The organism is Shewanella sairae, from assembly GCF_023283535.1.
GTDB classification, from domain to species: Bacteria; Pseudomonadota; Gammaproteobacteria; order Enterobacterales; family Shewanellaceae; genus Shewanella; species Shewanella sairae.
In genome coordinates, this window is the sequence record NZ_JAKILT010000044.1 from 1 (window position 1) to 45,177 (window position 45,177).

The 45,177-nt window shown below is 42.3% G+C and carries 39 protein-coding genes; 22 read left to right on the top strand and 17 right to left on the bottom strand.

Annotated elements, in window-relative coordinates; translation table 11 throughout:
* The first annotated feature begins 22 nt into the window (after positions 1–22).
* The 3 genes from L2748_RS16670 (at position 23) to L2748_RS16680 (ending at position 3,949) form a co-directional block, all read left to right on the top strand.
* Positions 23–685, top strand: a complete 663-nt coding sequence (locus L2748_RS16670; protein ID WP_220781488.1) for a hypothetical protein — start codon at positions 23–25, stop codon at positions 683–685.
* A 501-nt stretch (positions 686–1,186) separates the two neighbouring features.
* Positions 1,187–2,587: a DEAD/DEAH box helicase gene (locus L2748_RS16675; protein WP_220781489.1), complete on the top strand. Its 1,401-nt coding sequence runs from the start codon at positions 1,187–1,189 to the stop codon at positions 2,585–2,587.
* Positions 2,588–2,785: 198 nt separating this feature from the next.
* Positions 2,786–3,949: a tetratricopeptide repeat protein gene (locus L2748_RS16680; protein WP_220781490.1), complete on the top strand. Its 1,164-nt coding sequence runs from the start codon at positions 2,786–2,788 to the stop codon at positions 3,947–3,949.
* A gap of 32 nt (positions 3,950–3,981) precedes the next feature.
* Here the strand turns inward: L2748_RS16680 and L2748_RS16685 are convergent, their stop codons facing one another.
* Positions 3,982–5,304, bottom strand: a complete 1,323-nt coding sequence (locus L2748_RS16685; protein WP_220781491.1) for a M20 metallopeptidase family protein — start codon at positions 5,302–5,304, stop codon at positions 3,982–3,984.
* 365 nt (positions 5,305–5,669) lie between these two features.
* Here L2748_RS16685 and L2748_RS16690 point away from each other — a divergent pair, with 365 nt between their 5' ends.
* On the top strand, positions 5,670–7,955 hold the full coding sequence (locus L2748_RS16690) for a TonB-dependent hemoglobin/transferrin/lactoferrin family receptor (protein WP_220781492.1): 2,286 nt from the start codon (positions 5,670–5,672) through the stop codon (positions 7,953–7,955).
* A 101-nt stretch (positions 7,956–8,056) separates the two neighbouring features.
* Here L2748_RS16690 and L2748_RS16695 read toward each other — a convergent pair whose 3' ends face one another.
* The 3 genes from L2748_RS16695 to L2748_RS16705 form a co-directional block, all read right to left on the bottom strand.
* Positions 8,057–10,489, bottom strand: a complete 2,433-nt coding sequence (locus L2748_RS16695) for a TonB-dependent receptor (protein WP_220781493.1) — start codon at positions 10,487–10,489, stop codon at positions 8,057–8,059.
* A 344-nt stretch (positions 10,490–10,833) separates the two neighbouring features.
* Entirely contained in the window at positions 10,834–11,301 is a 468-nt protein-coding gene (locus tag L2748_RS16700) for a hypothetical protein (protein ID WP_220781494.1), read from the bottom strand.
* Between the two features lie 159 nt (positions 11,302–11,460).
* Positions 11,461–12,366: a choice-of-anchor H family protein gene (locus tag L2748_RS16705; RefSeq protein WP_220781495.1), complete on the bottom strand. Its 906-nt coding sequence runs from the start codon at positions 12,364–12,366 to the stop codon at positions 11,461–11,463.
* Positions 12,367–12,992: 626 nt separating this feature from the next.
* Between L2748_RS16705 and L2748_RS16710 the strand changes: the two genes are divergently transcribed.
* The 8 genes from L2748_RS16710 (at position 12,993) to L2748_RS16745 (ending at position 21,690) form a co-directional block, all read left to right on the top strand.
* On the top strand, positions 12,993–13,607 hold the full coding sequence (locus tag L2748_RS16710) for a hypothetical protein (RefSeq protein ID WP_220781496.1): 615 nt from the start codon (positions 12,993–12,995) through the stop codon (positions 13,605–13,607).
* A 430-nt stretch (positions 13,608–14,037) separates the two neighbouring features.
* Positions 14,038–14,691, top strand: a complete 654-nt coding sequence (locus L2748_RS16715) for a DUF4124 domain-containing protein (RefSeq protein ID WP_220781497.1) — start codon at positions 14,038–14,040, stop codon at positions 14,689–14,691.
* 42 nt (positions 14,692–14,733) lie between these two features.
* Entirely contained in the window at positions 14,734–15,513 is a 780-nt protein-coding gene (locus tag L2748_RS16720; RefSeq protein ID WP_220781498.1) for a hypothetical protein, read from the top strand.
* 404 nt (positions 15,514–15,917) lie between these two features.
* A complete protein-coding gene (locus tag L2748_RS16725; RefSeq protein WP_220781499.1) occupies positions 15,918–16,235 on the top strand; it encodes a PepSY domain-containing protein in 318 nt (105 codons plus the stop codon).
* Between the two features lie 57 nt (positions 16,236–16,292).
* A complete protein-coding gene (locus L2748_RS16730; RefSeq protein WP_220781500.1) occupies positions 16,293–16,979 on the top strand; it encodes a response regulator transcription factor in 687 nt (228 codons plus the stop codon).
* 3 nt (positions 16,980–16,982) lie between these two features.
* Positions 16,983–18,572: an ATP-binding protein gene (locus L2748_RS16735; RefSeq protein ID WP_220781501.1), complete on the top strand. Its 1,590-nt coding sequence runs from the start codon at positions 16,983–16,985 to the stop codon at positions 18,570–18,572.
* Between the two features lie 107 nt (positions 18,573–18,679).
* Complete coding sequence (locus L2748_RS16740; protein WP_220781502.1) at positions 18,680–19,912, top strand: DUF3300 domain-containing protein; 1,233 nt, start codon at positions 18,680–18,682, stop codon at positions 19,910–19,912.
* 428 nt (positions 19,913–20,340) lie between these two features.
* The gene (locus L2748_RS16745; RefSeq protein ID WP_220781503.1) at positions 20,341–21,690 is read left to right on the top strand and encodes an ABC1 kinase family protein; all 1,350 of its coding nucleotides are present in this window, start codon (positions 20,341–20,343) and stop codon (positions 21,688–21,690) included.
* Positions 21,691–21,802: 112 nt separating this feature from the next.
* Here the strand turns inward: L2748_RS16745 and L2748_RS16750 are convergent, their stop codons facing one another.
* Positions 21,803–22,486, bottom strand: coding sequence for a DUF599 domain-containing protein (locus L2748_RS16750; protein WP_220781504.1), 684 nt, complete (start codon positions 22,484–22,486; stop codon positions 21,803–21,805).
* Positions 22,487–22,580: 94 nt separating this feature from the next.
* The gene (locus L2748_RS16755; RefSeq protein ID WP_220781505.1) at positions 22,581–22,739 is read right to left on the bottom strand and encodes a DUF2496 domain-containing protein; all 159 of its coding nucleotides are present in this window, start codon (positions 22,737–22,739) and stop codon (positions 22,581–22,583) included.
* Between the two features lie 204 nt (positions 22,740–22,943).
* Here L2748_RS16755 and L2748_RS16760 point away from each other — a divergent pair, with 204 nt between their 5' ends.
* On the top strand, positions 22,944–23,171 hold the full coding sequence (locus L2748_RS16760) for a hypothetical protein (RefSeq protein ID WP_220781506.1): 228 nt from the start codon (positions 22,944–22,946) through the stop codon (positions 23,169–23,171).
* An 82-nt stretch (positions 23,172–23,253) separates the two neighbouring features.
* Here the strand turns inward: L2748_RS16760 and L2748_RS16765 are convergent, their stop codons facing one another.
* A complete protein-coding gene (locus L2748_RS16765; protein ID WP_220781507.1) occupies positions 23,254–24,024 on the bottom strand; it encodes an ABC transporter permease in 771 nt (256 codons plus the stop codon).
* Positions 24,025–24,214: 190 nt separating this feature from the next.
* Between L2748_RS16765 and pepT the strand changes: the two genes are divergently transcribed.
* The 4 genes from pepT to L2748_RS16785 all read left to right on the top strand — a co-directional run bounded on the left by pepT (position 24,215) and on the right by L2748_RS16785 (position 27,782).
* Positions 24,215–25,441 (top strand): peptidase T, encoded by a 1,227-nt coding sequence (pepT, locus tag L2748_RS16770; RefSeq protein WP_220781508.1) that lies wholly within the window; start codon positions 24,215–24,217, stop codon positions 25,439–25,441.
* A gap of 163 nt (positions 25,442–25,604) precedes the next feature.
* Positions 25,605–26,297 carry a Rossmann-fold NAD(P)-binding domain-containing protein gene (locus tag L2748_RS16775; RefSeq protein ID WP_220781509.1) on the top strand — a complete coding sequence of 231 codons (693 nt, stop codon included), beginning with the start codon at positions 25,605–25,607 and terminating at the stop codon, positions 26,295–26,297.
* A 160-nt stretch (positions 26,298–26,457) separates the two neighbouring features.
* A complete protein-coding gene (locus L2748_RS16780; protein WP_220781510.1) occupies positions 26,458–27,198 on the top strand; it encodes a tRNA (adenine(22)-N(1))-methyltransferase in 741 nt (246 codons plus the stop codon).
* A gap of 53 nt (positions 27,199–27,251) precedes the next feature.
* On the top strand, positions 27,252–27,782 hold the full coding sequence (locus tag L2748_RS16785) for an NUDIX hydrolase (RefSeq protein ID WP_220781511.1): 531 nt from the start codon (positions 27,252–27,254) through the stop codon (positions 27,780–27,782).
* A 147-nt stretch (positions 27,783–27,929) separates the two neighbouring features.
* On the opposite strand, the gene L2748_RS16790 is transcribed toward L2748_RS16785, so the two are convergent.
* The 3 genes from L2748_RS16790 to gltS form a co-directional block, all read right to left on the bottom strand.
* Positions 27,930–28,307, bottom strand: coding sequence for a DUF6768 family protein (locus L2748_RS16790; protein WP_220781512.1), 378 nt, complete (start codon positions 28,305–28,307; stop codon positions 27,930–27,932).
* 14 nt (positions 28,308–28,321) lie between these two features.
* Positions 28,322–28,834 (bottom strand): RNA polymerase sigma factor, encoded by a 513-nt coding sequence (locus tag L2748_RS16795; protein WP_220781525.1) that lies wholly within the window; start codon positions 28,832–28,834, stop codon positions 28,322–28,324.
* Between the two features lie 189 nt (positions 28,835–29,023).
* Entirely contained in the window at positions 29,024–30,253 is a 1,230-nt protein-coding gene (gltS, locus tag L2748_RS16800) for a sodium/glutamate symporter (protein ID WP_220781513.1), read from the bottom strand.
* Between the two features lie 661 nt (positions 30,254–30,914).
* Between gltS and L2748_RS16805 the strand changes: the two genes are divergently transcribed.
* A complete protein-coding gene (locus tag L2748_RS16805) occupies positions 30,915–33,083 on the top strand; it encodes a beta strand repeat-containing protein (RefSeq protein ID WP_220781514.1) in 2,169 nt (722 codons plus the stop codon).
* Positions 33,084–33,156: 73 nt separating this feature from the next.
* Here L2748_RS16805 and L2748_RS16810 read toward each other — a convergent pair whose 3' ends face one another.
* The 4 genes from L2748_RS16810 to gad form a co-directional block, all read right to left on the bottom strand.
* Positions 33,157–34,071, bottom strand: a complete 915-nt coding sequence (locus L2748_RS16810) for a pseudouridine-5'-phosphate glycosidase (protein WP_012156171.1) — start codon at positions 34,069–34,071, stop codon at positions 33,157–33,159.
* Positions 34,065–35,156 carry a PfkB family carbohydrate kinase gene (locus L2748_RS16815; protein WP_220781515.1) on the bottom strand — a complete coding sequence of 364 codons (1,092 nt, stop codon included), beginning with the start codon at positions 35,154–35,156 and terminating at the stop codon, positions 34,065–34,067. Before L2748_RS16815 ends, L2748_RS16810 begins: the two co-directional genes overlap by 7 nt.
* Before the next feature lie 345 nt (positions 35,157–35,501).
* Positions 35,502–37,241 carry an aspartate:alanine exchanger family transporter gene (locus L2748_RS16820; protein WP_220781516.1) on the bottom strand — a complete coding sequence of 580 codons (1,740 nt, stop codon included), beginning with the start codon at positions 37,239–37,241 and terminating at the stop codon, positions 35,502–35,504.
* A 60-nt stretch (positions 37,242–37,301) separates the two neighbouring features.
* The gene (gene gad, locus L2748_RS16825; protein ID WP_220781517.1) at positions 37,302–38,696 is read right to left on the bottom strand and encodes a glutamate decarboxylase; all 1,395 of its coding nucleotides are present in this window, start codon (positions 38,694–38,696) and stop codon (positions 37,302–37,304) included.
* A 382-nt stretch (positions 38,697–39,078) separates the two neighbouring features.
* On the opposite strand from gad, the gene L2748_RS16830 reads away from it, so the two are divergent.
* Positions 39,079–39,369, top strand: coding sequence for a putative quinol monooxygenase (locus tag L2748_RS16830; RefSeq protein WP_220781518.1), 291 nt, complete (start codon positions 39,079–39,081; stop codon positions 39,367–39,369).
* A 102-nt stretch (positions 39,370–39,471) separates the two neighbouring features.
* Here the strand turns inward: L2748_RS16830 and L2748_RS16835 are convergent, their stop codons facing one another.
* Both L2748_RS16835 and L2748_RS16840 read right to left on the bottom strand, forming a co-directional pair.
* A complete protein-coding gene (locus L2748_RS16835) occupies positions 39,472–39,678 on the bottom strand; it encodes an AbrB/MazE/SpoVT family DNA-binding domain-containing protein (RefSeq protein ID WP_220781519.1) in 207 nt (68 codons plus the stop codon).
* 433 nt (positions 39,679–40,111) lie between these two features.
* Positions 40,112–40,564 (bottom strand): YaiI/YqxD family protein, encoded by a 453-nt coding sequence (locus L2748_RS16840; RefSeq protein ID WP_220781520.1) that lies wholly within the window; start codon positions 40,562–40,564, stop codon positions 40,112–40,114.
* Between the two features lie 187 nt (positions 40,565–40,751).
* On the opposite strand from L2748_RS16840, the gene L2748_RS16845 reads away from it, so the two are divergent.
* The 3 genes from L2748_RS16845 to L2748_RS16855 all read left to right on the top strand — a co-directional run bounded on the left by L2748_RS16845 (position 40,752) and on the right by L2748_RS16855 (position 43,422).
* A complete protein-coding gene (locus L2748_RS16845; protein ID WP_220781521.1) occupies positions 40,752–41,429 on the top strand; it encodes a DUF2461 domain-containing protein in 678 nt (225 codons plus the stop codon).
* A 223-nt stretch (positions 41,430–41,652) separates the two neighbouring features.
* Positions 41,653–43,002, top strand: coding sequence for an RsmB/NOP family class I SAM-dependent RNA methyltransferase (locus tag L2748_RS16850; RefSeq protein WP_220781522.1), 1,350 nt, complete (start codon positions 41,653–41,655; stop codon positions 43,000–43,002).
* Between the two features lie 240 nt (positions 43,003–43,242).
* A complete protein-coding gene (locus L2748_RS16855) occupies positions 43,243–43,422 on the top strand; it encodes a hypothetical protein (RefSeq protein WP_220781523.1) in 180 nt (59 codons plus the stop codon).
* A gap of 61 nt (positions 43,423–43,483) precedes the next feature.
* Here the strand turns inward: L2748_RS16855 and L2748_RS16860 are convergent, their stop codons facing one another.
* On the bottom strand, positions 43,484–45,139 hold the full coding sequence (locus L2748_RS16860; protein ID WP_220781524.1) for a sensor domain-containing diguanylate cyclase: 1,656 nt from the start codon (positions 45,137–45,139) through the stop codon (positions 43,484–43,486).
* Between the last annotated feature and the right edge of the window lie 38 nt (positions 45,140–45,177).

Here is a 45,177-nt window from a genome sequence, read left to right on the forward strand (position 1 = left end):
TATAATGGCGGCTTGACCCCAAATGAATCTGAACGAAGATTTTGGAATACGTACAAGTCCGTGTCCAGTTTTACTTGACCACTACATATGGGCCACTTATAAAAGTACAACAGAAGATCCTGATACATTGATTGTGTATGGTGGCTGGAACAAGGATACTCTTGCTAAGACTCGGAATATTCCATGTGTGCGTTACGATTTTAAGAAATCCATGGCTGGTTTTATTAAAGCTGATGGAGGAGGAGAAGAGGGCCCTGCATTATTTGGATTTACAATGCGCTATGTTAAACCGGGCCAGATGAAAGAGTTGGGGACTTCTTTTCAGACAGTATGTAACTTATGGTATGAAAAAGTCCCTGGTATCTTGATGGCCGCTGTATTTCCTGACGAAAAGACCCCGAATTTAGTCCATGACTTAAGACTCTTTGCAAACCATAGCGCATTTTTGGCGCATGTAGATAAATCAGATAAAGACTTAACGGAAGCTATGGGGGAGTGGTTTGAAAATTACGACACAAGCATCCCATTCTCAGGTCAGCTTTACGCCGCCAGCACGAAAGATGATGCTTTGCATACAAGCTCTATCAAGTCCAATTCAACTCCGCGAGCCCAGCTTGAGACGTTTCATTTTGGGGAGTCAGGCATGTTAGGCCAGGTGCCAAATATGACGAGAAACGATTCGTGAACAACCAACTCTAATAATTAGCAACATCGAGCCAATGTTACGGCGCTTCATGCCACTACATTGGCAGGTGCACAATGCATTAACCATAGTATTTCCTAATCAGGAATTGGCATTCTAGAGTAATCAGTCTAACCAATTTATGTCCAAAAAATAAGTTAGTGCTTTTGTTATGGCTCTAATTGCGCAAAATAACTCTGTACTAACCTCGTGTAGAAATGGCATTTCCCCCATGCGTAGTATCTGCCGCAGGTAATTCGAACCGCTTTTGCTAGATATCCCCACTCAAACTAAAAATATCTCGCGAATTTATGAGTTTTGCTATCGAGCAGCATGCATATGCCAGACTATGTTTGCTGCGATAGCAAGCAACATCATTAAAGCGTATTTGGCGACATGCTGTTATAATGGCAAACAGCAACACAGTTATCAGCGTCTATCTGCGCTAACCTGCGCCAAACCGATAACTGCAATAGATAAATCAGATACCTAATCGAGACTCGCATGCCGTTTTCTAAGCTTGGATTAAGCACACCCATCGTTAAAGCTGTTACTGAGCAAGGCTACACTAGCCCAACTCCGATTCAAGCTAAGACTATTCCCGTTATATTAAGTCAACGTAACCTAATTGCCGCCGCGCAAACAGGAACGGGTAAGACTGCCAGCTTTGTGCTGCCAATTTTAGAGATGCTGAGTCAAGCGGAAACCCAACGCAAAAAGCGTATTCGCGCCCTGATTTTAACGCCAACTCGCGAGCTTGCTGTGCAAGTTGAAGATAATATTAGTCAATATGGTAAGCATTTAAGCCTAACCTCAATGGCTATGTATGGTGGCGTTGATTCAAAACCACAGCGCGAGCGCTTGATTGAAGGTGTCGATATTCTAGTTGCCACACCAGGTCGCTTACTCGATATGTATACCCAGCGTGCGATTCATTTCGATGAGCTAGAAATTCTAGTGCTTGATGAAGCCGACAGAATGCTGGATATGGGCTTTATTGAAGACATCAACAAGATCATTGAAAAACTGCCTGTTGATAGACAAAGTTTACTGTTTTCAGCCACTCTTTCACGCCAAGTTAAAGAGTTAGCTCGAGCCACTATTACTCGCCCAATCGAAATTTCAGTGACCCATAACACTGACAATAAACCTAAGATTGAGCAGTGGTTAGTTACCGTTGATAAAGACAAGAAATCAGCGCTACTGAGCCATTTAATTCAAGAGAATAACTGGCAACAGGCGCTTATTTTCATTGAAACCAAGCAAGGCGCAGCAAAACTGGTTAGTCAGCTTGAAAAGCGTGGCATTACCGCTGAATGTATTCACGGTGGCCGTAGCCAAGAAATTCGTGAACAAATTCTGGCAGACTTTAAGTCAGGCAAAATCGGCTTACTTATCGCCACAGGCATTGCGGCTCGCGGCTTAGATATTGATGAATTACCATTGGTGATTAACTACGATTTACCTTACCCGGCTGATGAATATATTCACCGTATCGGCCGTACCGGTCGTGCTGGCGCTACCGGTGAAGCTGTTGCACTTGTTTCAAAAGATGACTTTAAAAACCTATGTATGATTGAGAGCCGTTTAGGCCATTTAATTGAGCGTCGTGAAATTGAAGGCTTTGCACCACGTAAAGAAGTGCCTATTTCAATTTTAAACTATAAGCCTAAAAACAAACCTGCTCCAAGTGGTGATAAAAAGCCACGCACTGACCGAGCAAAACCTGCACGCGATAGTAAGCCTAAGCAGCGCAGTAATGACAGTCGTAATGACAATCATAATGACTATCGTAACCACAAACCTGCGGCGACAGACGCTAAAGCGGCGCCTCGCTCAGAAGCGGATAATAGCTCATTGCCGCAAGATCCTTGGGCTTTTTCAAAGTCTAAGCTAAACAAGTAAATAGTACTTTCACTTATCGATTCGTTCTGGCATTACTTGCCAGAACGAAAATCGCTTTCTTCCTATCTTTACTCTTCATCTAATTCCCTAAGCAGACTCTCTCAACTAACTCCCCCTAAGCTCACAGTTAAAGTAACAGTTAAGCACTACCTTATTTATTTGAGTTGTTTATACTTAACTCAAATGAAAAGGAATTTTATGTCTTTATCTATCAAAAAGTTAGTCCGTGAATCGCCAAAAACAGTGCTATCTGCGCTAGTGGTCAGCCTGTTAGTCATCACTGTTGTTGTGATGCTCTCACTCTCAAAGCAACCAAAACTTGCTGATGGCACAATCATTATCTTGCCGATTGTCCAAACTGAGCCAAGCAATGAATTAGATTGGCAGTCCTATACACGCATGGAGCAGGTGATAAACCAACTGGGGACATCAGCTAACTCCCCGGTATTACTTGCAGAAGATGTCATCGCTTTACTGACTCAAACATCCAGCTTTATTGGCGATCAGCAACCGATAGATCTAACCCGTTTATTGGTTGTTTCCGGTGCAGCTTTAATGATTGAATCCTCTCTTACAACCGCCCCAAACTTACAGCTCAATTATCGCCTTATCAGCCAAAATAAAATTGACCAAGGAGTGTTGCAAGCTGATTCAGTTGAACAGCTCCAAGCCAAGCTAATTGAACAAATAAAACAATTCACGACTAACCCATTTACCCAAACCACCGACCAAAACTGGTTTACAAAAACGCTGGTTCAAGCACTTAAAGCCATTCAATATAATCAAGTTGATGTTGCTGAAGCAAAGCTAACAACCTTGTTAAACACAGACCCCAATAACATTGTCGCCAGTCGGTTATTGGCACAAATAGAGTTGAAGAAGCAACTGCTCAAGCAAGCATCAAAACGGCTAGAACAAGCAGCTGAACAGGTAGAATCGAGTCATTTTCGTCAGTTTGCCAGACTCAAGTTTATTGAGGCGCAAGTCAAACTTGAGAACGAACAATTAGAGTTAGCATTAAGTTTATTGTCTCAAGCAAGGAGCTTTGCCGCCAAGAGTCAGGACTGGTTATATTTAGGCTATATCGCAAATTGGTCAGGGCATATTAACCAGCGCCTTAATCGTTATGCTCAGGCTCGTACTCAATATCAGTATGCAATCGATTATCTTCAAAGGTCAGGCTCAGCGGTCGATCAAGTTAGTGCATTAAACAAGCTTGCTGAGCTTGAGTTTATTGAACATAACTACCGACAAGCCTACGACGCTGTAAGCCAGTCAGTTGTTATTGTTAGCCAAAAAAAGCTCACTCAACTTCATCAGCAGACCTTTGCCTTATTATCTAAAATTGAAGATAAACGCTAACCTTGATTTGAATAGCTCAGCGTTATGCCCTGTTATTGATTAAAGAGGTCCATAGCAGATTGACTCATGACTCTAACACCTGTGTTAATTGTTGCTGGGTAATCAGGCGCAAACTTGCTTGAATGTAACGATGGCAAAGGCTCACCGGTTTCAATGCTGCGCTGATAATCACTCGGCGACACAGCTCCTAGCCAAAACAGGCTGATAGGGAGCTTTTCAGCCGTCAAACCGTATAAGCCAAAATCCTCACCGGCCATAACCGCATCCGCTTTTACCACGTTTTCGGCACCGATTTCTGCGGTAATACTGGTTTGTACTTTACTGGTTAACACTGGATCGTTATAGGTTGAGGGGATCCGCTCATCTTCGTGTACATACACCTCAGGATACAAAGGTTCATCAAGCCCAGCACTTATCGCAATGCCTTTAGTCAGCCGTTTTAAAGCGGCAATTTGTGCAAGACGCACATCAGGGTTATAGGAACGCAGTGTTAGCTGTAACTTCACTTCATTTGAAATAATATTATGTTTTGAACCACCATGAATTGAGCCTACGGTAATTACACTTGGCTCTAAAGGCGAAAGTTCGCGGCTGGTAATCGTCTGTAAGGCAACAACAATGCGTGATGCCAACACAACCGGATCTTTAGTTAAATGTGGGTAAGCACCATGTCCGCCCTCACCTTTAACCGTGATATCAACCGAATCCACATTAGCTAACGCATAACCCGGCGTTATTCCAACTTTACCAGCAGGGATTGAAGCACTGACATGCAGGCCAAGTACATAATCTGGCGTGGCAAAGTCAGTAAACAAACCTTGTTTTAACATAGCTTTCGCGCCGCCGCCCACTTCTTCTGCCGGCTGTGCCACCATCATTAATGTGCCTTGCCAGTTATCTTTATTGGCAACTAACTGCTGCGCCGTGCCGATAAGACTGGTCATATGAATATCATGACCACAGCCATGCATCACGCCCACCTCTTGGTTATTGGCAGTTAACGTTTTAACCTTTGAGGCATAAGGTTTACCGGTTTCTTCTGTTATAGGCAGCGCATCCATATCGGCACGGATCATCACTGTTGGCCCCTCGCCATTCTTAAGCAAACCTACTACGCCATAACCACCAACTTTTTCCGTCACCTCAAAGCCTAAGCTGGCAAGCTCCTTCGCCATGCGCGCACTACTCGCCTGTTCTTTATAAGAAAGTTCTGGATGTTGATGCAAATGCAAATATAACGCTTCAAGCTGAGGCATTTTGTCGGCTGTCGATTCAGCTAAATCTGTCGCAAAACATGATGCACTTAGCGAGCAGCTAATTAACAGCGCTAGGGAGGAGAGTATCGGTGTTCTCATGTTGCATGCCTCTTTATTTAGAGCGAATAATATCTGCCATCTAAGCTAACACAGCACACTACCTTGTAAAGCCAAGGTTATGACTTTGTAGCAATTAAACCATTAGAACATATTCGTTTTTTAGTCCCCCTTAAGGTTACATTTGGTTGCATCTGTAAAATAATATCGATGCGTAGCTTAAATAAAATGCAGCAGGTCTTTTGCAACAATAAAGAAATGTGATCCGCTTTCAATATTTGTTTTTTAATCGCTTAAACCTTATGAATAGACGCTTTCTAAGCGGGATCCTATTTTAATTTGCGTATAAGATAACGCGCGTTAAAAAAGAGAATAATTCTCATTTGGTTAAGAAGTTAAGGTGCGTAATGAACAAGCTCAAAGTTAGTGTACTGGCGTTAGCCGTAAGTACAGTGCTCCATGCTCAGGCTCAAGCAGCCGAGGTCGAGACTCAATCAAACCAACAAGCCAGTGCACAACCGCACGAGGTCATTGTTATTTCTGGTTCACGTATGGAACAAGAAATTGAACAAGTCGCTGGCTCAATTATGGTCATTGATGAAGACGCCATTGAAAAAAGCATGAGTAATGACTTTGGCAGCTTGTTTAGAAACGAGTCTGCGGTTGCTGTTAAAGGTGGCGCAGGTAAACCAACATCGATAACTATTCGTGGTATCGGTGGCAACCGTGTAATGATGGTTAAAGATGGCGTTCGCGTTAACAACCAATACGCTTCTCCACTTGGTCCTGGCGCTGAAGGCACAGGTCGTGGCTTAACCGAAGTACAAAGCCTAAAGCAAGTTGAAGTCGTTAAAGCTGCTGCATCAACCATGTACGGTTCAGATGCTCTAGGTGGTGTTGTAGTAATGCGTACTAAAGACGCTAGCGACTACCTAAATGGTGATGATTATTATGTTTCAGTTAACGCGGGCTATGCCGGCATTAACAACGAATACAGCGCAGGTTTTACTAGCGCTGCGGCTTACGGTGATTTTGAAAATCTACTGACTTACCAGCACCGCACAGGTGAAGAACTACCTAACTACTACGACAGCCAGCCAGACAGTGATCTTGTACAGGACAGCCTGCTATTTAAGAGCAAGTATCACTTCAACGAATACACCTCAGTGCAACTGACTTTAGATTACCTAGAGCAAACCCTAAAGCGCTGGGAATATGAATTTGATAACGACAATGCACTTGAGGAAAATATCGATACCGATCGCGATACCCAAGTCATTAACGGCGCGCTGCAGCTAGTATCAAGTAAGCCAACCCAAATGCACGACACTTTGACCGTTACCGCTTACTTTGGTCAAACCGAGCAGCTTGAACATAGAGACTACTTTGAGTGGAACGATGCTAAACCTGAGAATGTTTATGGTTTAAGCGAATTCCGTGATTACAGTTTTGAAGATCAACGTATTGGTATTAACAGTACCTTTAGTAAATATGTTGGTGGTGATAACTACGGGCACCAGATCACTTATGGCTTAGACTATGAGTTCTCGACTATGTCACGTCATCGTGTGGTCAATAACTCACTTACAGGTGAAGTTAATACGCCATTTACTTTTGCCACAACCGACAGCCAACGCCTTGGTGTGTTTGTGCAAGACGATGTTACTTTACTTGATGGCGATTTAAACCTAATCGCAGGTCTACGTTACGACTACTTCCGTAATACGCCAGATCAACAGCAAGCGATAGATGCAGGTAAAGATCCAGCTGACTTCCAAACAATGAGCGACAACTTCTGGTCACCAAAACTTGGGCTAGTTTACCAATTGTCAGACTCTGTTAGCGTTTATGGTCAATACGCTTATGGCTACAAAATGCCAACCCCAGACCAAAAGTGGGGCGAGTTGGAAGTTGATGCAGGTTCAATGACTGACGTACTTATTCAGGCAAACTATGACCTAGAATCTGAGCAGTCGCATACTTGGGAAATCGGCGTTCGCGGTAATCATAGCGACACTAACTATGAACTAACCGCTTTCTACACTCAGGCAAAAGATTTTATCGACTGGCAATATGTAAGCTTTAAACCGCCTGTAATTGTTCCAGGTTGGCCTCCAGTTATGAAGCCAATGGAGTTTAAGTACCAATATTACAACCGTGATGAAGTGATCTTATACGGCGCTGAAGCACAGATTAACCATTGGTTAACTGATAGCGTTGAGCTTTGGGGTAATATCTCTTACACCTATGGCGAAGATGAAAACGGCGACTACCTTAACAGTGTGAGCCCGCTAAAAGGTAATGCGGGTGTGAACTGGTATACTGATATTGCCGATATGGAAGCAGACTTTGGCGCAGTGGTTCGCTGGGCAGATGACATGTCACGTACTAATGATATCGAGCTAGCAGCTGATGACATTTGTGCCATGGGTATGTGTATTCCTAAAGAGAAGTTTAACGAAGTTTACGGCACAAGCGGTTATGCGGTGATGGACTTAACCTTTGGTCTACGCATTGACGATAACTGGAAGTTAAGAGCCGGTGTTTATAACCTGTTTGACAAAGAGTATATCGATTATGCCGATGTTGCTGGTCAGTCAGTATTCTTGCTTGGTGCAAGCATGAACCTAGATAAAGAAGACTTCACTCAACCTGGTCGTTACTTCAACGTGAGCGTGAACTACCAGTTCTAAACTCAGTAAGTCACAGTTTAAACATAAAAAATGCAGCCAAAGGCTGCATTTTTTATTTACTTATATCGCTGTCATCATTCTTGCTAACAGCCAACAACCATCTATAAACGATAAGTCAAAGTCAGCTTAGCGTTACGCTCTTCACCAGGCATACCACCTAAGAACATAGCTTTACTGTAGTACTCTTCGTCAAATAAGTTATTCACGTTTAACTGCAATTTCCAGTTATCAACATCATAGCTAATAGCCGTATCTAGCACTGTGTAGCTTGGTACATAACCGTCTGGAATACCGAAAGAGCTTGAGTTAGTGCTTCTGTCATCAACATAATTTGCACCTAGGCTAATATTGATAGGGCTGGCAAGCGAGAACCAGTCTGCGCCATAAGTCACCCATGCACTTGCTGTTACATAAGGCACACCTTTTTGGCGCGTATCGTAGCTTGAGCGATTTGGATCTTTCTTGTCGCGGGCATCTTGGTAAACCGCATTAACATTAACCATCCACTGCTCATTAAGGTGCGCGTTCATGTCAAACTCAACACCTGTAGTTTCTTCACTACCGTTGTAATAGTACTGAGGTACACTCGGACCAGAAACACCTTCATCGTAATCTGGGTTAGTGTATTGCAAGTTAGTACGTGAACTCTTAAACAACACTAATGATGCCAACATTTGGTCATCAAAAGCTTTAAAGCGCATGCCCAAATCATCACTCACTGATTCACTGTCATCTCTATCGGTATCATTGCCGGCAATACTGCCAAGAATGCTATAGGCAGTGCGTCCTTTAGAGTGGTTAATAAAGAATGACAAGTCGTCAGTTGGCATGTAAGTCAAACCTAAGTTGTAGGTAATGCCGTCATCTGTGGTATCCGCCTCTGGTGTTGGCGCTGCTCGGCTTGAGCTATAACGCGGATCAACACCTAAGTGCTCATAGGTCTGCTTAATTTGGTTAAACGCCACACCAATGCGCGATGTAAACCCATAACCTAAATAACCCACATGCTGCACGCCAACGCCCCATGCACTGACTTTTTTGTCATAGTTGCTAGTAAGTAACGGGTCATAATCTTCAAAGCTGCCTTCACCCCAGTTAGGATTACGGATATCGTAAATGTATGGCAGGCTACCTTGGTAAATAGTATTGCCAGCTTTGTCTTTAATGACTTTATCGGCATCGTAAATAGAGTATTGTTTGAAGGCGATATCTCTATCTTCGTAGTTGGCATTTATCAATAATTCGTTATCAATATCGCCTATTTGGAAGTCATAACGAAGATCGGCAAAATACTGCCAAGATGACTCATCAGCATCCACTTTACGGTATTCTTGGCGACGAGCCGCAAACGGATAAAGTACGTCATCTTCAACCAAGGGAGCGCGTGGGTCAGCATTAATAGCGCCACGACGATCCCAATAAACATAGTTATAAGCACCGGTTTGACGAGCAAAGCCTGAAGTATAATCACGGTATTGCAGCTGCTGGTTTAAAAACAGGTTATCGGTGAAATAGATATTGTGAGTTAACTTAAAGCGCAGCTCTTCGCCTTCATTATCTTTAGCCATTGGCGAGATAATACCTGCATTACCAAATGCATAAGGGGTTAACCCATCGCTTGATGCCAACGAATCTGCAAGCTGTTTACGCTGCGCTTCTGTTAGCTGAATGCCGTTATTGTTAGGATCATTAATTAAATCCTCCCAAGTCACGTCACCCGCCGTTTTGCCCCCTACAGATTCTGCGTTAAAAATACGAATAGGATGACCAATCGAGTCAACAGCAATGGCATCTTTAATGTAACTGGCCGACAGCATGACATCTTGGTTATCCGCCATAACATACTTAAGCGAAGTATAGATTTCATCACGGTCAGTGCCTATTTCTCGGTAACCATCACTACGTGCGGTTTTAGCCACTACGCGGTAAGCAAGGTTATCGGTAATGGCCGCAGTGCTATCGGCTTCAAGTGAGTAAGTGTCCCATTGACCCACTTCCGCGGTAAACGCATGTTTAGACTCAAACTGGGGTTTCTTTTCAATAAGGTTAATTACACCACCAGCGCTGCCCATACCATAAAGCCCTGTTGCTGGACCTTTTAGCACTTCAACTGATTCAACGTTTGTTAGTGAACGAGTCGGGTTAAATGTGTTGCCAAGCCCCGCACCACCATACATGCCATCGTAAGTATAGTTTGCGCCTAAGCCACGAATAACTAAGTTATCGCCAATACCATAGTTATTACCCGCTTGGGTGACACCACTGATATTACGCACAAGATCTTGCAGGTTAGTGACTGCCTGCGCTTGAATAAGCTCTTGATCGACCACCACAACTGCTGCTGGCGTCTCCATTAGCGACATATCTGATTTAGTCGCCAAACCTGAATTCATCACCACCTGATTCTGGCGACCATAAACCGTAATACGCTCTACATTATCTAGTCCCTGCTCTGCTTCTTCTGCGTAAGCCATCGCTGGTAAAAATGTCGATGCGCATGCAATTGCTAACATTGAATAGCGAAAATGTTTCATCAATTAACCCCACTTTAGTATTATGCGGCAGGATGATAACGATTCTCATTAACAAAGCAACACCTGTTTCAAATCTGATACATTTGCATTTCGTTTGTGATTGTTTTTGTTTAATTTTATTTAAATTGTTTACAATGTAAATTCACAACTAGTTGTTACAAACCAACAAGATACGTGACTTAGATCACATTCAATAATAACAAGCACCTATACTTAAGACTTCTATCTTCAACTAGTTTGAAGATAGAAGTAGAACAAAAAGCTAGCGGATGTGAAAGCGATTGATTGCATCTCCTAAACCCAAAATGCAAGCAATCACTGCAGGGCATTAACGCCTTAAAAGATTAACCACTGACATTGTGGTAGGGAATAATTTGCGGATAAGCGCGGCAATAATCAACTAAATACCCCGCTAAGCGGTCATAAAGATCATCTTTAATGTAGGGTTGTTCTTCACTGAAAATACGGCTGTCTAGCTCTGTTGGCAGTACAAAATTGGCTAAGCGATTAATATCAGCCTCTATAGAGAGTCTGGTTTCAATACTAAAGTGTTGTGCTAACGGAAACTCAGCCGAAATAAACGCTTTTCTTAAGAAAATCAGCATCTCATCAAAACTGTCATCCCAGTTTAAATTACTATTAGCTTGCGCCTCCCAAGCTAGCAACTCTAACACTCTAATGATCTCGCCTTGCAAGCTAGTAGGAGCTGCATAAAAAGGCACTAAATGCTCCCACATCCACAATACTGTGTCGGCGCTATTTCCTTGAATATTGACCTTTGCCACTGGCTCAACCTGATCCGTTAATTCCATTTTACAGCCTCACTGCCATCAATCTCCTGTTACCGACGACTATTTTTAACCGTAGCAAACAAGAGATCAATGGTTAATTGTTAGCCTTTTTATCAAGCTCTTGCATAAAGTTATTGTAAGATGCGCTCAATAATGGCTCTTTGAAAGTGAGGTTGAGGGTTAGTGATTTGTCATTGCAAACTTTCTCACTAGCAACGCCATCAATAAAAATAAAGTAAACCATAGTGATACACTGCCGCCGTGGTACTCCTCTTCAATATACACATCATCTCTATCGCTACTCTCTAATGGCAGCGCATATAAACTATCAAATTCATTTGAGCTCACCGTCGCCACTATGTCGCCATAACCCACTTCATATAAGTCAATCAGCACATCATAATGATCGCTGCGGTAACCAAAATCTAAGGTGGTCAACACTTCAAAGTCGTCATCGGTTGCATTGCCAAAAATACTGAAGATATCTGTGGTGTAATAATGCTCCCAAGGTCCGCCATTACGACTCAAATAAAGCTCAGCAAACACATCGGCACGTTCATTCGCATAATAGCCATCAACGTCAGCATCGAACGTCACACTAAAGGTCTGATAAAAACCGTCGTAATCGTTATCGACAAATAAACGGCTATAAGCATCGTAAATATAAAAATCTCGGTAGACGCCATTAGCAAACTGCAGATTGGCATTATTTTTCTCAGTAAGCTGTTGAGTCTTTAACGCCTTATCAATATGGATTTGCATGACCTGCTCACGAGTGAGTTTTGTAGGCAGTGCCTCATTGCTGTCAAGCCCCTTAGCTTGCAAAAGCCTTTGCTGCTCAAGCTTACTGATTTGTTGCTCAGATAAAGTATTGCCATATTGAGCCGGTTGAGCACTTTGCTGATTACTAATAACTGTTTGCGAAACTGAGATGCTTTGCGGCTGCAAAAGCAAACTCATATCCGAATTAGCACTCGCTGGCAGAACGGCCCCCATTGAGAGTGTTAACAAGCCAACACTCAGCGCTCGCATTAACCTGCTATTTTGATTACCCGTGTGGAGCTTATGATTGTGTTTTGTGTTCATCTTCACCTCGAAATACTTGCTTAATGAGGCCATTAGAGTCCACTGAGTGTGAACACAAGCTGAACGTCAAAAATTGACTAACCTTCGAATGAAGGTTGGTTACATTTTTCTCTAAGCAGCAGCTACGGGAAAGTATGTTCTGCATTTTAGCTTTATGGTTGCTAATCGCCTCCAGCGGGGGTATGTGCAGACACTGCCGTGACACGCTATGAATACATCCCTGTAAGCTCGGCCATGACGTCCATGTCATGGACGGTCACGGCCGTATCTACACTGAGTTAGACAAGCATAATTCTGCTGATTCGGAGTAATAGCTATTTTGGATTTATCGATGCTAGGAAGTGAAATAATTGCATCGATAAATTTTTAATCTCTAAAATAAAATTTACTTATCAGCTAGTTAAGTTTTAGCCTTCAGCTAACAAGAGACCCGATAAATGTTCTGCATTACTTTATTGGGGTAGTACATTCAACTTTTCTTTAAACGTCAGTATATTAACCTATCTACATCAAGGACTTACATTGTTAGCTTGACGTTCTTTTAATAAATAACAGGGATTTATCCGAGACTCTGGATAATAAGCTGTTAGCAAGCAATGTCACCCGAAATTGGTAGGAATTAATACGTGAATGATAGAGTTATTTGGTTTTGTTGTTTTGCATTGCTTTTCATAGGGATGATCGTCGGTATCAATATTAATACCGACTCGATGACTCTAGATGCGCTTTATAAAGTTTTTGGTATTATCGCCGGTATAGGTACTTTGCTGACGGCAGTTATTGCAAGTGCTGCTTTACATACATGGATGCATCAGTTTAGTCACGCTGAACGATTCAAAGCTTTTAAAAAACTAGAAGGGATAGGCTTCGATTGTATAGGTGCGATTGAAAAGTATTGGGGCGTTTATAAAGATGAACATTTCCCTGCTACAACACCTTGCCATTACAATGATCATAATCTTGCAAGAAGAGAAAGCCTTGATATCTTTTGGGAGTCTAAAGAGCGATATCGCATAGATGTTGATTTTGTACAATCTTTACTTTTGGCTGAAGAAATAAAAGATTTTGAATACACATATAGTAACTTCGATACAAAAGTTCATGAAATCATTAGTGATATAACAAATGCATATGAGCTAAAAGGGGACGAAAGACATAACGCTTTATGTCGTGTTGAGCGCAATATTTTGAATTTGAAGCTAGATTTCAAGAAAAACTTACGTAAGTTCAGAGGTAGATGAACTTGCTAGCAAGGCATTTAAACGGAACTAAAACAGTGGGTTACGTTCCGCTTCGCTCCACAGTTTAACCCACAATTTTAGTCCGCTTAATGCGGCGTTATCGTGCCAGAAAAACACGGAGCCTATATATTATAGGTTACACAGTAAAATCTAATAAAGGAACTTGACGGGACGATGCTCATTTCTACCCCTTAAAGCAATCGCTAGGCTGTTGGAAGAGTGCGTGGTTCTTCGCAATCAGACATAGCGATTATCTTAAGGTAGCGAATATCCTATCCGTACCGTTTCTTCCGTATTTTTTGATTCGCAGTCAAAGCGAGCTAAGGCTCTTACTGACAGATAACTAGGGAAATCAAAGGATTATTTATTTTCGCTTCGAGAGGTATTATAAATAACCTTTCTTTTAAGCGTTATATGCTACGGAGGCATTGTGTATCGGTTTTTCCAATTCATTATTGTAATCATGATGTTGCAAACATCGAATGCAATTAGCCAAGAAGTTCACCAATGGATTGATGAAAGTGGTGTAAAACATTTTTCCACAAACTTACCGCCTATTAGTTGTAAGACAGAGTCTTGTACAAAAATTAACGAGTCACTTGTACAAGAATCAAATGAACATACTTCAAAACTCATTGCAGCTAAGAAAGCACAACATTACATATCCGGTAGTTTGGAAATGACGCAAAAATATATTAACCTGCTTAATATAGACTTAATTATAGATGGAAATCTGTGGTACAACATAGACTTTGTTCTTGCTGCTTTAATTGATGGAATCGAAAATGGACTCTTAATAAGAAATGACACAATTAAAGTTTTGGGGAGTAGCCACCAAAGTTTAGATTATAAAATAAGTAAATCATGTGCATGGAAAAGAAATACGAAATATATAGATAATAAAAATCATAGATGGGCAAAAGTAGGTAAGGATTTTTATTCTGTTTATCGTAAAGCATGGTTTGCTTCTTGTCGCAGAGAGATTCCATTTAAATTAGATGATGCCAAGAAAGATTATAACCTAATAAAGAAGTCTAAAGTGGAAAAAGAAAAGATATATGAAGAAAGTCGTTATTCCTCATGAATACGGCACATATAACAACCGACTATAGCCAATGGAGTCATCATGCCTAGTAACAATATCGAAAATACAGTTATTGGTTACCTATCAAAATTTGATGTCATAGCTGAAAAAATAAAAGAGAAAAAAGAGAAAACCCCCGACTTTATTGTTCGTGGAGAGGATAATGTATTAATCGAATTGAAGGAAAAGTTCGATACCGATATTGAGCATGAAACACAAGAATTTACTTTGACTAAAGGAGATATTTTTCAAAGAACGCATACAACGGGTTATTGGAATAGTATTTCAAATGTTATTACTAAAGGGATTAAGCAATTAAAAGCTCAAAAATCGAATACGAAAAGCAAATACTGCTTTCTTTTTATTGTTACAAGTGGTGTGAATCCATCAACACAGGTTAAACAATTTGAGTCTACATTTTATGGCCGAAAAAGTATAATAGATGTCGATTCAGACTCAAATCAAGCTGTATGGTGTTATTACTTTTACCATAGCCTCTTCTCTATACATAAAAATGCGATTGATGGTGCATTTGTAGTAGATAGTAATAATGGACAGACAAGGCTGTTGATTAACGATCAATCTCCTCAATATGAAAGTGTTAAAAATTCTGAATTTATTTCTAAATTTAGGGGGAAGATAGGGATCGTAGACCCTAAAGAATTAGAAGCTTCTAATAAAATCTATATTGCAGATACAACGATACCAAGAAATGATGAAGATGCGGTTAAAGAGTTTGTTTTTAATAAATATGCAATTAGTAAAGGGCTGGTGCTTGATTTTCCTCAGACGGTTTATCAAGCTGGCATAAAGGGGTCGTAGCTAATTAACTCATGAGCTGAATAATCAGATGTCGGTACGCCTGTGGGCTTCGGTTTCAGGGTGAGGTATCTCAAAGAAATACTCCTCGAGCGAGAGGCAGGATGCCGAACTGGCTTTTTAGCAGGGATGCTATTGGAAACCGCAGAGCGGCCAAGGATGGCTTTATAGCGTCCCACAGAAGTAGTGACAGGTGAACTTGTATTAAGGTTCAACTGTGAGCCGTTGCCTTTTCTGTGCGACCTCAAAGCTCATTCCATAAACTACCTACAACCGAACTAACTATATTCAGCCAACGTTCATCTAACCTTATGTATAACCTATCTACCCGCTAGGCATTCGCAAGCTAATGACTAATCGAATAGGATCTTTTAAACTGGCTGAATCTCAACTCTTTGGTAGCGTTAATGAAAACTGCTTTATTTACTATCTTGGTCGCACTTTCACTTTGCACAGCCTCCCCTGTCATGGCGGCTAGTGTGCATGGTTATACAGCGCTGTCAGCAGTGGCTATGAATGCAAACAAACAGCAGCACAAATTAAAGGTCAGCAGTAAAGAGCAGGCTGTACAATTGGCGAAACGCCAGTATCGCGGCAAGGTGCTGAAAGTGCAGTCGAGCCGAGTTAATGGCAATCCTGGTTATAGCGTAAAGCTACTGTCGAATGACGGTGTGGTGTTTTATGTCAAAGTCGATGCCAAAACGGGTCGTGTTTCTCGCAACTAACACTAGGCTATTGCTTGCAACGCTTTATTATCGCGCCGTACAACAAGGAACCAGAGCATGAGATTGTTATTAGTTGAAGATGATTTAGAGCTGCAATCTAATTTAAAGCAACATCTTGTCGATGCCAATTACACCGTCGATACCGCCGATGATGGCGAAATAGGCCTGTTTCAAGGCCGTGAGTATAACTACGATGCCGCCATTATTGATGTTGGCCTGCCTAAGCTTGATGGCATCGCGCTTATTACTCAGCTTAGGGCACTAGAGATTAGTTTTCCTATTCTTATTTTAACCGCTCGTGATAGCTGGCAAGACAAGGTTGAAGGCTTAGATGCGGGTGCTGACGACTACCTGACTAAGCCATTTCACCCAGAAGAATTAGTTGCGCGCTTAAAAGCACTCATTCGCCGCTCTGCGGGTAAAGCTAGCCCGATTATTACTAATGGCCCCTTTAGCCTAAATACCAGTAGCATGGAGATCACTAAGTCTGGCGAGACCATAAATTTGAGTGGCTCTGAGTACAAACTGTTTGAATATTTAATGCTGCATATTGGCGAGGTGAAATCAAAAACCGTGCTAACTGAGCATATTTACGATCAAGATTTTGATTTAGATTCCAACGTGATTGAGGTGTTTATTCGCCGTTTGCGTAAAAAACTTGATCCTGATAATCAACTCGGCCTAATTGAAACCCTTCGTGGTCAGGGCTATCGCCTTGTCTCTCTTAGCAATCACAGTAGTTAACCAATGCATCGACTTAAGCGTTTGCCTCAACTTATGCATTCATTAAAGGCGCGCCTTATAATCAGTGCAATGCTGCTGGTGTTAGTGTTATTGCCCATTGTTGGCATCACCCTAAATGATGCCTTTAAACTGCAAGTCAAAAGCGCTTCAGTCAAAGAGTTAAAAGCCTATGTTTATTCCATTTTGGCGGTGACAGAAGTCGACAACCAACAGCTATTAATGCCTGAAGTGCTATTAGAGAATCAGTTCAATGTGATTCAATCCGGTTTATATGCGCTAATCACGGTTCCAGTAAAGCCAAGCGTAGCTCCACCAGCTGATGCAGCGGATGACTTTGCGGCAAAGTTTATCGAGAATAACTCTGTCAAAAATCGCTCTATCGAAAGTAACTTTGTAGAAAATCGCTCTGTTGAAAACAAGTCTGTCGAGAACCAGCCTATAACGCTCGTCCAACAAGCCAACGTGAACAATAGAGATGCCCGTAAAATCGCATGGCGCTCAAACTCTCTACTTGGTATCGATTTATCTGCTGCGATTACAACTGCAGTGCATACCGCGGCAATATTTCCACAGCCGGAAAAAGGCCAAGGTCAGTTTAGTGAGATTATACTTAACGGTGAGCCGCATTTGGTTTACGGCTTTAGTGCCAGCTTTGAAACTGAGCAGCTCAACAAATTGGGCGAACCGCAACTGACACGCTTTCCCTTTACGGTTTATATCATCAAAGACCAACAAGATTATCAGCTGCAGGTACAGGCATTTAATCAGCAGCTTTGGCGCTGGTTACTGATTTTAATGACCGCTCTACTCACGATTCAAATATTGTGGCTATGGTGGACGTTAAAACCACTGACTCGGTTACAACGCGAATTAGCTGCTATTGAAAACGGCCAAGCCAATAAATTAGATGAGCACTACCCGACTGAGCTTAACGCGGTGGCGAAACAGCTTAATACCTTGCTCAATACCGAACAAAATCAACGTAAACGTTATCGAAACGCCTTAGCTGATCTCGCCCACAGTTTGAAAACACCTTTAGCGGTGATTCAAAGTCAAAAAGACTTAAGTCCACAGTCGTTTGACCAAGTTAGCCATATTAATCGAATTATCGGCCATCAGCTTAAGCGCGCACAATCAGCAGCAGGGGCAGCATGGCACTTGGGCGTTGCTGTGGTTGAGGTCTCAGACAAGCTAGTGCGTAACTTGCCCAAAATATACTGCCAGCCAGCAATAACCATCACGGAAGATGTCGATAGAAATGCGGTTTTCAAAGGTGATGCAAGCGACTTAACCGAGATCCTTGGCAACCTATTAGATAACGCCTGCAAAGCAGCAAACGCCCAAGTGCTGTTTCAGGTAAAAATCGTGCATGCTCAGCTTATCATCACCGTTGAAGATGACGGTATGGGAATCGATGAAGCGCTGCATGCACAAATATTTGAACGTGGCATTCGCGCAGATACTTATCAACAAGGTCACGGCATAGGTCTAGCGATTGTGCGCGACTTAGTCGACAGCTATCAAGGCCAATTAACGGTTGGCCGCTCAACAACTCTCAGCGGCGCTAAGTTTCAGCTTAGCTTTAAACACTAACTAGCTTATTAGTTTTAGATTACCTACAGTGTGTTTTTCACTTTCAGCTTCTGTTCATCTTGGCTTTTCTATACTGCAGCTAACGTATAAAAAGGTCAGGAGTTCACATGAACAGACTCAAAAAATGGTGTTGCCTGTCACTTGTTATCGCTATGCCTTTGATAATGCCAGTGACCGCAGTCAACGCCGACGCAAGCCAGCTTGAGCAAACTCAATATAGTGAGGGACAACTCGCACAAATGCTGGCACCTATCGCCCTTTATCCCGATAGTTTACTGACCCATATTTTGATTGCAGCGACCTACCCGCTTGAAGTGGTTCAGGCACATCGTTGGCAACAATCAAAACAACACTTATCGACCCAGAAACAAATCGATAAAGCCCAGGATAAAGATTGGGACCCAAGTGTGGTGGCGCTGATTGCGTTTCCCAATGTATTGCAAAAACTCAGTGAAGATCTTGATTGGACTCAGTCATTAGGTGATGCCTTTTTACAAGATGAAACTCAAGTGCTTGCCAGTATTCAAACCCTGAGACAAGAGGCTGACAATGCTAATAGCCTTGAGCAGATGGAAAACATGCAAGTCACTCGCGTCAGTAATCAGATCATTATTGAGCCGGTACGCAAAGAAATTGTATATGTACCCTACTATGACCCAAGAACCGTTTATGGTTACTGGCGCTGGTATCGCTACCCGCCAGTGTACTGGGCGGTTTACCCTGGTTATGTTAGACCCAGTTATGGTCATTTTTATTGGCGCGCCGGCGTGCACATTAGCTTTAACTATTACTTTAGTGCATTCCATTGGCATAAACGCCATGTGGTTGTAGTGCATCACCATAACTCGCATCGATACCGTCACCGCGGCCGTATTGTCACCAGTCACGGTGCCAAACGCTGGGCGCATAAACCACAACATAGGCGCGGTGTGGCATACAGCAGCGGTGCACTTAGGCACAAATATAATCGCCACCAGCCAAAGTACACACGAAGTAAAGTTGTAGGCCCAAATACCAGCAAACAGCGGGCTTACACCCGAGAGCAAACGATTCGCAATAAGCTTAAACCTAACGCTAGTGCTTATAGTAAGCCGACCCATAGCAAGGCTCATAACCAGCTTAAGACGCGTTCGGCAAAGCCTGCTAAATACTCGCACAACAAGCAAGTTCAGCCTTCATATAATAAGCAAGCTCATAATGTTAGCAAAGCTTATAGAAGCCCGGCGGCTAAGCCTAAGCAAATTCAAAGCAGGCCACAACAACACAGAGTGAGGCAGTCAGTTAACAGGCAAGCTCCTGCTAAACGCGGGCATCAGCAAGCTAAATATAGAAAGGATTGAATCGAATGATAAAAATATACATCATCATTCCTATATTATCGGTTATTGACCTTATGTAAGCTGATACCAATTACATTAATAATCTGTTCATTCAGTGGGAATTCAAAGCACTGAAGGCAAGCTGGGAACTTGAAGCTAATAGTTATTCTATATCGAGAGTTTCTGGCGCAGCGTGCTTTGCCATTTGCTTTAAATATCAGCCACCCAGAGGGAAGCGCTCAAGCATTCCACTTCTGCTTTGCGTGGCCTCACAAGGGAATAACCATTCTATCGTCCATGCGCCTTGAATTGAAAAGCCTGAGCGCTTCTGAATTGATTACATTACTATTGCAATTGGTATTAGGACTGATCCGTATATACAAACTCGCGTATTGAAAGATGAGTTTGATATTAAAGCAGTCCATTATTGCCACTTATTAAGGTGCTAAATGAAAAAAGATCAAGCAGCAAAAGTTCCGACTAGTCGACTCTCTCGATTTTCTTCTCTCGGTGGTTTAGCAACCCGTTTGGCAAGTAATGTGATGCTAGAAGGGGCTAAAAAACTTAGCCAAGGCCAGTCACCCAAGTTACAAGACTTAATGCTTACGCCTAAAAATATCAGCCATGTGGCAGATAAACTGGCGCAAATGCGTGGCGCTGCAATGAAAGTCGGCCAAATGCTGTCGATGGACTCTGGAGAGTTAATGCCAAAAGAGCTGAGCGAGCTGCTTGCACGCTTGAGAGATGACGCCAAGACCATGCCCCACAAGCAGCTTATCGATATCCTCAAGCGTAACTGGGGCGAAGACTGGTTAGCGCCTTTTGCCCACTTTGAACTGCGTCCTTTTGCTGCAGCATCTATCGGCCAGGTCCATCAAGCTACGTTAGCCAATGGTCAGCAATTAGCAGTTAAGGTGCAATATCCCGGGATCCGTAACAGTATCGATAGTGATATCGATAATGTCGCGGCGCTGCTGCGGGTCTCGAAATTGGTGCCGAAAAATGTCCAATTTGATCAATTATTAACGGACGCAAAAAAGCAGTTACATACTGAAGCCAACTACCAAATTGAACTGGATATGTTAAAGCGATATCGCGAAGTTTTAGCGCAAGACGATACGTTTATTCTGCCTTCGCCTATCGAAAGCTTATGCACCGACGATATTTTAGTCATGGACTATATTGCAGCTGACAGTATTGAATCTGCCGCCGAGTTAGATCAACACACTCGCAATACCATTGCCAGCCAAATGCTGCAGTTATTCTTTAGAGAGTTGTTTGAATTTAAGCTAATTCAATCCGATCCCAATTTTGCTAATTTTCAATATCAGGCTAAGACCCAGAAAATTGTGTTACTTGATTTTGGTGCAACCCGTGAGATCCCAGAAAACCTGTCTTGGCAATATCAGCAACTGATGCAAGCAGCTATTAATAACGACAGATTAAAGATGGAAGCTGCAGCTCAGGCGATTGGCTTTTTTAGGGATGCAATTGAACCACAACAAAAAGAACTGATCTTGGATATTTTCTATCAAGCCTGTGAGCCACTTAGAAGTGAAACCGCCTATGATTTTGGCTCGAGCAACCTTGCTCAGCGAATAAAACAAGCGGGTATGGCAATGAGTTCTGAGGCCGATAAATGGCATACGCCGCCTGTGGATGCGATTTTTATCCACCGTAAACTGGCAGGTATGTATTTACTGGCCTCAAAATTAAATGCTCAAATTGACGTAAAGTGCCTGTTTAATCGCTTTAGCCTCAATGAGCCAGAACAACCGCTAGATAAACAGCTCGCCTAACAGCGGCTTTCATCAAATGCTTGGCCGCAGCTGCTTAAGCTTGTTAGCGACTCTCTGCTGCGGGGCTGTTATCAGTAGTAAGGTTATGGCTATCGCGCTCGGCTTTTAACAACTATTGACCTGCGGTAATTGCCAGTACCGCCTTAGATTTAAACTCACGGCGATATAAAGTCACCACCACGAATAAACTTGCCGCAATAAATGCCACTGGATGGAAAAACCAGCATAAAGCGGCCATCGAAAAGTAGTAAGAACGCAGACCATAATTATAAGAGTGGGTAGCTTGATCTTGCACTGTGGCCATTTGTTTAGCGTAACGGCGTAAATTTTCATTTTTGCCCGTTTTATCAACCGGCGCCGCCCCCACCATGACATTTAAAAAACCGTATTGGCGCATTGACCAAGTAAACTGAAAAAATGCCATGATGAAGATAAATGTCAGCATGCCTAGCTTTACCTGTACCAAAGCATGGTTAGGCTCGGCGGCAAATGGAATGGATGCGATGACCGCCTCTAAACGTTCGACCTGAGCAAATAGGGTTAACACACCGGCTAATACCAGTAATGTTGTCGACGCAAAAAAAGCAATATTGCGTTCTAGGTTAGCGAGTAATGCAGCCTCGCCCACTCGCACCTCACGGCCAATTAACTCGTGCATCCAATGAATACGGTGCTGATGTAAACAGCGAGCAATACAATTCGTTGTTTTGGCTTTACGTTTTGCAAAATAAGTATAACCAACCCAGCTCACGATAAAACAAAAAGGTGCAACCAGATCGAGTAGCGAGATGCTCATGTGTGATCCCATGATAAAACAACCATATAAATAACGTTAATAAAAGAAAGTCGCAGCCAACAAAACCGGGACATTTATCGCGCTGCAGATTAATTTAGCGCTTAGCGAGTAAATCTTGTTTAACTATTTCAATGGCAGCCAATACCACTTCGACATCAATCTGATGACTCTCTAATAAAAAAATAAGATCGACTGCGAGCTTAATTTCTTCAGGGGCGCTATCTAACTCACTTACAGGTTTATTGTCACTCATGCAGTTTAACTTCTGACCTTAGCAGCTTATCTAAAAGATATATTAGTATACTCAGAGAGTTGCCATGCCTCAATTAACAAACCACATACGGGCCAGAAATTAGAGTAATTAAAAATCTTTATTAGCGCTAAAAGCCTAGATATACTCGGCCTAAGAAGACACAATCAATATTGTGAATAGCAAATACAAAGGCAAAGACTATCTATGGCAAAAATGGATTTCTCGGTGATTAATGACACCACAGCAAAATCTTTTAATGAACAGAAAAACCTTATCAAGCGCGTTTTTAAAGGTAACACTGTTCTGTGCCCTGTGTGCAACCAAGCACTGCAAATGAAGCTACCTGTAAAAGGCCAAGAAGAAAGTGTGTCAGGCATCTGCTGTAAGAAGGGTTGTACTGATATTGAACTTGATATGGAACTGGTTGTTTAACTCAAGCTGACAAGTTTTATCAACGGCTGCCAAGGTATTCTTTGGCAGCCGTTTTGCTTTTAAGCGTCTATAATTCCTTGCGCTAAAGCTTGACCTTAACTCTACCAGTTTCACTAATGCCACGTCGCACACATAAAACAAGCGTGGTGGTTACTGACACAGATAAAGTCACAAAAATAGCGACTGAAATCACCAACTGATATTTAATCGCAATAAGGGGATCGACCCCACCTAATATTTGCCCTGTCATCATACCTGGAAGCGTGACGACTCCCATTGTCGCCATCGATGCCATTATGGGCGCAAAAGATTGCTGCATTGCGGTTTGCACAAAAGGCAAACTTGCTTGAGCAGGTGACGCCCCTAACGCAAGCGCTCCTTGATACTCAGCTTTTCTGTCATTAAATGCGCCAAATAACCTTTGTAGCGCAACAATGTTACCGCTTAAGCAATTGCCGAGCAGCATGCCTGCGGTTGGAATTAAATACTGCGCGGTATACAAGGGCTCTGGTGCCAATAAAAATACCACCATTAACCACAACACCGGAAACAGACCTAAAGCTAGGCCCAAAAGAACCGGTGCATAGAGAAACTTTTTCGGCAGTTTCGCCTTACTTATAATCGAGCTCGCGCCAACAAGTAACATAACGACTAGCCAAGCGAGATTAACCCATGGGTTATTGAGCACAAATAAATACTGCAGGTAAAGGCCCACAAGAATGAGCTGAATCGTCATGCGTAAAACCGCAGATAACATATCGCGGTTCAATGCTAATTTAAAATATTGCCCTATGGCTAAAGGCACCAATAACACCAGCATAAACAGACTTAACTGCAGCCAACCTATATCCATTTATCACTATCTCTATCGTTCATACCCAGCCTAATATAACCAAACCCGCACTGAGTTAATAGCAAATCCCAAATACACGGCAAGCTAATAAACTAAGCAACTTTTTAGAAAAACTTGATCAATGTCTAATGAATCCTAAGTTTGCCTTGTTAGACTCCCTGCACATTTTGCTATTTTAGACAACACGATTATGAAGCAACAGTTACTTGAACGGTTCTTAAGCTACGTCAGCTTTAATACCCAATCTAACGACAACAGCCAAAGTGTTCCTAGCACTGACAATCAATTTGTATTTGCCCAATTTCTTCGTCAAGAGCTTATCCATTTAGGTTTTGACGATGTAAAGCTGTCAGATAAGGGTTATCTAACCGCAACAGTACCGGGTAACGTTGCGGATGCGCCCTGCATTGGTTTTATTGCCCACTTAGATACCGCACCAGATTTCAGCGGTGAAAATGTGAAGCCACAGATTATTGAAAACTATGACGGCAAAGAGATACAACTGGGTCTTGAAGAGCAACTCTCACCAAACCAATTTACTAGCCTAAACCAATACCTTGGGCAAACACTGATCACCACTGACGGAACCAGTTTGTTAGGTGGTGATGACAAAGCGGGTATTGCCGAGATCATCAGTGCATTGCATCACTTATTGACTCACCCAGAAATCCCCCACGGAAAAATTAGACTTTGCTTTACTCCAGACGAAGAGATTGGCCGCGGCGCCGATCATTTTGATGTTGAAGGCTTTGGTGCACAGTGGGCTTACACTGTCGATGGTGGCCAACTTGGTGAGCTTGAATATGAAAACTTCAATGCCGCCACAGCCGTGATTACCGCAACAGGTAACAACTGCCACCCGGGTACCGCTTATGGCGTTATGGTTAACGCACAAACCATTGCGGCACGCTTTCATGCAAAAATGCCACTGAAAGATACACCTGAGTGCAGTAAAGATTATGACGGTTTTTTCCATTTGATGAGCATGGAAGGCGTGACAGAAAAAGCGACCCTCACTTACATCATCCGTGATTTCGATTTTGAGCTGTTTCAGCAGAGAAAACATTGGTTGACCGAGCTGGTTGAGAAGTATAACGCAGAGCTGACTATTGGCCGCTTGAGCATTGATATTCAAGATTCATACTTGAATATGAAACAACAAGTCCTGCCACACCCGCATATTATCGATATTGCCAAACAAGCGATGCTAAATTTAGGCATTGAGCCTATTGTTAAGCCTATTCGTGGCGGTACCGATGGATCGCGCTTATCTTACATGGGTCTACCTTGCCCTAATATCTTTACCGGCGGCCACAACTTCCACGGTAAACATGAATATGTTTGTTTAGAATCCATGGAACAAGCAAGCCAAACCATTATTGAAATCGCAAAACTGACGGCAATCCACAACAGATAAGCCACATTTTGAGCAGTAACAGACTTATTATTTAGGTCTGTTACTGCTAATTACTTCATCGCTATTAACGACATCAATTCTGCTACCCCCATAAAAAGTATTTGCTTCCCACCTTTAGCTCTCTAAACTTACGCTAACGACAACTTTAATATTGAGTTATGACATGAACGCTGCACTCATCGGCGCAACCGGGCTAATTGGTCAACTGCTTTTACAAAAACTTATCGACACCGGCTGTTATGAAAACATTTTACTCATAGGTCGAAAGCAGCCGCTTTACCAAGAAGCTGACGCAACCCAAATAACCTTTATTCAGTGCCAACTAAACGAATTTTCCGCCCTAGAACTGCCCTTTAATATTGATCATGCGTTTTGTTGCTTAGGCACAACCATCAAGCAAGCTGGTAGCCAACAAGCATTTATTGCCGTTGATAAAACTGCCTGTATCGATTTTATCGGAGCATGTCAGGCCCAAGCCAATTTTGTGGTCACTGCGCTTGGTGCCAATAGCCAATCTAGGAGCTTTTATAACCGAGTAAAAGGCGAAACCCAAGAGGAGTTAAGCAAGGTTTTAGCACAAAGCCAACAAGCATCATGCCCTAAACGTCTCTGGCTTTTTCAGCCTAGCTTACTATTAGGGCACCGCAATGAAAGCCGAACATTAGAAGATTTGGGACAAAAGCTATCGGGTGTTATGTCGCCGCTTTTTGTGGGACGACTATTTCAATATCGTCCGATAGCAGCAGAGCAAGTTGCCGCAGCTATGATGGCCTATGCTATTTCAGCCCAAGATCCTGAGTTTTCAGCCACTCAACGGGTCACATTAGTGTCGAACGCGGAAATGCTAAGCGCTTAACACCATCTATAAGGCGCCGATGATATCAGTTGTGATAACTTACAGCAGCTTATGGCGAAGCAACTATTGGCTTAGTCGCAATTGACTTAATACCTATTGACTTAACACCTAGGGCATCAATTAGAATAGCCGCCTATTTTTATTGCTATTGAGTCACACCTTGAAGATAAGCCAGCGTCTGCAACACATTAATGCCATGATTAACCGCCAATATGAGCATATTTGGGATTGTTGCTGCGATCATGGTCTTCTAGGCGCAGCTCTGCTAAAGCGGCATGCAGCTAAACAGATCCATTTTGTCGATGTCGTGCCAAGCCTAATGCTTGAGCTAGAAAAGAAACTGCAGCGTTTCTATCCTCCATCACTCAATAACCATAGTAATAACAGCCAATGGCAAGTTCACTGTTTAGATGTGGGCCAACTCAATCTTGCAGAAAAAAACCAGCGACAATTAGTGATTATTGCAGGTGTGGGCGGCGATCTAACCATAGAGTTAGTTAAACAGATTGTTGAACGTCATCCAGAGCATAAACTAGAGTTTATTTTGTGCCCCGTGCATCATATCTATAAAGTACGCTCGGCAATGCACCAGCTTGGTCTAGGCTTAGTCGATGAGCATTTGATGCAAGAAAATGGGCGCTTTTACGAAGTACTGCATTTATCCAACCAAAGCCAAATCCCCTTAAGTTCTGTCGGCAGTATCATGTGGGACTTTGAGCGTGAACAACACCAAGACTATTTGCGTAATACCCTAGAACATTATCAGCGAATTGCCGACGGTTTAGCAAAAGCTCCGCTATCTATTACTCAGCCTATTACTCAGCAAACTGAACTGGCTTTTATCGAGCGAGTGATGATGGATTATCAAAGCCTAATACCAAGCAGCACAGTACCGCGCTAACACCGCATCACGGTTTATTTGCAACTATCTTCTCATCCAATTATGAGTTTCTAATGCGTCTATTAAAATCAACGGTTCATACCGATATCGTCCACCTAACAGCAAGTGAACTGGCGGCTAAAAGCTTCCACCGCCAAGCGGCACGCGGGATTATTTTAAAGGGTGAGGAGATCTTAATGCTCTATACCGAGCGCTACCATGACTACAGTATTCCTGGTGGTGGCGTCGATGAAGGTGAAGATATTCACACAGGGCTCATACGTGAGCTCGAAGAGGAAACGGGTGCACAGCATATCGAAATCATCAGTGAATTTGGCCGCTATGAAGAGTTTCGCCCTTGGAATAGAGGTGGTTTTGAAGTGGTACATATGGATTCATTCTGCTTTGTTTGTGATATTCATGCCGAGCTTGGTGAAACCAAATTGGAAGCCCATGAAATACAAAACGGTATGACGCCAGTTTGGATCAACATCCATCAAGCCATTGCTCACAATGAGCACACCATTGCCAATAGTCCTAAGAAAGGTATGTCGATTGAGCGAGAAACCTTTTTATTAAAGCAGATTGTTGCCGAGCTTTTATAAGCAGCTTAACTCTGCATAGCTAAGCTATATTCGTAAAATCATAGTCGTTAAACTTTAGTCGATAAATTTTAGTCGTAAAACTTTAGCGTTAGCGCCACAGAGCGTGAATTAACCCATTCACGCTCTTATTACAGCTATCCCTTTTGATTAGGGTCCAGCCTTGGTCTGAAGCTTGGCAATCGCTAACTCTAAGCGCTTTATCTCCCGCACTGTGGCATTGCGATTCATCTCGTTATAGATCCACATTTTTATGGCTATTTGCATCATACTGGCTAACAGTAGTGTCACGCCCCACTTAATCAATGCTACCGGGCTTACCGCCACAAAAAAGAACTGATAACCAGACCAGAGCATCAACAGGCTCAGCATAAAGGCAATGATACTCACTAGGATCATCCAGCCCCCAAGTCGCCCCTTATAAGCATCGCCAAGCATGGAAAATAAGCTTGGATCGCGCTTAATCTGATGATTGATGGCTTCTGCCTCTTTACTCAACTGCCGACGAATTTTGTCATCGATATCCATAACCTCTCCTACTCTTATGTTTGTAACGCTTGCTTTAAGCGCGCCCTCGCACGAAATAATCTCGACTTTACTGTGCCCGTTGGGATTTCAAGCACTGCAGCCACCTCATTAAGCTCCAACTGCGCTAAGTAAAATAGACAAATAACTTGCCCCTCAATATCCGGCAGCGCAGCAATCGCCTTAGCTAAATCATATTGCTCAAGCTGATCCTCACTATAAAGTGGCTCAGTATCCTCCATCGAACGATAGCGATTTTGCAGCTTAAGCATATACAGCACTTGCCAGCGCACTAGTTTAAATACCCAAGTATTTATCGCTGCGGGATCTCGCAGCTTACTTATCGTCTTTGATAACTTCAGCAAAGCACTTTGTACCGCATCTTCTGCAAGATAAATGTCGCCACAGAGTTTGATCGAAAAACTAATAGCACTCGGGTAAAAGTGTTGGCACAGTTCAGAAAATGCTTTGCTATCGCCTGATTGCGCCTCTAATACCCATAGCTCAACTTGTGCTTGTTGTATGCTAATAAGGCTCTCCCAAGGTTGTTTTTAATAAAGACGATACTACAGCTGAAAAGGTTCACACTATTTTCTGTTCAGGCGCCTTTTCTTTAACTGTTTTCCATGAAGTATGTGAAAAATAAAAAGGGAGCCTTTGCTCCCTTCTACTCACCACTATTGCCTGTTAAGCCTAAAAGTCAGTACTAAAAAGAGAAGTTAAAAATAGACAAATAAGTTAATGATCATTGCATTGATAATATCGATAAAGAAACCACAGACTAGCGGCACGATGATAAAGGCCCTATGGGCTGCACCGTACTGCTGAGTCACCGCAGTCATATTCACAATAGCCGTTGCGGTAGAGCCTAAAGTGACACCACCAAAACCTGAGCAAATGACGGCAGCCTCGTAGTCTTTGCCCATCATTCTAAATACCACAAAGATGGTAAACACTATCGATAACAAGACCTGTACTGCCATCACCACCGAGATATAAAGCAGGCTACCTTCTAGCTCCCATACTTTAAGACTCATTAGTGCCATGGTCAGGAACATCCCCAAACAGATATCTTGAATAAGCGATAAACCTTGTGAGGCATCATCTAAATAGGCTCTGTCTTTAATCTCACGACGATTGAGGATCATTCTGCCAATATTACCGATAATAATACCGGCCAATAAGCAGGCGACAAACATAGGTAATTTAACCCCAGCTTCTTGCAAGGCTAAATCAATAAAGTAGCCAATAATTAAGGTGACGTTTAACCAAAGCCAAGCTCGCAATACGCCAAAGTAGTCGACCTTAATATGTGATGAGCCCGCCTGATGGCTAGTACCAATATCCAGTTCTGAGTCATGATTAGCTTGCACTTTATGGCGCTTCATCAAATATGCGGCAATAGGACCACCAATCACACAGGCTGAAATAAGCCCCAATGTATTAGAGGCTATCCCTAACTCACTGGCATTAACAATGCCAAGCTCTTCGACAAAAGTTGGCGTCCAGGCCATAGCTGTGCCGACACCACCAATCAATGCGATAGAACCTGACATCAAGCCAGCCTTGGGGTCTAAACCAAATAAGGACGCGATGGTCACACCGGTAAAATTTTGCAAGAAAATGAACACACTAGCTAGGACAATCAAAATAAGTAGTGGCTTACCGCCTTTTAACAAGGTAGCAAAATCGGCCTTTAAACCAATACCAGCAAAGAAATAAAGTAACAGGACGTCGCGCACTTCAAGATTGAACTCAATTTGAATATCAAAAGCGTAGTAAAGAATACCGACAATTGCAGCACAGGCAAAACCACCGACAACAGGCTCTGGAATACTGTACTTTCTCAGTAGTTCATATCGAGAAATAATACTTTTACCAATAAATAGCGCGATAATCGCTAAAGTAAAAGAAACGAAATCTTTAATTTCAATTAAATGTGGTTCCATAACATTTTACTCTTCCCTAAATATAAATGGTTAAAACAAGCAGCTTAAAGTGGAAACACCTTCATCGATTACAGTCCGAATATATTGCAGTGAACATAATCAATAAAGCCCTATAAGCCAACAATATAACCACACTATCATAAAGATAGAGTAAATATCATTTCAATGAACTTTCGAAAAACTCAATTGGGCTTAGAAGTTTCAGAAATCTATAGCAGTACAAGGTATCAGACAGAGTAAACCATTATCCTGACAAAGATTAAATAGCGACACATGTAAAAAACAACAACAAAACAGACATAAGTAAATAATAAATAACAAGTAAATAGCCATTCCTCAAAAAAACGCTCGATACAAAAGGGCTAGCTAAGTAAATTTAATTAGTAGCTAAGAATCCAGCCTTTAATACCATTGCTGGACGATACATAAATTATCTCCCGCCATAATCTTCCGCATTCAGTACGCACTGAAGATGAATAAAATAAGCCTGTATCTGAGATTGCTGTTGCGCTCTCATCGCTAGGTTATGACATATTTTCAAATAACTAAAAGTATCCAATTAAATTTAAACAGCAGTATTTAAAGCGGGTGCTAGTTAAAACTTAAATTAGAAATTAAGACAAACCTACACGTTAAACTTAATGTATAAAGGATAATACACATGAGAAAGTTACTTCCTATTGCTGCCGCTGTCGCTATTGCTCTAAATCCAGCGCTAGCCTTAGCCAACGATGCCGAAATTAATCAAGATGGTAATTCAAATACAGCACAAACAACCCAATCTGGTTCAGCTCAAAACGCAAAAACGACACAAGTTGGCAATAGTAATGGCGCCGCAGTTACCCAAACTGGTGATACTCAAACTGCTGAAGTGAATCAAAATGGTAACGGTAATACAGTAACTGCTACTCAAGACGGGGTGGGTCACAACGCAACCGTTAATCAAACTGGCGGAACAAACCAAGCAACAACATCTCAAGTTGATGCTGGCCACAAAGCAACGATTAACCAAAATGACAACGCTAACATCGCTAATGCTACTCAGTCTGGTACAGGGCAAGTAACAACAATCAATCAAGCAGGTTTTGCCAATACTGCAAGTGTCACCCAGTCTGATGCCAGTCAAACAGCAACAGTTACCCAAGCCGGAAATAACAACACAACCACTGCGACTCAATCAGGTGCAAATCAAACTGCAACTGTTGACCAAATTGGTTACGGAGCAGACTCTACTGTTACTCTAGTGCAGACAGGTCTAGGGCCTAATTCAGCGGCAATCACGCAAGATCATACTTACCGAACTAATGCTGAAGTGAGCCAAGACGGTGAGAGTAATACATCAACGGTTAACCAATTACATGTCAATGATAGTAGCGCTATCGTTAGTCAAACTGGCGACCTAAACACTGCAGACATTCGTCAGAACGGTTATGGCATTCATAATCCAGCTGGGGCAACAATTACTCAAATTGGCTCTAGTAACAACGCTTCTACGAACCAAGACACTTCTACCGACGCACTCACCACAGTAGCTCAAACAGGTGAAGGTAACTTTGCAGATGTAGATCAAACCAATGGTTCTGTAAACTCAAACATTTATGTTGAACAAACAACTGATAATGCGTCAGTAACGGCTTCGCAAAATAATTCACGTGACTCACTAATTGATACTTTACAAAATAATGGCTCTGACTCGTCTATTGAAGCAAGTCAATCAAACGGTTCATTCAATAGTATTACTGCTGAACAAACTGATAATACAGATCGCTCTACCGCTCTAATCAGCCAAGATGGCAGCAATAACAGCATGACTGTTTACCAAGAGCACGCTAAAGATTCAAACATCGATGTGACCCAAGCTGGTAACGGCAACACAGGCTCTGTAAACCAAGAACATGTAAATGATAGCACCGCGTTTATCTCAGCAACGGGTGACAGCAACACGACTGTGATCCGTCAATATGGGTTTGGCTGGCATGAACCTGCCTCTGCATCAATTACCTCTGCAGGTAACTTAAACGATGTCAATATCAACCAAGACACATCTTATATGGCTGAAGCGACAGTGACTCAAGATGGCAACAGCAATGTTGTTGATATTGACCAAGTGAATGAGTCAGATAACTCTAAAGTGACTGTAAAGCAGATCGCCCTAAGTGAAGCTGGCAATGTTAAAGCACTGCAAGATGCGGCTGTAGACTCTGTAATATACGTTGAACAGTCAGCTGTTAATGGTTCGATTACAGATATTGAGCAGAAAAACGGTTCTTCACTTTCTGCTTCAGTAAACCAAACAAACTCTACTGATGACAACACAACAATTAGCCAAGAGAATGGCTCGTTACTTTCTGCGTCAGTAACCCAAACAGGCTCTACTGGAAGCTACACAACAATAAACCAAAAAAATGGTTCTTCACTTACCGCCTCTGTTACTCAAACTGGGACAACGGGTGGTTCAGCTACAGTTAATCAAGAAGGTATTGATTTAAATGCGACTGTAGCTCAACAAGGTGAAGCGAACGTTGCAGACGTAATGCAAACTAACACGCTGAACATGGCTAATGTACAACAATTTGGTGAGTTTGGTGCTGCAGATATTGACCAAACAGGCTTTGATAACGATGCTTTCGTCAATCAACTTGGCGGTGCATATAACGAAGCAACAGTGCTACAAGTTGGTGATGAAAACACTGCAACAATTAACCAAGATGGATTTGGTACTGCAGTAGCACTTAACTCAGCTTCTATCAGTCAATTCGGTACAGCTGATAATGCAACCATCACCCAAACTGGTGGTTACGGTAACATGGCGACTATCGTACAAAACTAATTTAGTTTTACTACGAGTCAAATAAAAAGGGGAGCTATTCAGCTCCCCTTTTAAATTCAGACAAAAATCGCTTTTATTTTGCGTATTCAACCGCAATGTTAGCAGCCAATTTAGCGTTATTGAACACAAGCTCAATGTTTGCCGCTAAGCTAACGCCTTTAGTGGTTTCAGCCACTTTAGCCAATAAGAATGGCGTAGAAGCCTTACCGAAAATGCCTTTGCTGTCCATTTCTGCAACTGCGTCAGCAATCACTTGATCGATCATCGCACGATCTAACTGGTGCGCTTCAGGAATAGGGTTAGCAACTACGATGCCGCCTTTAAGATCCATATCCCACTTAGCTTTCATTGCTGCAGCAATTTGCGCTGGCGTATCAAGTTGATAATCAACACCAAACTCGCTCTCACGGGTGTAGAATGCTGGTAGTGTGCTAGTTTGGTAACCAATAACGGGTACACCTTGAGTTTCTAGGTACTCTAGCGTTAAGCCGATATCTAGAATTGACTTAGCACCTGCACAAACAACTGTTACATCAGTATTGGCTAGCTCTTGTAAGTCCGCTGAAATATCAAAAGTTTGTTGAGCACCGCGGTGAACACCACCAATACCGCCCGTTGCAAACACTTTAATACCCGCCATTTGCGCTAAAATCATGGTTGATGCAACAGTCGTTGCGCCATCAACACCTTTAGCAACAATAAATGGAATATCACGGCGGCTAGTCTTAATAACATCAAGACCAGCTTTACCTAAATATTCAATCTCTTCGTGAGTCATACCCACTTTTAAGCGACCTTTTAAGATTGCGATTGTTGCTGGTACTGCACCGTTGTCACGAATAATTTGTTCTACTTTAAGCGCCGTTTCTACGTTTTGCGGATATGGCATACCGTGAGAAATAATGGTCGATTCCAATGCAACGACTGGCTTACCTGCTGCTAATGCTGCTGCAACTTCAGGATTAATATCTAGGTACTGCTCTAACATAACGACTCCTTGATAACACGCTTAACGGTGATTTCTGACATATTAGGGTTGATTGTGGCTAAGTGAGACAAGGCAACAACCGCGGCTCCCATAGCAAATTTATTTGATTGTTCGGTATTCCATTCTTGGATCCAGCCATGAGCTAAGCCCGCAAGATAAGCATCGCCTGCGCCATTTGCATTTACCATCGCAACTGGAATAGCGGGTACTAATGCCTGAGATCCATCATCACTGTAAAACACACCATCACTTCCCAAGCTCAAGAAAATGCGCTTAACACCTTGCTTATGGAACCAGTTAGCAAGCTCAGGCAGTTCGTCATAATGACTGATACTGATCCCTGATAATTGCTCAGCTTCTTTTAAGTTTGGCTTTAGAGTGTGAATTGAACTTAGGAATGGTGCGATTTTTTTCGCTTTAGCACATGACACTGTGTCGACAAAAATAGGTCTGTCTGAGAAGTTACTTAAAATATATTCTAGTGATTCAGCAGAAAGGTTAGCATCGACGACTATCAGATCTGCTCGTCTTAATACTTCTTCATGGCTTCTAAGTACTGCAACGCTGAGTCTATCTAGAATGGCCATATCATTAATAGCAACATGCATATCGCTATCGCCATCAAGCACAGACAAGTAGGTAGAGGTTGCAAACTCATCAAGGTGGATACAGGCTTTCATATCAATGCCAGCTTGTTGGCACTGGCTCATGATCATTTGTCCATAGGTGTCTTTACCTAATGCACTAATTAGATGGGTGTTAGAACCAAGGCGCGCTAAGTTCTCGGCGATATTACGGCCAACACCACCTGGAGAGCAGCTAACACTACCAGGGTTTGAGTCACCAACCTGTAGGGTATTAAGGGGACGGCCAAGAATATCCATATTGGCACCACCGATCACGATGGCATAGCGAGATTCGGCTAGGATATAACCTTTACCTTTAATCACGCCTTTATGGGTCAAATTCATTATATGTCCAGCCACAGCTGAACGACTAATGCCTAGCTGATCTGCAATACTTTGCTGAGGGATCAGTGGGTCTTGTTTAAGTAGTGATAGTATCTCGAGTTCGCGTTCTGTCATTATTATTATCCAGTCGACACGGCCAAACAAACATTTGTTTGGATACCAAACTTTAGTTTAAACTTGACGCAAGAGTATGCTTATTAGATTAAATATTCAAGAGAAACTGATTAAAAAGAGAGAATTTGTGAGCAAGACTAGAATTTAATTGCGCTCATCATTCAAATAAAAAGCACTGATAAAGCAGAAAATCACCACGACTGAATAGTAGTGAACGAAAGAGATTGTCAGTAAAATATTCTAGCGGTAATACAGGGGAAAGCGGATACCCATACCATATTGGCCATGGGTATCCATCAATCATGACTATTGAGAACTACTCGATATTAGTCATGATTGTTTAAGTTAAATCACCATAGTTAAGTAACCCAGTACCAGCACGATCATCGACGTCAGTGCATAAGGGACAGGGTAGCCGACCGCTGGCATGTCACTTTGACAAACATCTTGCGCACCTTTCATTGCTGGAGTGCTATTACGCCCGCCAGCACATGCACCCGCCAATATAGCCGGATTCATCTTGCGGAAATACAAGCCATATATCCAAGCTAACAAAGGAGGAACAAGTGCAGCCGTTAACCCTAGCGCCGCTATTTTTATCACTACAATGCCTTGGAATGAAGCTAAGATTTTAGGCCCCACAGTGGCTGCAAGTACTGCAACAAAGAGACTTAAACCAATGTCTTGTAGAAAGCTTCTTGCCCCCTCACTCATGGGGCCACCAAAGGTTGGGTTACGCGTTCTTAAGAAAGAGAAAATAATACCGGTTAGCATACAGCCTGCCGACGTACCTAATGCAAAAGGAATACCGCCTAAAGTGACACTAAAGTGGCCGCATATATAACCAATCAATAGTGACAGTGCCAGATAGAATGTTTCGGTTAATGTGCTTTCCACAATCGGTGTGCTATTTAACTTTTTAGCCACTTGTTGCACGCACCAGTCAGATCCTGCAACGCGCAGCACATCGCCTACTTCGACTACGGCTTGCCCGGTCACAGGTAACTGATGCCCTTGACGAAATAAGGCTTTAATGTAAACACCAAAACCCACTTTTTCACTGATTTCATTAATACTTTTACCGCTGAAATCCGATTTACCAAGATGGATATCAGCCACTTCAATATCGACATTTCGCGCCCTAGGCTCATCCACTTCTTCGCCAACAAAAGCCGCATCGTCAATCAAAACATGATAATCGCCCCGCATACCAATCACATCCCCCAACTGCAGTTTAGGGTTGTCAGCCGCATCAAAAACATCATCACCGCGCACGACTTTTAAGATAGCGGTATGAGGAAAACGCTGAAATAGTGATTCAATGCTCTGACCTACTAGCTCTTGATGCTCGACTTTGTAAGCCCTAATGTCTAAAGGCAATACACCAATATTTGAAAAACCATTAGTACTTGGAAGTGCTTCAATGTCATCACCCACGCCAAACTCTGCCTCAGCGTCTTTACCCGCTTTAACCGGGTCAATGCCAAACATTGCAGGTAAATACTTAATTAATAAAATAATAAATACACTAGATAAAATGTAACTAATGGCATAGCCCGCGGCAATATTTGCGCTAACTTGATCTAGGGTCATGCCTGCAGGTGCTTTAAATGCGCCTGAGGATATTGCCGATTGTGCAACGCCCATTACCGCTGTTACCGTGTAGCTTCCCGATATAATTCCAGCAGCATAGCCCGGTGCTAAGTCGAGTAATTTCGCACCAAAATACACGATAAGAAAATTACTAAATACAACAATTAAACCAATAACGACAAAATCCAACCCGCCTCTTGCCAGGCCAGAGAAAAACTGCGGACCGACTTTCATGCCAATTGCATACATAAACATCATCAGGAAAATATCAGATACCAACCCAGGCTCTTCAATCTTAAGACCATAAACAGAGAAAGCGGTTAACGCGATAGCCACACCAGCCACTAGCGTTCCAGCGGTGGAGCCTAAAGATATTCCTTTGATTGATACCTTTCCAAGCGGGTAACCAATCGCAATGGCTAAAAACAAAAATACAAAGGGGTTATGAGCAATGTAACCAAATACAAAACCAAAAAATTCAGAAATATTCATCATCATGTCTCAAACTAAGTTGATAAAAAAAGGCCACCTATAAAGATGGCCTTTTACCCATTAACCGTGATTAAAACCTGAAGACTCTTTTGAATCACTACCATGTGAAACCGGATGTTCAGCGAAAAAGTCGACACAGTGCTTTAAGTCGGCAACCAATAAATCAGCTTGGTCACGACTAAAGCCGTGGCGTACCAAAATACGCATTATCACTAAATCCTCCCTTTTAGGTGGCATTGCATAAGCTGCAATTTGCCAGCCTCGTGAGCGGATGCGATCAGAGAGGTCAAATAAGTTAAACCCAGGATCAACGCCCTCTTTCAATGACCAGCTCATAGCGGGGATCCCACCATGTCCATCATAAATAATGTCGAACATGCCCAGCTTTTCTATCTCACTTGAAAGGTACTGCGCTGTGTCATAGCAGGCTTGATGGATCTTTCTGTAGCCCTCTTTACCTAAGCGTAAAAAGTTGTAGTACTGTGCAACAATTTGGCCACCTGGACGAGAAAAGTTCAGTGCAAATGTTGGCATATTGCCGCCTAAATAATTCACATTGAAAATCAAATCTTCATCTAACGCAGCAGCATCTCGCCAAATAACCCAACCCACACCCAGAGGGCTTAAACCAAATTTATGCCCAGATGCGTTAATGGATTTCACTCGCGGCAATGAAAAGTCCCATTCCAGTTCTGGTTGGCAAAATGGCGCTAAAAAACCACCACTAGCGGCATCAACATGGATAGGGATATCCAGACCAGTGTCTTGCTCAAGTTTATCAAGTGCTTCATGTACCGCTTTTACAGGCTCGTATTGACAGGTAAATGTCACCCCTAAAGTGGGTACCACACCAATGGTGTTTTCATCACAGCGCTTAATGACTTCTTCAGCATTCATTATTAAGCGATCCCCTTCCATCGGGATCTCGCGTAACTCAATATCCCAGTATCGAGCAAACTTATGCCAACATACCTGTACTGGACCACAGACCATGTTAGGTTTATCCGTCGGTTTTCCCAGTGCTTTCATCTTCTTGCGCCAAGCCCATTTCAGCGCCATGCCGCCAAGCATAGCCGCCTCGCTTGAGCCTGTGGTAGAGCAACCTAAGGTATTTTCAGCATCAGGAGAGTTCCATAGATCTGCAAGCATATGCACACAACGGGCTTCAAGCTCTGCAGTCTGGGGATACTCATCCTTGTCAATCATGTTCTTGTCGATACATTCGTCCATTAATTTATGGACTTCTTCTTCAACCCAAGTTTGACAAAAAGTAGCAAGGTTTTGGCGTGAATTGCCGTCCATCATGAGCTCGTCATGGACAATTTGGTAAGCATGGCGCGGATTATTTTCTTGCTCAGGCATTTTATATTTGGGCATAGATAGCGCTAAATCTGTCGATGAGTAAATATCATCTAGCAGGTCGTCTCGCACAGAATCTTTCGCATGAAGAGGCATTATATTTTACTCCAATGAAATAAATAGAATTTCCTACTCGCTGGTGATAAACAGCTGACACATTCAACATATAACTTTGTTTTAGGTGCGACAAGACAAAAAGCAAAATAACAAGAATAAAAAACCAATAGGTAAACATTGTAAAGATGTAAATATTAACAACAAGATACCCAGCAGTTATTAAAACTAGCACAAGAGAAGGGGAGCTAGCATATAACGCGCCACAATCGTTATAAGCTGCCAGTGAGCACCAAGCACTTTCAAATTCCCTTGCCCTCTCGATTAACAGTTTTATTTTGATAATCAATCAAGCAAAAGCCAGTTTATTATGAATAAGGCACAACTTAATATAGCTGCATCGACACAATCTAGGAGCTCAAACATGGCTAAATTAACAATTGTCGCGAACATCATTGCTAACGAAGACAGTGTGGAACAAGTGAAAGCAGAACTGATCAAGCTAATTGACATTACTCGTACAGAAGCGGGATGTATCCAGTATGATTTACACCAAGATAATGAAAATCCTGCACATTTTGTCTTTTTTGAAAATTGGTCCTCTAGAGAACTCTGGCAAGACCATATGCGGGCACAGCATTTAGCTGACTATCAAGCAGCGACGAAAGGCGCGGTGGCTAGTTTTACTGTGAATGAAATGACTCGAATAGGCTAATTAAGCAGAAAAATATTAACAGGGTGCGTATACCAAAGTAGCTAAGCAGCAGTAGCTAATTTGTAATAGCTAAGTTTTAGCAGCTAAGCCAATGTCGCTTGGTTACGCATCTTCTTCATGCATAAAATCTTCAATCATTGTCATCTGCTCAGCAAGCTTATCTTCAATTGTGACTAAACGATAACTGCCGTGGGGCATTTTTTCTAGGCTGATGCGGTCACCAGCCTGCACGTGTAATTGTTCTACAATTTCACTTGGTAACCTTAACCCTAAACCTTCGCCAATCGCTTCAACTTTGATCTCAGCCATAGTCATACTCCACTTATGCGCTAACACATTGTCTTACTATTATAGCTGAATCTCGATATCGGCAAGACCAAACCGAATCGCAATCAGTAGAATTAAATGACCGCTGACAAGCTAAAAATACGTTCAAAAGGTGTAATGGGTTGCAATTTGCTTCCAAAAAACGCTTATTCTTACAGCGTTGTAACTGCCGAGTCATGTGCAGGGTTTTCATTGGAAATAGCGCGAGAAAAAAGGAACAGGATTGTATATGTTTCAAATCTTAAAAGCAGCATTTTACTCAGCTTTCGTCACCACAACGAGCCCCGTAAGATAGACTTGTTGATGAGCGCACCAAGATGGGTAAACAGCGATAAGTTAGCCGTTACCCTGTTATCGCAAAATAGCAACACGTGCATAGCGTTATAACCTATGCACATACAGGGACGTTGACGACTTAAGGCTTATGGTGCTTGGTAATATACCTGTCTAACTGATTGCCAAAGGCTTGCTTCTCACTTGCACCGATGGCTGCTGGTCCACCTGTTTGGACGCCGCTTGCGCGCATGGTATCCATAAAGTCGCGCATGTTCAGAATCGATTTAATATTTTGCTCAGTATACAACTCGCCACGTGGGTTTAATGCTACGCCACCTTTATCTATCACCTCTGAAGCCAGTGGAATGTCCGCTGTAATCACTAAGTCACCTGCGGTTAGCAGCTTGACGATTTCATCGTCAGCAACATCAAAACCTGAAGATACAGTTTTTAAGTTAATAAACGGTGATGGCGGAATACGCATCCAGTGGTTAGCCACTAGCGTCACTTCAACTTTAGCTCTATCGGCAACACGAAATAAGATCTCTTTAATCACACCAGGACAGGCATCTGCGTCAACCCAAACTTTCATTATTACTCCAACTATGGCAAGTGCGTACTTAAATACCAATTGGTATTATTTTAGGTGACGCAATCAAATCTTAAATATCGCCCTATTTTAACAGCTTTGCCGACGCAATGAGTAGCAAGATAAGCGTTGATTAAGATAAGATTTAGTGACATTGATTATTCCTCCTCAAATTTAGGTCGTTATGTCTATGAGCCCCTTTACTCGCCAAAGTTTTAATTTTTTAAATGAGCTGTCAGTCAATAACGAGCGAGAGTGGTTTAAAGCCAATCAAGCCCGCTATGAAGACAATGTACGCACTCCTGCTCTGAAATTTATCGAGGCTATGCAACCACACATTACTGCGCTATCGCCTCGATTAACGGCCGTGCCTAAAAAAGTCGGTGGCAGTATGATGCGCCCGCAACGCGACAGTCGCTTTAGTAAAGATAAAATGCCTTATAAAACTAACGTAGGTATTCAGTTTCGGCACTTTCAAGGTAAGGATGTTCATGCACCAGGTTTATATTTGCATATAGCTAACGATGGTTGCTTTCTGGGTGCCGGAATTTGGCATCCTGAATCTAAGGCGTTAAATGCCATCCGTACTTGTATTGATGAAAACCCTAATAGCTATAAAAAAGCACTACGCGAATTAACCGCGCAAGGGTTTGAAATGCAAGGGAGTCAACTTATTCGTCCACCTAAGGGCTATGATAAAGCCCACCCAATGCTTGATGAGTTAAAACGAAAGGACTTTATTGCCATAAAACCACTGACGATTGAGCAAGTTTACAGCGCTGACTTTGTCGAGTTATGCGCACAGGAGTTTGCCGCTTGCCAGCAACTTATGCGCTATCTCTGCTTCGCATTAGATCTCGATTATTAATCAACACTAAAATCATTCAATACGATAGACGTAATACAGCGGCAAAAAACAAGCGATTTTGTGGCACTGTATTACGTTAGCCTATTGCTCTTAAGTAAGCTAAAGCCCAAAACTTGTCTTTGGTTAAAGAATCATAAGCGCCTCTGCACCAAAGCATAAAAACTGCTACAATTGCGCCAGTTTTTATTTCCAGCCTTAAATCGGCTGCTTCAGGCACATTGTAATGGTAGAACCTTCAACATCTCCCCAAGACGCTTTTCAAGCTCAATCTCCAGCGCAAAAACGCGCATTAAGCTATAGCAATACCGTATACCAGCTTTTTTCGAGCGTGATGAGCGAAAAGCTACCAGCTGATCGCATTGTTGGAGAATACTTTAGAACCAATAAAAAACATGGCTCTAAAGACAGACGCGTGATTAGAGAGAGCCTATTTGCCCTCTTTCGTTGGTGGGGCTGGCTTAAGCAAATCCACACAAGTGGTCAGCAAGATGAAACTTGGTTTGCCTGTTTGGCGATTGTGGCGGAATTAGAAAGCCATAAATGGACCCAATTTAGTGGATCATGGCGCGAATTTGCCAATCAATCCGAACAATTTAACTTAAGCGCTGCAGAGCAAGCACTCACTTCGGTGACAGACAAATGCCACTACCTGCAGCAACAGCTTAAGCAAACTGATTTAACTGAAACTCAGCTATTACCAGACTGGTTTTGGCAAGTTACCCAAGTCGAGCAATCACAGCAACTCGCGATTGTTGAAGCCATGTGTTCACGTCCCCCTATTTGGGCGCGCGCGCAAACTCTGAGCCAACAACAGCTGATCAATTCACTGTTAAAAGATGATGTGGAAGCAACTGTTAGCGAATTTTTTGATGATGCAGTAAGCCTTGGCTTTAAAAGTATTAACTTAAATGCGATTGGTGCTTACCAGCGTGGTGAGTTAGAGATCCAAGATTTGGGCTCACAGGTGATTGGTCAAATATGTGCGCCAACTGCCGATGAAAAATGGTGGGATACCTGCAGTGGCGCGGGCGGTAAAACCTTACAATTACGCTCGCTTATGCTTAGACAAGAGGCTACAGCAAGTGGCAGCATTACTTCATCAGATATTCGTCGTAAGCCCCTTGAAGAGCTTGTAAAACGTGCTAAACGCGCGGGCTTTAGCGGTATTAGCGTCGCACCTTGGAGATCAGATGCCTTACCTGTTGAAGCTGAAAGCTTTGATGGTGTGCTCGTTGATGCCCCATGTAGCTGCACAGGCACTTGGCGACGCAACCCAGATATGCGCTGGCTAGATGATAAAGATGTGGTTATTGATAAACATGAATTGCAACTCGATATCTTAACTCGCAGTGCAAAAGCGGTTAAATTACAAGGCCAATTAGTCTATGCAACCTGTTCATTATCGCCAATCGAGAATGAACAAGTGGTTAACGCTTTTTTAGCGGTTAACCCAGAGTTTGAACTGCAAGTTTTAACTCACCCATTTACAGGTGCGCAAGTCGATATGCTAACTATCTGGCCACAAAATGCGAATAGTGACGGTATGTTCGTTGCTAAGATGATTAAACGCTAGTTAACTCACTTCTTATCTGTATAACACAAAAAACGCCATCAACCTGATGGCGTTTTTGCTTCAAATTATTGTCATTTTGCTGTCACTTTCTGTTCCTACACTTCTACACAAAGCGTTTATCGTTTTATTCAGAGTTTTAGCCACTCGCTTAACAAGCGGCAAGCTAACCCGTGCGATTTAACTCTAACCGAAATAAAACGATTCAGACTTAATAGGCACTAACAAGATTGGAACGAAAGCATGAGAAACCGTGATGACTTAACTCAGGATGATAGCTGGCATGAAAACCAAACCTTTGACTCAAATGCCTCAAGCAAAGATAAACGCTTGAAGCAGCGCCGCAGATTACAGCGAAATCACCATAAGCGTGTGGCGACCGAGCTTCCAATGAACCAGTATGTCAATGACTATCTAGATTGAACAGCCTGACAAAACATTTATCAGGGGCTAGATAATCTCTACCCCCTGAGTACATTGTTGGCTACATGCTTGGAATATAGTTTTTTGTGTATAGCTCTTTACGCTTGTCACTTTTATTGCTGTATAACTGATGCTCAGCTTGCCTTAACCACTGCCGAGGATCAAAAGTATCGCCTTTTAAACTGTATCCAGAGTGAATACTAACGTCAGTATAATTTTCACTGAGATAAACCGACTGTAGCCAATTGATTTTCTCCTGCATATGCTGAAGTTTAGAAGCTTCGAATACCAATGCAAAACTGCTGTCTGATAAACGATAGCTACCCACAAGCCCATTCGTTGACCCCGCATTTTCTTCACTCATGTCAATTGCTGTGGCAATACCACAAATCAACTTATCAACTTCGTTATGGCCCAGCTTTTTAATTAATTGCACAAGCCCTTCAACATTTATAACCATCAAACAAAGTGGTATCGCTGCAGAGGCCTCTGACGATGGGGTACTTACCATAACTTCATCAAATGCAAATCGATTAAGTAACCCTGTGAGTTTATCTGTTCGAGCGTTTTTTCTAGCCTTTTCTAGCCTTTCAATATGACGCTCTTTTTCCTCTGAAAGCAGCCGTATTTTATAGGCTAGTGCAAATGACAATAATAACGCATCAACTGTACCACCAACCAAAGTTGCCAGCTCTGCATTATCAAAAAAATCAGGGGTTAACCCCATATTGCCCGGTAATATCAAAACTGCCGGTAACAACAGGCAAGTAAAAGCAAGTAAGAAATATCGTGCTGGATGAAATCCCTTTAACAAGCAAACATTACCGCACACCATAGCCAATGCAATCCATAACATAATTAACACAGAGGCGATAATAGCGGTATAAGAAAGTAGAAAGATACTGGTAGGCAAAGCAATAATACATAACCACATTAAGCCTAAACTTAAGCGCCAGAGTTTAGGTGACTGTTCTGGAAGCTGCAGAAAGTGCTTATAAAATAGAATATTAAATATCGGTAAACTGATAAAAAACAAATGATGAACCTGCAAACCATGCAAATCAAATAGATGAGCAGGCAAATGAAATGTCAGTGCCCAACCGATGAAATAACATGAAACATAGCAACCGTAGTAAAGAAATGCTTTATCGCCTATCGAGGCGTAAATCAACCAATTATAAAGAGCAATAAACAACAATCCACCCAAACACAAGATAATAAATAATGCATAAACATCGGTCCCTCGCTTATGCTCATCAAATGTTTGTACTTGTATCTTGGGTTGAGACGAGAAGTAACGACTTTCCACTCGAGCAACTAACCAATAATCAACGCCCGCAGTCATTTTCACGCTTCTGCCATAATCAAACAAAAACTCATAAGGCGCATAATAGCCACTATGAGAAAACTGGACACTGCCATCATCACCGAAAACCCAATAATCAACCGACTCAATCAGTGAATTCTTTACATTAACCACCCACTGCTCGTTATAGCTGTTAATGACAACGGCAGACACCATCCAGTAACTCCCTCCTGAGAGAGAAACCCCTGCCAAATCTTGCTTGTTTTGCATCCAAGTGAAAAGTTGTTGGTAATTTTTAGGAACGTCTTCGTCTGAATGTGCAGCGTATATAATTGTTTCATCTACTAAGGCATCGTGTTTGTAGTGGCATAGTGAATTTGGACACCAAGATGTAAGGGGTATAATCCCCATCTAAACACAAGGTGAACAAATGACCCGTAAATCAAAAC

What these genes read in the sequence shown, in the direction of transcription:
- L2748_RS16670 (WP_220781488.1), top strand. Translation starts at nt 23, where the DNA reads ATGAATCTGAACGAAGATTTTGGAATACGTACAAGTCCGTGTCCAGTT.
- L2748_RS16675 (WP_220781489.1), top strand. Translation starts at nt 1,187, where the DNA reads ATGCCGTTTTCTAAGCTTGGATTAAGCACACCCATCGTTAAAGCTGTT.
- L2748_RS16680 (WP_220781490.1), top strand. Translation starts at nt 2,786, where the DNA reads ATGTCTTTATCTATCAAAAAGTTAGTCCGTGAATCGCCAAAAACAGTG.
- L2748_RS16685 (WP_220781491.1), bottom strand. Translation starts at nt 5,304, where the DNA reads ATGAGAACACCGATACTCTCCTCCCTAGCGCTGTTAATTAGCTGCTCG.
- L2748_RS16690 (WP_220781492.1), top strand. Translation starts at nt 5,670, where the DNA reads ATGAACAAGCTCAAAGTTAGTGTACTGGCGTTAGCCGTAAGTACAGTG.
- L2748_RS16695 (WP_220781493.1), bottom strand. Translation starts at nt 10,489, where the DNA reads ATGAAACATTTTCGCTATTCAATGTTAGCAATTGCATGCGCATCGACA.
- L2748_RS16700 (WP_220781494.1), bottom strand. Translation starts at nt 11,301, where the DNA reads ATGGAATTAACGGATCAGGTTGAGCCAGTGGCAAAGGTCAATATTCAA.
- L2748_RS16705 (WP_220781495.1), bottom strand. Translation starts at nt 12,366, where the DNA reads ATGAACACAAAACACAATCATAAGCTCCACACGGGTAATCAAAATAGC.
- L2748_RS16720 (WP_220781498.1), top strand. Translation starts at nt 14,734, where the DNA reads ATGCCTAGTAACAATATCGAAAATACAGTTATTGGTTACCTATCAAAA.
- L2748_RS16725 (WP_220781499.1), top strand. Translation starts at nt 15,918, where the DNA reads ATGAAAACTGCTTTATTTACTATCTTGGTCGCACTTTCACTTTGCACA.
- L2748_RS16730 (WP_220781500.1), top strand. Translation starts at nt 16,293, where the DNA reads ATGAGATTGTTATTAGTTGAAGATGATTTAGAGCTGCAATCTAATTTA.
- L2748_RS16735 (WP_220781501.1), top strand. Translation starts at nt 16,983, where the DNA reads ATGCATCGACTTAAGCGTTTGCCTCAACTTATGCATTCATTAAAGGCG.
- L2748_RS16740 (WP_220781502.1), top strand. Translation starts at nt 18,680, where the DNA reads ATGAACAGACTCAAAAAATGGTGTTGCCTGTCACTTGTTATCGCTATG.
- L2748_RS16745 (WP_220781503.1), top strand. Translation starts at nt 20,341, where the DNA reads ATGAAAAAAGATCAAGCAGCAAAAGTTCCGACTAGTCGACTCTCTCGA.
- L2748_RS16750 (WP_220781504.1), bottom strand. Translation starts at nt 22,486, where the DNA reads ATGAGCATCTCGCTACTCGATCTGGTTGCACCTTTTTGTTTTATCGTG.
- L2748_RS16755 (WP_220781505.1), bottom strand. Translation starts at nt 22,739, where the DNA reads ATGAGTGACAATAAACCTGTAAGTGAGTTAGATAGCGCCCCTGAAGAA.
- L2748_RS16760 (WP_220781506.1), top strand. Translation starts at nt 22,944, where the DNA reads ATGGCAAAAATGGATTTCTCGGTGATTAATGACACCACAGCAAAATCT.
- L2748_RS16765 (WP_220781507.1), bottom strand. Translation starts at nt 24,024, where the DNA reads ATGGATATAGGTTGGCTGCAGTTAAGTCTGTTTATGCTGGTGTTATTG.
- pepT (WP_220781508.1), top strand. Translation starts at nt 24,215, where the DNA reads ATGAAGCAACAGTTACTTGAACGGTTCTTAAGCTACGTCAGCTTTAAT.
- L2748_RS16775 (WP_220781509.1), top strand. Translation starts at nt 25,605, where the DNA reads ATGAACGCTGCACTCATCGGCGCAACCGGGCTAATTGGTCAACTGCTT.
- L2748_RS16785 (WP_220781511.1), top strand. Translation starts at nt 27,252, where the DNA reads ATGCGTCTATTAAAATCAACGGTTCATACCGATATCGTCCACCTAACA.
- L2748_RS16790 (WP_220781512.1), bottom strand. Translation starts at nt 28,307, where the DNA reads ATGGATATCGATGACAAAATTCGTCGGCAGTTGAGTAAAGAGGCAGAA.
- gltS (WP_220781513.1), bottom strand. Translation starts at nt 30,253, where the DNA reads ATGGAACCACATTTAATTGAAATTAAAGATTTCGTTTCTTTTACTTTA.
- L2748_RS16805 (WP_220781514.1), top strand. Translation starts at nt 30,915, where the DNA reads ATGAGAAAGTTACTTCCTATTGCTGCCGCTGTCGCTATTGCTCTAAAT.
- L2748_RS16810 (WP_012156171.1), bottom strand. Translation starts at nt 34,071, where the DNA reads ATGTTAGAGCAGTACCTAGATATTAATCCTGAAGTTGCAGCAGCATTA.
- L2748_RS16815 (WP_220781515.1), bottom strand. Translation starts at nt 35,156, where the DNA reads ATGACAGAACGCGAACTCGAGATACTATCACTACTTAAACAAGACCCA.
- L2748_RS16820 (WP_220781516.1), bottom strand. Translation starts at nt 37,241, where the DNA reads ATGAATATTTCTGAATTTTTTGGTTTTGTATTTGGTTACATTGCTCAT.
- gad (WP_220781517.1), bottom strand. Translation starts at nt 38,696, where the DNA reads ATGCCTCTTCATGCGAAAGATTCTGTGCGAGACGACCTGCTAGATGAT.
- L2748_RS16830 (WP_220781518.1), top strand. Translation starts at nt 39,079, where the DNA reads ATGGCTAAATTAACAATTGTCGCGAACATCATTGCTAACGAAGACAGT.
- L2748_RS16835 (WP_220781519.1), bottom strand. Translation starts at nt 39,678, where the DNA reads ATGGCTGAGATCAAAGTTGAAGCGATTGGCGAAGGTTTAGGGTTAAGG.
- L2748_RS16840 (WP_220781520.1), bottom strand. Translation starts at nt 40,564, where the DNA reads ATGAAAGTTTGGGTTGACGCAGATGCCTGTCCTGGTGTGATTAAAGAG.
- L2748_RS16845 (WP_220781521.1), top strand. Translation starts at nt 40,752, where the DNA reads ATGAGCCCCTTTACTCGCCAAAGTTTTAATTTTTTAAATGAGCTGTCA.
- L2748_RS16850 (WP_220781522.1), top strand. Translation starts at nt 41,653, where the DNA reads ATGGTAGAACCTTCAACATCTCCCCAAGACGCTTTTCAAGCTCAATCT.
- L2748_RS16855 (WP_220781523.1), top strand. Translation starts at nt 43,243, where the DNA reads ATGAGAAACCGTGATGACTTAACTCAGGATGATAGCTGGCATGAAAAC.
- L2748_RS16860 (WP_220781524.1), bottom strand. Translation starts at nt 45,139, where the DNA reads ATGGGGATTATACCCCTTACATCTTGGTGTCCAAATTCACTATGCCAC.